The 57,671-nt window shown below is 59.0% G+C and carries 44 protein-coding genes, 1 tRNA gene, 1 rRNA gene, 3 pseudogenes and 1 riboswitch; of the genes and pseudogenes, 11 read left to right on the top strand and 38 right to left on the bottom strand.

The annotated features are described in order from the left end of the window. Positions 1 to 47 precede the first annotated feature (47 nt). From cydC to efeU, 7 genes and pseudogenes are all read right to left on the bottom strand, one after another. Entirely contained in the window at positions 48 to 1,739 is a 1,692-nt protein-coding gene (cydC, locus tag AC1DNI_RS19845; protein WP_477693121.1) for a thiol reductant ABC exporter subunit CydC, read from the bottom strand. Further along, positions 1,736 to 3,499: a thiol reductant ABC exporter subunit CydD gene (gene cydD / locus AC1DNI_RS19840; RefSeq protein WP_477693120.1), complete on the bottom strand. Its 1,764-nt coding sequence runs from the start codon at positions 3,497 to 3,499 to the stop codon at positions 1,736 to 1,738. The genes cydC and cydD overlap by 4 nt, the downstream gene beginning before the upstream one ends. 4 nt (positions 3,500 to 3,503) lie before the next feature. Further along, a complete protein-coding gene (locus AC1DNI_RS19835; RefSeq protein ID WP_153670419.1) occupies positions 3,504 to 4,076 on the bottom strand; it encodes a GbsR/MarR family transcriptional regulator in 573 nt (190 codons plus the stop codon). Between the two features lie 174 nt (positions 4,077 to 4,250). Next, positions 4,251 to 5,078 carry an iron uptake system protein EfeO gene (gene efeO, locus AC1DNI_RS19830; protein WP_091951890.1) on the bottom strand — a complete coding sequence of 276 codons (828 nt, stop codon included), beginning with the start codon at positions 5,076 to 5,078 and terminating at the stop codon, positions 4,251 to 4,253. Between the two features lie 11 nt (positions 5,079 to 5,089). Continuing rightward, positions 5,090 to 6,397 carry an iron uptake transporter deferrochelatase/peroxidase subunit gene (gene efeB, locus AC1DNI_RS19825; protein WP_477693119.1) on the bottom strand — a complete coding sequence of 436 codons (1,308 nt, stop codon included), beginning with the start codon at positions 6,395 to 6,397 and terminating at the stop codon, positions 5,090 to 5,092. A 5-nt stretch (positions 6,398 to 6,402) separates the two neighbouring features. Next, positions 6,403 to 7,542 (bottom strand): iron uptake system protein EfeO, encoded by a 1,140-nt coding sequence (efeO, locus tag AC1DNI_RS19820; protein WP_477693232.1) that lies wholly within the window; start codon positions 7,540 to 7,542, stop codon positions 6,403 to 6,405. A 70-nt stretch (positions 7,543 to 7,612) separates the two neighbouring features. Continuing rightward, positions 7,613 to 8,449: pseudogene (efeU, locus tag AC1DNI_RS19815) on the bottom strand (iron uptake transporter permease EfeU); the annotation flags it as partial. Positions 8,450 to 8,773: 324 nt separating this feature from the next. On the opposite strand from efeU, the gene AC1DNI_RS19810 reads away from it, so the two are divergent. Genes AC1DNI_RS19810 through AC1DNI_RS19790 form a run of 5 tightly spaced genes read left to right on the top strand, consistent with a single transcriptional unit; the run spans position 8,774 to position 12,600 of the window. Beyond that, complete coding sequence (locus tag AC1DNI_RS19810) at positions 8,774 to 9,445, top strand: amino acid ABC transporter permease (protein ID WP_477693118.1); 672 nt, start codon at positions 8,774 to 8,776, stop codon at positions 9,443 to 9,445. Beyond that, positions 9,445 to 10,116 carry an amino acid ABC transporter permease gene (locus AC1DNI_RS19805; RefSeq protein WP_027232961.1) on the top strand — a complete coding sequence of 224 codons (672 nt, stop codon included), beginning with the start codon at positions 9,445 to 9,447 and terminating at the stop codon, positions 10,114 to 10,116. The genes AC1DNI_RS19810 and AC1DNI_RS19805 overlap by 1 nt, the downstream gene beginning before the upstream one ends. A gap of 1 nt (position 10,117) precedes the next feature. After that, positions 10,118 to 10,852, top strand: coding sequence for an amino acid ABC transporter ATP-binding protein (locus tag AC1DNI_RS19800; protein ID WP_477693117.1), 735 nt, complete (start codon positions 10,118 to 10,120; stop codon positions 10,850 to 10,852). Positions 10,853 to 10,855: 3 nt separating this feature from the next. Next, a complete protein-coding gene (locus tag AC1DNI_RS19795) occupies positions 10,856 to 11,806 on the top strand; it encodes an isoaspartyl peptidase/L-asparaginase (protein ID WP_477693116.1) in 951 nt (316 codons plus the stop codon). Next, positions 11,803 to 12,600, top strand: coding sequence for a transporter substrate-binding domain-containing protein (locus tag AC1DNI_RS19790; RefSeq protein ID WP_477693115.1), 798 nt, complete (start codon positions 11,803 to 11,805; stop codon positions 12,598 to 12,600). Before AC1DNI_RS19795 ends, AC1DNI_RS19790 begins: the two co-directional genes overlap by 4 nt. Before the next feature lie 40 nt (positions 12,601 to 12,640). Here AC1DNI_RS19790 and AC1DNI_RS19785 read toward each other — a convergent pair whose 3' ends face one another. From AC1DNI_RS19785 to AC1DNI_RS19725, 13 genes are all read right to left on the bottom strand, one after another. Beyond that, positions 12,641 to 13,639 (bottom strand): LacI family DNA-binding transcriptional regulator, encoded by a 999-nt coding sequence (locus tag AC1DNI_RS19785; RefSeq protein ID WP_477693114.1) that lies wholly within the window; start codon positions 13,637 to 13,639, stop codon positions 12,641 to 12,643. 136 nt (positions 13,640 to 13,775) lie between these two features. Beyond that, positions 13,776 to 14,795 (bottom strand): UDP-glucose 4-epimerase GalE, encoded by a 1,020-nt coding sequence (gene galE, locus AC1DNI_RS19780; protein ID WP_228016985.1) that lies wholly within the window; start codon positions 14,793 to 14,795, stop codon positions 13,776 to 13,778. A gap of 56 nt (positions 14,796 to 14,851) precedes the next feature. Further along, entirely contained in the window at positions 14,852 to 16,069 is a 1,218-nt protein-coding gene (locus tag AC1DNI_RS19775; protein ID WP_477693113.1) for a hypothetical protein, read from the bottom strand. Continuing rightward, positions 16,069 to 17,256 carry a polysaccharide pyruvyl transferase family protein gene (locus AC1DNI_RS19770; protein WP_091924550.1) on the bottom strand — a complete coding sequence of 396 codons (1,188 nt, stop codon included), beginning with the start codon at positions 17,254 to 17,256 and terminating at the stop codon, positions 16,069 to 16,071. The genes AC1DNI_RS19775 and AC1DNI_RS19770 overlap by 1 nt, the downstream gene beginning before the upstream one ends. A 45-nt stretch (positions 17,257 to 17,301) precedes the next feature. Continuing rightward, positions 17,302 to 18,630: a glycosyltransferase family 4 protein gene (locus AC1DNI_RS19765; protein WP_091924546.1), complete on the bottom strand. Its 1,329-nt coding sequence runs from the start codon at positions 18,628 to 18,630 to the stop codon at positions 17,302 to 17,304. Beyond that, complete coding sequence (locus AC1DNI_RS19760; RefSeq protein WP_091924543.1) at positions 18,631 to 20,868, bottom strand: glycosyltransferase family 2 protein; 2,238 nt, start codon at positions 20,866 to 20,868, stop codon at positions 18,631 to 18,633. Between the two features lie 16 nt (positions 20,869 to 20,884). Beyond that, positions 20,885 to 21,661, bottom strand: a complete 777-nt coding sequence (locus tag AC1DNI_RS19755; protein ID WP_477693112.1) for a hypothetical protein — start codon at positions 21,659 to 21,661, stop codon at positions 20,885 to 20,887. An 11-nt stretch (positions 21,662 to 21,672) separates the two neighbouring features. Beyond that, positions 21,673 to 22,929 (bottom strand): glycosyltransferase family 4 protein, encoded by a 1,257-nt coding sequence (locus AC1DNI_RS19750; protein WP_477693111.1) that lies wholly within the window; start codon positions 22,927 to 22,929, stop codon positions 21,673 to 21,675. Beyond that, positions 22,926 to 23,771 carry a class I SAM-dependent methyltransferase gene (locus tag AC1DNI_RS19745; RefSeq protein WP_477693110.1) on the bottom strand — a complete coding sequence of 282 codons (846 nt, stop codon included), beginning with the start codon at positions 23,769 to 23,771 and terminating at the stop codon, positions 22,926 to 22,928. The genes AC1DNI_RS19750 and AC1DNI_RS19745 overlap by 4 nt, the downstream gene beginning before the upstream one ends. Next, entirely contained in the window at positions 23,768 to 26,029 is a 2,262-nt protein-coding gene (locus AC1DNI_RS19740; protein WP_477693109.1) for a glycosyltransferase family 2 protein, read from the bottom strand. The genes AC1DNI_RS19745 and AC1DNI_RS19740 overlap by 4 nt, the downstream gene beginning before the upstream one ends. A 72-nt stretch (positions 26,030 to 26,101) precedes the next feature. Continuing rightward, positions 26,102 to 26,761, bottom strand: a complete 660-nt coding sequence (locus tag AC1DNI_RS19735; protein ID WP_027232973.1) for a calcium-binding protein — start codon at positions 26,759 to 26,761, stop codon at positions 26,102 to 26,104. 292 nt (positions 26,762 to 27,053) lie between these two features. Further along, a complete protein-coding gene (locus AC1DNI_RS19730) occupies positions 27,054 to 28,472 on the bottom strand; it encodes an HlyD family type I secretion periplasmic adaptor subunit (protein WP_477693108.1) in 1,419 nt (472 codons plus the stop codon). Continuing rightward, the gene (locus AC1DNI_RS19725) at positions 28,469 to 30,238 is read right to left on the bottom strand and encodes a type I secretion system permease/ATPase (protein ID WP_477693107.1); all 1,770 of its coding nucleotides are present in this window, start codon (positions 30,236 to 30,238) and stop codon (positions 28,469 to 28,471) included. Before AC1DNI_RS19725 ends, AC1DNI_RS19730 begins: the two co-directional genes overlap by 4 nt. Before the next feature lie 198 nt (positions 30,239 to 30,436). Here AC1DNI_RS19725 and AC1DNI_RS19720 point away from each other — a divergent pair, with 198 nt between their 5' ends. Then, positions 30,437 to 31,006 carry a MarR family transcriptional regulator gene (locus AC1DNI_RS19720; protein WP_477693231.1) on the top strand — a complete coding sequence of 190 codons (570 nt, stop codon included), beginning with the start codon at positions 30,437 to 30,439 and terminating at the stop codon, positions 31,004 to 31,006. A 71-nt stretch (positions 31,007 to 31,077) separates the two neighbouring features. Further along, positions 31,078 to 32,298, top strand: coding sequence for a glycosyltransferase family 4 protein (locus tag AC1DNI_RS19715; RefSeq protein ID WP_477693106.1), 1,221 nt, complete (start codon positions 31,078 to 31,080; stop codon positions 32,296 to 32,298). Positions 32,299 to 32,303: 5 nt separating this feature from the next. Here the strand turns inward: AC1DNI_RS19715 and AC1DNI_RS19710 are convergent, their stop codons facing one another. The 9 genes from AC1DNI_RS19710 to AC1DNI_RS19670 all read right to left on the bottom strand — a co-directional run bounded on the left by AC1DNI_RS19710 (position 32,304) and on the right by AC1DNI_RS19670 (position 41,488). Beyond that, positions 32,304 to 33,440, bottom strand: a complete 1,137-nt coding sequence (locus AC1DNI_RS19710; RefSeq protein WP_477693105.1) for a TrbL/VirB6 family protein — start codon at positions 33,438 to 33,440, stop codon at positions 32,304 to 32,306. A gap of 198 nt (positions 33,441 to 33,638) precedes the next feature. Next, the gene (locus AC1DNI_RS19705) at positions 33,639 to 36,068 is read right to left on the bottom strand and encodes a VirB4 family type IV secretion/conjugal transfer ATPase (RefSeq protein WP_477693104.1); all 2,430 of its coding nucleotides are present in this window, start codon (positions 36,066 to 36,068) and stop codon (positions 33,639 to 33,641) included. Further along, positions 36,065 to 36,364 carry a VirB3 family type IV secretion system protein gene (locus AC1DNI_RS19700; protein WP_477693103.1) on the bottom strand — a complete coding sequence of 100 codons (300 nt, stop codon included), beginning with the start codon at positions 36,362 to 36,364 and terminating at the stop codon, positions 36,065 to 36,067. Before AC1DNI_RS19700 ends, AC1DNI_RS19705 begins: the two co-directional genes overlap by 4 nt. A 149-nt stretch (positions 36,365 to 36,513) precedes the next feature. Beyond that, on the bottom strand, positions 36,514 to 36,813 hold the full coding sequence (locus AC1DNI_RS19695; RefSeq protein WP_027232981.1) for a TrbC/VirB2 family type IV secretion system protein: 300 nt from the start codon (positions 36,811 to 36,813) through the stop codon (positions 36,514 to 36,516). Between the two features lie 5 nt (positions 36,814 to 36,818). Next, positions 36,819 to 37,490: a lytic transglycosylase domain-containing protein gene (locus AC1DNI_RS19690; RefSeq protein ID WP_477693102.1), complete on the bottom strand. Its 672-nt coding sequence runs from the start codon at positions 37,488 to 37,490 to the stop codon at positions 36,819 to 36,821. After that, positions 37,487 to 38,584: a P-type DNA transfer ATPase VirB11 gene (gene virB11 / locus AC1DNI_RS19685; protein ID WP_477693101.1), complete on the bottom strand. Its 1,098-nt coding sequence runs from the start codon at positions 38,582 to 38,584 to the stop codon at positions 37,487 to 37,489. The genes AC1DNI_RS19690 and virB11 overlap by 4 nt, the downstream gene beginning before the upstream one ends. A gap of 33 nt (positions 38,585 to 38,617) precedes the next feature. Continuing rightward, complete coding sequence (locus AC1DNI_RS19680; protein ID WP_477693100.1) at positions 38,618 to 39,955, bottom strand: TrbI/VirB10 family protein; 1,338 nt, start codon at positions 39,953 to 39,955, stop codon at positions 38,618 to 38,620. Between the two features lie 4 nt (positions 39,956 to 39,959). Further along, positions 39,960 to 40,763, bottom strand: coding sequence for a P-type conjugative transfer protein VirB9 (gene virB9, locus AC1DNI_RS19675; protein WP_477693099.1), 804 nt, complete (start codon positions 40,761 to 40,763; stop codon positions 39,960 to 39,962). 2 nt (positions 40,764 to 40,765) lie between these two features. Beyond that, entirely contained in the window at positions 40,766 to 41,488 is a 723-nt protein-coding gene (locus tag AC1DNI_RS19670; protein WP_477693098.1) for a VirB8 family type IV secretion system protein, read from the bottom strand. 435 nt (positions 41,489 to 41,923) lie between these two features. Between AC1DNI_RS19670 and AC1DNI_RS19665 the strand changes: the two genes are divergently transcribed. Then, positions 41,924 to 43,159 carry an adenylate/guanylate cyclase domain-containing protein gene (locus AC1DNI_RS19665; protein WP_477693097.1) on the top strand — a complete coding sequence of 412 codons (1,236 nt, stop codon included), beginning with the start codon at positions 41,924 to 41,926 and terminating at the stop codon, positions 43,157 to 43,159. 611 nt (positions 43,160 to 43,770) lie between these two features. On the opposite strand, the gene AC1DNI_RS19660 is transcribed toward AC1DNI_RS19665, so the two are convergent. After that, positions 43,771 to 45,570 (bottom strand): aminopeptidase P family protein, encoded by a 1,800-nt coding sequence (locus AC1DNI_RS19660; RefSeq protein ID WP_477693096.1) that lies wholly within the window; start codon positions 45,568 to 45,570, stop codon positions 43,771 to 43,773. A 562-nt stretch (positions 45,571 to 46,132) separates the two neighbouring features. Further along, entirely contained in the window at positions 46,133 to 47,032 is a 900-nt protein-coding gene (locus AC1DNI_RS19655) for an ABC transporter permease (RefSeq protein WP_477693095.1), read from the bottom strand. Between AC1DNI_RS19655 and AC1DNI_RS19650 the strand changes: the two genes are divergently transcribed. Further along, positions 46,977 to 47,291, top strand: coding sequence for a DUF7683 domain-containing protein (locus AC1DNI_RS19650; RefSeq protein ID WP_477693094.1), 315 nt, complete (start codon positions 46,977 to 46,979; stop codon positions 47,289 to 47,291). The genes AC1DNI_RS19655 and AC1DNI_RS19650 overlap by 56 nt on opposite strands. 215 nt (positions 47,292 to 47,506) lie before the next feature. Here AC1DNI_RS19650 and AC1DNI_RS19645 read toward each other — a convergent pair. After that, positions 47,507 to 48,850, bottom strand: a pseudogene (locus AC1DNI_RS19645) (ISNCY family transposase); the annotation flags it as partial. A 340-nt stretch (positions 48,851 to 49,190) separates the two neighbouring features. Between AC1DNI_RS19645 and AC1DNI_RS19640 the strand changes: the two are divergent. Continuing rightward, positions 49,191 to 50,246 carry a GSU2403 family nucleotidyltransferase fold protein gene (locus AC1DNI_RS19640; protein WP_477693093.1) on the top strand — a complete coding sequence of 352 codons (1,056 nt, stop codon included), beginning with the start codon at positions 49,191 to 49,193 and terminating at the stop codon, positions 50,244 to 50,246. A gap of 55 nt (positions 50,247 to 50,301) precedes the next feature. On the opposite strand, the gene gcvP is transcribed toward AC1DNI_RS19640, so the two are convergent. The 4 genes from gcvP to AC1DNI_RS19620 form a co-directional block, all read right to left on the bottom strand. Further along, positions 50,302 to 53,103 carry an aminomethyl-transferring glycine dehydrogenase gene (gcvP, locus tag AC1DNI_RS19635; protein ID WP_477693092.1) on the bottom strand — a complete coding sequence of 934 codons (2,802 nt, stop codon included), beginning with the start codon at positions 53,101 to 53,103 and terminating at the stop codon, positions 50,302 to 50,304. A 5-nt stretch (positions 53,104 to 53,108) separates the two neighbouring features. Then, positions 53,109 to 53,486, bottom strand: coding sequence for a glycine cleavage system protein GcvH (gene gcvH / locus AC1DNI_RS19630; protein WP_477693230.1), 378 nt, complete (start codon positions 53,484 to 53,486; stop codon positions 53,109 to 53,111). After that, positions 53,483 to 54,604 (bottom strand): glycine cleavage system aminomethyltransferase GcvT, encoded by a 1,122-nt coding sequence (gene gcvT, locus AC1DNI_RS19625; protein ID WP_477693091.1) that lies wholly within the window; start codon positions 54,602 to 54,604, stop codon positions 53,483 to 53,485. Before gcvT ends, gcvH begins: the two co-directional genes overlap by 4 nt. A gap of 154 nt (positions 54,605 to 54,758) precedes the next feature. After that, positions 54,759 to 54,856, bottom strand: a riboswitch (glycine riboswitch). A 340-nt stretch (positions 54,857 to 55,196) separates the two neighbouring features. After that, the gene (locus AC1DNI_RS19620) at positions 55,197 to 56,243 is read right to left on the bottom strand and encodes an adenylate/guanylate cyclase domain-containing protein (RefSeq protein ID WP_477693090.1); all 1,047 of its coding nucleotides are present in this window, start codon (positions 56,241 to 56,243) and stop codon (positions 55,197 to 55,199) included. Positions 56,244 to 56,336: 93 nt separating this feature from the next. On the opposite strand from AC1DNI_RS19620, the pseudogene AC1DNI_RS19615 reads away from it, so the two are divergent. Beyond that, a pseudogene (locus AC1DNI_RS19615) lies at positions 56,337 to 57,277 on the top strand (threonine/serine dehydratase). 68 nt (positions 57,278 to 57,345) lie between these two features. Here the strand turns inward: AC1DNI_RS19615 and AC1DNI_RS19610 are convergent. Both AC1DNI_RS19610 and rrf read right to left on the bottom strand, forming a co-directional pair. Further along, positions 57,346 to 57,422, bottom strand: a tRNA-Met gene (locus tag AC1DNI_RS19610). Positions 57,423 to 57,558: 136 nt separating this feature from the next. Next, positions 57,559 to 57,671, bottom strand: a 5S ribosomal RNA gene (gene rrf, locus AC1DNI_RS19605); the annotation flags it as partial.

The raw sequence follows: 57,671 nt of genomic DNA, 5'->3' as shown, positions 1-57,671 counted from the left end.
GTTGACCGGCAGCACATTTGCGCGCCGCCGAATGAAGTTGCCGGCCCTCAGTCCGGCCGGAGCGCGGCGAGGGCGGTATCGAAATCCTTCTCCCCACGGTGCAGCGCAGCAACGATCCGCCCGTGTTCGAGAATGATGATCCTGTCGGCGAGTTCTGCTTCGCGGCGAATATGCGTCGCGATCACGACTGCATGGCCCGGCATGGCACTGCGGAGCCGTTGCAGCACGTCGCGGGCGGTGGCGCCATCGAGGCCTTCGGTCGGCTCGTCGAGCAGCCAGAGCGGCGCATCGCGCAAAAGCAGTCGCGCGAGAGCAAGGCGCCGCGATTGTCCGCCGGAAAGGCCGAGCCCGCCTTCGCCAAGACTGGTGCCGAGGCCCGCCGGAAGCGATGCGATAAGCTCGTTGAGACCCGCCTGATCAAGCGCGCGATGAAGCTGCGCATCATCCGCTTCCGGAGCTGCCAGCCGCAGATTGTCACGCAGCGTGTCCTGGAAGAGTTCGGTCCTCTGCGTCAGCAGAGCAGATTTTGCGGTAGCGACTTCGCCGCGATCGGCGCCAAGTTCACCGGCAATGAGCGCCAGCAGGGTCGACTTGCCGGCACCGCTCGGCCCGATCAGTGCCACACGCTCGCCATCGGCAACAGTGAAGTTTAATGCGTGGAGGGCGGGGAGGGGGGCGCCGTCATGGGTGACCCTGGCATTCGCAATACGAACCGCTTTGCCGTTCCGCGCCGCTGTTCGTGGCAGGGGAGGGGAGGGGGGTGCTAGGCTTGGTCCAATTCGCCGTGCGGCGAGTAAGGTGCGGCCAAGCTCCACGGCGCCCCGGCGCAATGCTGCAAAAGGTTCGAGCGCTGCGAGGGCCACCAGAACGCCAAGCGCAGCAACGGGACCGTTGATCGTGCCCGCGCTGGCCAGAGCCGCCATCGCAATGAGCGTCCCGCCGAGCAGGATCGCCGATGCGACCCCAAGCCCTCCGCCGGCGAAAACCTCGATCCAGTTCAGACGGCTGTCAGCGGCAGCAACCCGGCGATCGGCGGCCGCCACCGCTTGCACCTGGGCCGCAAGCCGCCCCGTCATCAAAAGATCAGTCTGTCCGGCAACGAGATCGATGCTGCGGGAGCGGATCGCCTCAAGCGCGTGAGCGCGGCGTATCGACGAGGCACCCGCGAACCTTGCGGCGATGACCGGCACGCCGAGCCCTGTCAGAAGCAGGAATGCGCCTGCGGCAAGACCGACAAGCGGATGCATCATCCCAAATGTCAAGGCGACGGCGAGCGCTGTCACGATCGCAACGGCTGCCGGTACGAGCACACGGAGATATAGCGAATCGAGCGCGTCGATATCGGCGGTAAGACGGAACAGCAGGCGCGACGGCCGCTGAACGAGCAACCTTGCAGATTGTGGGCGTGACCAGCTGCGAAACAATTGTTCACGTAACCCAGCGAGCACACCGAGTGTTGCATCATGGGTTGTCAGGCGCTCGCCATAACGCGCTGCCGTTCGCGCGAGAGCCAGAAATCGGATGGCGGCTGCGGGCGCGAATACATCGAATGCAAACGCGGTTGCAGATGAAAGTCCAGCAATGGCGGTCGCAGTGATGAACCACCCTGAGAGGCCAAGAAGCATGATGCCGGTAAGAACCGTGACCGCTGCGAGCAATGCACCAGCAAGGAGCATGCTGCGGCGTTCCCTATAGAACAGTGCAATGATCGGCCGGAAAGTGTGGAGGATGCCCATCACGCAACCTCCTGCGCGATCTGAGGCGATAGCCTGACGATGCGATCCATGCGGGCGGCGAGTATCGGATCGTGTGTTGCAACGATCAGTGTCTTGCCCCTGGCGATTTCGAGGAGACCTTCGGTGATTTCGCGAGCGGTGATCGTGTCCAGATGTGCCGTCGGCTCATCGGCGAGGATAAGGCTCTTTCCTGAGCAGCCCGCAGCAGCACGCGCGAGCGCCAGCCTCAATATCTCGCCGCCCGAAAGGCCGGAACCGCCCTCGCCCAATTGAAGATTGCCGTGGGCTTCGGCGACGTGTTCGAGGGCGGCAAGAGCCAGTGCACCGTTCGTCCGCGCCTCGTCGACATCGGGACGCCCAAGCGCGATATTCTCATATAGTGAGCCGGCAAATATATGCGCCCTTTGGCCGATCCAAATCATTCGATTGCGCAACTGAGCTGCAGTCGCGCTCGTAAGATGCGTGCCGTCGATGAGGATCCTGCCATTTTCAAGGGGAGCCAGTCCTGCAATCAGCGCAAGCAGGGTGGACTTGCCCGACCCGCTCGGGCCCAGTATCGCGACACGCTCTCCGGGCTTTACCTCAAGGTCGAAGTCCTCCAGCACATCGCGATCCCGCGCGGCATGAGAATAGCCAAGCCCTTCGATCGAGACTGACGCGGCCTTATCATCGTCGTTCTGATCATTGCTACCAGACCCGCCCACAATGGCGATGCCCTGATCGCTGAGTTCGGCAAGTGCGGCCAGGGCCGCTTCACCGGCAGCACGGTCGTGCCACACGGCTGAAAGTTCCCGCAGTGGTTCGAAGAAGGCCGGCGCTAGCAGGAGGATGAACAAGCCCTCGCTTAGATCGAGTCGCCCGCCCCAGGCGCCGAAAGGCAACTGTCCAAGATAGTGGAAACCGATATAGACGGCGACCATGGCGACGCCGAGGGCTGCAAAGAGTTCGAGAACCGCCGAAGAGAGAAAGGCAACCCGTAGCACCGCCATCGTACGCGAGCGCAGGGATTCGGCGTTGGCGCGCAAACGGTCGGCCGTGAGGTCAACTGCATCGAAAACGCGTATGGACGTCATTCCACGCAGGCGATCAAGAAGAAAGCCATTCATGCTGCCCATCTCGACCAGTTGCTTCTCACTGGCAGCCTTGGCGCGCCAGCCAATCAGCGCCATGAATAGCGGTATCAGCGGCGCCGCCATCAGCAGCACCAGAGCCGGCACCCAGGAGAACGGGACGATCGAGGCAAGGATGGCAAGGGGAACGTATGTCGCCTTGAGCCGCGCCGGCTGGAAGCGGGCCAGATAGGGCAGGATAGCCTCGGCCTGTTCGGTTATCGCGCTGGCTGCAAGCCCGGAGGCGGGACGCGTCATGTCGAGGGGCGAGCGTAGCGCCAGGGAGGCGATGGCGGTTTGGCGCAGTTCGGAAAGAGTCTTGCGGGCGGAAAGGAACGCGATCCGCGTGCCCGCCGCGTCAAGAGCCGACCGCAGGACGCCGAGGGCGACAACCCCAATGGCGAGCCAGACAATATTGCGCCAATCGGTGCCCGCGATAATCTGGCCAACCGCCATTGCCAGCAACCATGCTTGCGGAAGCCAGAGGAGGGCCGCCGCTAGTTGCAACAACGCTGCCGCCTTGGCGCGAGCAGGCTTTTGCTTGTCGATCGGCAGACTGGAAGACGGCTTATGAGTCAATTCCCGCCCAGTGCATGCATCTGCCGGGCTCACCTCTGAGCGAAGCGCCAATGATGCATCTGCTGCGGGTCCCATGCCATCAACCCTTTTCAGTAGTGCGCTTCGATCTGCCGAGCGAGACGATCTTATCCTTCGCCTCTAGCAGTTTCGTGACTTTGGCGCCCAGCGTCAACAGGGTTGCCAGCCGGTCGGTCTCAAGCTGCTTGACATCCTCATACCAGGTTGTCAGCCGTTCGATCAGCCCGTGCATTTCACTCATCCGCTCCTGCGCATGCCGTTCCGCCTCACTCGCCGGCTGCTGCATCAGAATTTCTCGCAGGACCGACAGTGTAGGATCGACCTCGCGCTTTTTGCGCTCTTCCGCGAGCGTACGCAGGATCTGCCAGACGTCGTCGGGCGTCGTGAAGAAATCGCGGCGATCGTCGGGCAAGTGTTTCAAAAGAACCAGATTCCAGGCCTGCAGTTCGCGTAAGCTCATGGAAACGTTCGAGCGCGAGATGCCGAGAGCATCAACGATCTGATCCGCGTTAAGCGGCTCCGGCGAGACATAAAGCAGCGCATAGATCTGGCCAACCGTTCGGTTGATGCCCCAGCGGCTTCCCATTTCGCCAAAATGCAAAACGAAGGACTGTACGAGCGGCGGGAGATTCATGGTGCTCTTTCGCTTTATCTGTTATTTCAGAAATTACTGAAATGACAGTAGCAAAGAAAGCGAGCGGGTCAAGAATAGGTACGGGGCGGGGCGAAAATGTCGCACGCCGAGCGGGCAAACAAAAAGGCCCAGTCGCTATGACCGGGCCTCTTGCACTCTCGATTTTCAGGCTTGTCAGTTCAGGCCGAGCTTTCCGCGCAAGGTCGAAAGGTCTTCGGCGAGCGTGTTGACGGCAGCGGCAAGTACCTTGCGGTCGTCTTCGCTCAGCTTGTCGTATAGCTCGTAGCCATCGGCGGTCTTGTACTTCGCCAAGGTCGTATCGACCGCGTCGAAATTGGCCGAAACCTTGGTCACGAAAGCGGCCTCATCCTTTTCGATCAGGGGACGAACAAGATCGAAGATCTTGCGCGAACCATCGAAGTTGGCCTTGAAGTCCCAAAGGTCGGTGTGGCTGTAGCGATCTTCCTCGCCGGAAATCTTAGTGGCAGCTACTTCTTCCATCAGAACGGCAGCGCCACCGACGACCTTCTCCGGCGGCAGGGTGAGGTCGGTAATGCGCTTGTTGAGCTCGGTTACGTCAGCCATGAGCTGGTCGGCAACCGGTCCAAGACCTTCGGTGCTGTTCTGAGCGAAAAGGCCATACTCAATCCGATGGAAGCCGGTGAACCCCGGATCCTTTTCAGCAAGCTCATGATCATCGGCACGCGAGTCGATCGAGCCATCAAGGTCGCTGAAAAGCTCTGCGATCGGTTCGATCGCCTCATAGCTCATGCGGGTCGCGCCAAAGAGTGACTTCGCCTTTTCGACATCACCGGCCTTGACTGCGTCAGTGAATGCCTTGGTATCAGCGACAAGCTTCTCGGAGTTTTCCGACACATAAATCTTGTAGTCGGCGATGGGCTGCACGAGATCGAGCGGCGATACCTCGGCCACCGCGACACCAGGGAGGATGGCCGCGGAAAGGGCGAACAGGCTGGCAGATAGTGTAAGTTTAAGCTTCATCGATTATCCCCTTAAGATCTGACGCGGGTCACGGCGTGACCCGCTGCTTCGAGTAGTGTCCGGCCCAGGAAGTCGGTTTCATCAAGTGGGCCGGGTAGTGTGAAGAAGAAGCCGCCGCCGATCGGCTTGATGTATTCTTCCAGCGGTTCGCCATCCAGCTGGCGCTGCACAGTGATGAACCCTTTTTCAAGATCGGCCTGGTAACAGATGAACAACAGTCCCTGTTCGAGCTGACCGGACTTGCTGACACCATTCGAATAGTTGAACGGACGGCGCAGGATGAGATTGGCCCCGGATTCCGGCGTGCGCAGATTGGCGAGCCTGATATGGGCATCGAGCGGCGTCACCTTGCCCTCGGGATCCTTCACATAATCCGGTAAGTCATGTTCCGTTTCGCCAGAAAACGGGGCGCCGGTTGCTTTCTTGCGCCCGATGATGCGCTCCTGTTCGCCAAGCGGCGTCCGGTCCCAACGTTCGACAAAGTTGCGGATGATGCGCACCACCTGGTAGGAGCCCCGCCGCGCCCATTCGGGCTCATCGCTGTGTTCAGTCACCCAGACGATGCGGTCCATCAGTTCGGAATTGTTGGCGTCCGGATTGGCCGATCCATCGCGGAAGCCGAGGAAGTTACGCGCGCTTTCATGACCGCCGTCGGGCTTTGGCGGCAACACGGGGACAGAGCCCTCCTGCTTCCAGCGCAAAACCAGAAGGTCCGGCATGGTCTTGATGATATCGCGCAGCGCGTGAATGTTGGTATCGGGCGTATTGGACGATATCTGCAACGTCAGATCGCCGTGGCAAAGGTCGCCATCAAGCGCGTCATTGCGAAACGCCTTCATTCGCGATAACCGCTTCGGCTTGTGTGCCCCGAGCCAATCGCGCTTGGCAAAGAACGACGAGCCGAGCGAGACCGTCATGGTCAAATTATCTGGTGGGATGACGGGCCCGAGAATGCCCGAATCCGACGGCGGCAATCTGTCGTCGAAGACGGGGGGCTTGCCGCCCTGCATCAGAAAAGCGATGCGTTCCGACAAGGTGCGGAACAGCCGCTCGACGTCTTCAGGGGTCGAGGCGAGAACGTCAAAGGCTGCGATCATTCCGGCAGCCGGGCGGGGCGTGATGATACCGGCCTGATGCACGCCGTAGAAGAGCTGGCGCTCCTGCGTCTTGTCACTGACCGGCGCGTCGGTGACCTGTTCCTCCTGCTTCGCCGCCGCGCTTGCGCTGCCAAGCCCAGTGGCGAGGACACCGCCAGCCGCGCCGACGCCAAACAGTACATTTCGGCGCGTGGTGACGAGGCCCTTGTCGTTCGCCGTCATCGTCGTTACTCCAATCCCACGGCGGCGTTGAGCTTGCCGATCGCATCCGCCAGCGCCTGCATCTTCTGCGAAAGGACCTTCCGGGTATCGTCATTGACGCCGTCATAGGAAGGATAGCCCTCCGGCCCGCGAAGGGCCTTCAGCTCGGTGCTCACATCGGTCAAACGCAACTCAATATCCCCGACAACCTGCGGGGCTGCGGTCACCGCGACGGGCTTCATCAGCGCCATCATCCGCGATACGCCCGCGACGTTTGCCTCGAAGTCGGAAAGATCGGTCTGCGCGTAGTGGTCGACACCCGCAGCCACCTTCGTCTCTGCCGTGGACGCCATGAGGCGCTGCGCACCCTTGGCGATCTGCTCTGGGGAAATCCGCAAACCGCGAATGCGGTCTTTCAGTGCCGTCACGTCGGCCAGCAGTTTGGCCGAATAGTTTTCGAGACCCGCCGTGCTTTTCTGTGTGTAGAGGCCGTATTCGATGCGATGGAAACCCGTGAACGCCGGATCCTGCTCGCGCTTCTCGAGATAATCGGCGACAGGATCGATGGCATTGTGAAGGTCCGCGAATTGATCTGCCATCGGCTCGATCTGCTTGTAGGGAACGCGCGCGCTTTGGTAGGCTGCCTTGGCCTTTTCAAGATCGCCGGCCTTGATGGCGGCATCGAGGGCCTGGCTCGCCTTGACGAGGCTGTTTCCCTGGGTAACGAGAAACACCTGGAATTCGGCGAGCGGCCCAAGATAGGCGCGAAGTGCCGGCCGCGCCGCCTCGGCGTCGGATACGGCGGACGGTGTCACGTGCAAAGTTCCGCGCGGATTGTTGAGGAGCCCACAGGTGATCTCATAATCGCCGGGCTTTAATTTCGCCTGTAGCGTCTGGCTGATTCCCGGCGCGATATTCTCCCGCTCCTCGATCACCATGACGCCGTCGAGAATTTCCCACTCGAGCGCGCGATCCGATTGGTTGACGATCGTAAATGTAGAGGGACCGGCGGCCACGGTAATCGCATTGGGATCGCAGGCGCCGTTCTTGATTGTAACCGTGATGGCATCGCCGACTACCGCTGGTTTTACATTTTTCGATGCATAATAGAATGCGGCGCCGCCGGCGACGACGAGGGCCGCCGCCCCGACGACCGCCAATTGCATCAATTTCTGTGATGCGGGGCGAGGGGAGGCGGAGCCGGTGGATTGCGACATGAAAAATCGTCCGATCAGTTCGAGGGCTGGTCGCTGGCGCGTTTGCGGCAGCCGAAACGTAAGGTCGCAAGAAAAAGTAGAGGCTGATCGCAAGGAACGAGAAGTAGACGATCACTTCGCCCAGCGTCGGCATATCCTGATAGCCGAACATGCCCGACAAGATGGTCCCGAGCGGGCTGCTTATAGGCAGGATTCCGCTCAAATCGACGACCACTGTCTGCAGGCTGTTCCAGACACCTGCCTCGTGGAAATGGCGCAGTGTGCCCGCCAGAATGCCGGCGGCAACAACGAGAATGAACAGGCCCGTCCAGAAGAAGAACCGGCGGAGATTCATCCTCACGCCGCCGAAATAGATGCCGTAACCGAGCGCAATCGACACCAGAATGCCAAGGACGGCCCCAAGTGGTGCTTCGCTCGATGGGCTCTGCTGGAAGATGGCGAGCAGAAAGAACACCGATTCAAGCCCTTCGCGCGCCACTGCGAAGAACACCATGGCGATCAGTGCCGTTGCTTGCCCGGACGTATGGGCGAGGGCTTCGTCGATATGGGTATGCAACTCTGATTTGATCGAGCGCGCGGCCTTGCGCATCCAGAAAACCATGGACGCAAGCACGATGACCGCTATCAGGCCGACGATCGCCTCGAAGAACTCCTGTGCCTTTTGCGGAAACTGCGCGCTGACCAGTTGCAGGGCAGCGCCGATAAAGAGCGACAAGGCGACTGCAAGGAGAACGCCCACCCATACGGCAGGCATCCATTCACCGCGTCCGGTCTGCTTGAGATAGCTCGCGACGATACCCACGATAAGTGCTGCCTCGATACCCTCGCGCAGCATTATCAGAAACGGAACAAGCATGAATTCGAACCCCAGCGCAGGCTTTGCCGTGCGAATGACACGGCTTATACGCGGGCCAAGTCATAAACTTTCGCTAAAAACGAAGCAATAACAATATATTAGAAGTGTTCTAATCTATATCTGGACTGAATTCCTCAATTATTTCCGTATCTTGAGTACGCTTGTCCACTATAGCGCTTATCCGCTCTAAGCGCCGAGATGGAGAACTGCCGCATTATTGCCACAATTCTGAACTGCGCCTGATGGAACCTTGTCTATCCGACTTGACACTCTGTCTGCGTTCGGCAAATGTGAAACCGGTTTCACTCGCTTCGGGATAGCCGTTTGAAATTTGACCTGATGATATTGGCTCCGCACGTGCCATTCTTGCTGAAGGGCGCGCTTCTGACGGCCGAGGCCTGCGCCCTGGCTTTGCTCGGCAGCCTTGTCATCGGACTTCTCGTCGCGGCCCTGCGCACGTCATCTTCGGCCCTCCTGTCGCGTGCCGCTTTCATATATGTGGATCTCTTCCGCAATATCCCGTTCATCGTGCAACTGTTCTTCTTTTTCTACGGGCTTCCGGAAATCGGCATCTATATCGATGCCTTCACGACCGGGGTTCTCGCGCTTTCGATTGCGGGAGGTGCGTTCAGTTCCGATGTCATTCGCTCGGGAATTCTCGCCATCGATACAGGCATCCTTGAGGCCGCCGAGGTAAGCGGGCTGTCGAAACCGACTATATTTCGCAAGATCGTGATGCCGATTGCCCTGCGCACATCGATAAGGCCGCTTGGTTCTGTCTTCATCAATCTGGTTCTGACCTCGTCGATCCTTTCGACCATCACCCTCAATGAATTGACCGGTTCGGCGAAAATCGTGGCCTCCGATACGTTTCGCCCGTTCGAGGTCTATGCTGTGCTCCTGATCGTCTATGCAAGCTTGACCTATCTTATCTCGCTCGCGATAGGCGCGCTGCATCGGCGCCTCAATCGCGACCGCATGCCGGACGTCGCCTGATGCGGTATACGAGCTTCACCTCCTATGACCTGATATTGCTGGCGCAGGGTCTCGGCGTATCGGTGGCGCTCTTTCTTGTAACGACACTCATCGGATTCCTGATCGGCACGATATGGGCGGTCATACGCTTTTATCGCGTGCCTTTGCTTACGCCGCTCATTACCTTTCTCGCGGAGCTTCTTAAAAACTCGCCGGTTCTGGTCCAGCTGTTTCTTGTATTTTTCGGCCTGCCGGCACTGTTGAAGATCAACGTTACGCCGGTCGAGGCCGCTGTCATTACGCTATCTGGCAACACGGCTGCCTTCATTTACGTGATAGCCGTTGCGGCGATCGAGTCTATCGGCCGCGACCAGATCGAATCCGCACGCGTTTTCGGCCTGTCGCGCTGGCAAATATTGCGCCACGTCGTTGCGCCGCAGGCTATGGCCTTTGCCATCGGGCCCCTGACGGGACTCCTCGTCAACCAGCTCCAGGTGACATCCTTGATCTCCGTCATCGGCGTCGTCGATCTCACCAAGATCGGCAACATTCTCAATCTGCGTACACTGAAGCCATTCATCGTCTGGACCGTCGTCGGCGGTCTCTACTACATCGCCGCCAAGCTCATCGCTCTTGGTGGTGCACGGTTGGAGCGGCGCCTGCGCGCTCACACTGCATGGAAAGGTCTGTGAGATGATCCGCGCCCGCGGCGTACAAAAATCGTTCGGCTCCGCCGTGGTCCTCGACGGAATCGATCTTGACGTCAGCGTTGGCGAGGTCGTCTCTGTTCTCGGCTCCAGCGGGTCGGGAAAGTCCACGCTGATCCGCTGCATGAACGGGCTCGAACGGCTCGACGGCGGGCTCATCACCATCGACGATTTCGATGTTTCGAATCCGAAAGATCTTGCCGAGGCCCGCAAGCGCTCGGCAACCGTGTTCCAGCTCTTCAACCTCTACCCGCATATGACCGCGGTCGAAAACGTCACGCTTGCCCCGATCCGGGTGCTCAGGATTCCTCGCGCGCAGGCCGAGTCCGAGGCCCGCGCCCTGCTTGATTCTGTTGGGCTCGGGGCACGTGCCGACGCCTATCCGGCCCAGCTTTCAGGGGGGCAGCGACAGCGTGTCGGAATTTGTCGCGCTCTGGCGATGAAGCCGCGCTACCTGCTGCTGGACGAAATCACCAGTGCGCTCGACCCCGAGATGACCGCCGAGGTGCTCAATATTCTCGCGCAGCTTGCGCGTACGGGCACGACAATGGTGTTCGTCACCCACGAGATCGAATTCGCGCGGACGATTTCCTCGCGCATCGTCTTTCTCGACAAGGGCCGCCTGGTGGTCGACCTGCCGACGGACCGCTTTTTCGCGGGCGATGGCGGAATGGCCAATGCCCGTATCGCCCAGTTCCTCTCCAAAATGCGCAAAGAATAGAACATGATCCTCATCGCTAATTCCGAGGCCTGGCCCGGTTTCGAAAAATCCGTCGAGCTCTTGCAGCAGAATGCGCACGGCATCGATGCAATGGTCGCCGGCATCACCGAGGTGGAGCGCGAGGTCAAGGTGCGCAGCGTCGGCTATGGCGGCTGGCCGAACATGCTCGGCAAGATGGAACTTGATGCAGGCGTCATGGACGGAACAACGCGCGATGTCGGCGCGGTAGGTGCCGTGCCGGACACATTGCCCGTGGCCGCGCTCGCCCGCGAAGTCATGCGGCGGCTGCCGCATGTGATGCTGACAGGCGACGGCGCGCGACGCTTTGCAACTGAGATCGGATTTCCGCTCGACGACGTTCTTCTCGACGACAGCAAGCGTGTCTGGTGGCAAAGGCTCGAAAAGGAGCTCTCCTCAGAGCAGTTGTCGGCGTTCCCCGACATAGCGCTCGCCCCCCTCAGCCGCGCCATCACCGACCCCGAACGGGTGCGCGACACCACGGTGTTCCTGTCGAAGGATATGGCAAGTGGCATCCATGCCGCCACCTCGACTTCGGGTTGGGCCTGGAAATATCCGGGCCGCCTCGGCGATTCGCCAATTGCCGGCGCAGGGTTCTATGCGGATAGCCGCTATGGCGCAGCCGCCTGCACCCACACGGGCGAAATGACGATACGCTGCGGCACCGCGCGCAGCATCGTGCTTGCCCGTCGCTTCGGCTACTCATTGCGAGAAGCGGTCGATATGGCAATCGACGATCTTGCCGAACTTGACACCGGTTTCCTCGCCGGGGTCGTCGTTCATGCAATCGATGCGGCGGGCAACCATGACGTCGCAAGTTTTCGCTGCCCGGGAGAGATCAAATATTGGTTCTGGGAGCCACAATTATCGAAACCTGAGCTGCGGATTGCGAGGCAATACGATCCACGGCCCACAACAAAAAGGGGAAATGCATGAAAACCATGATTGCAAGGATTGCCGCCGTTGCTCTGACCGCGGCAGTGGCATTTACCGGTACCGCACAGGCCGGCAAGCTCGAAGAGATACGCGACCGCGGTACGGTGCGCATCGGCGTTTCGCTCGGCGGCGAGCCGATCGGCTTCCGCGACGACAAGAACAATCCAGTCGGATATGACGTCGATGTTGCGACGCAACTTGCTGCGAAGCTTGGCGTGCCGGTCGAATTCACCGACGTCTCCGGCGATGCGCGCATTTCCATGCTCGTGTCCGGCCAGCTCGACATCGTTGTCGCCAATACGTCCGCGACGCTTGAGCGGGCAAAGACGGTCAACTTCTCCATTCCCTATAATCGCGCCGGCCTGCGCGTGATCGTCCAGAAGGACGCTGGCATTGCTTCGCTTAAGGACCTCGCCGGAAAGAAGGTCGTCGTCGGCCGCGGAACGACCGGCGAAAGCTTTCTGAAAAAAGCCGTTCCGGACGCAGAGTTGGTCTATACCGATAATTTCTCGCCGGATGGCGTCCTTCTGCTGCAGCAGAAGCGTGCCGATGCAGCGATCGAAGATTCTTCGCTCCTCGATTTCCTCGCGACCAAAAACGACAACCTCGTTACCCTTCCGGGCCTCTTTTCCAACGACCCGATCGGCATCGCCGTCGCCAAGGGCGACCCGGAATTTGTGCGCTGGCTCGACATGTTCGTTTCGGCCTACATCCAGTCCGGCGCCTATGAGGCCAACTACAAGAAATGGTGGGGGGAAAAGGCCAACCCGCCGACGCTGAATCCGCTCTGGTAAAGATAGGGATGGGCCGGCTTGCCGGCCCAATTCTTTTCGTTCAGGAACTGTCGCGCGCAACGAAATAGGTCGGAACCCGCACCAGAGTTCCGCCTGACCGAAACTCTTTCGGGTGCGTGAGGAACCGCAGGATCTCCTTGATATAGATCGACTTGTCATAGCCTATCGATGAGATCGGATAGGCTTCATACTCCGCCAGTGTCACGTCGTCGAAGCCATAGAGCCGAAAGGCTTTGGGACGGGTCTGCAGGATCCCGTCTCTGTGAACATCAAGCACGCCCATGGCCATCGCGTCCGAAGTGCAGAATACGGCATCAACCTCCTTCCAGTCCGGTGACGCCGCAAGGCGTCGCCCGCTCTGGTAGGAATAGTCGCCGCGCAACTCGCCGGCGAGCGCAATGTCGTTGCTTTGAAGTTCCGACCTGTAGTGTGCGACCCGTGCCTGCTCGACGGCCGATGCCGCACGCCCTGTTACGAGAAGAGCGGTGCGAACACCTTTGCCGGCAGCATCCGCAACTGCGGCCGTGATTCCGGCCAATTCATCGGGAATAATGGCGGGCGCGGCGGCGTCGCGCATGCCGTTCAGCATCAGCACGCTGTCATTGCGAAACATCTTGCGCACCGTGGCGGCGTCGGCAAAGTCGGAGAAAACCAGCGCAGCGTCGACGTGATAGGCAATGCCGTTGCGCAGGAACTCCTCGATCCCTTGCGACGACCCGACCCGAACGAAGATCACCTGCTTGCCGATGGACTGGATCTCGCTGATCAGGAGATCGAACAGGTCGAGATCCGAAAGGTCGTGAATATGATTGACCACCACGGCAACGAGATTGACCGTCTTCGTCGTTAGGCTTCGTGCGAGGAGGTTCGGCTTGTAGCCGAGCGTCTGCGCCGCCTTGAGCACACGTTCGCGCTTGTCGGCCGAGACCGGCCTCGGCTCGCTCGAAAGCGCGCGCGATGCGATTGCACGCGAAACGCCCGCAAGCTCGGCGACGTCGGCAATCGTCGGCTGTCCAGTCTCCTTGCGCGGCTCAATCATGCAACACAGCCCCCCATTACGGTCCAGGCTGCCCCCCATGGCGATCGGTGTGGGGTGGCGTCAGACCACCCTCCTGCTTAACCGGTTCGCCGCATGGGGTTCAATGATAAAAGCGTGATCGTCAGCCGACACTCGTCTAGACGTTGGCGAGCGTCTTTTCACGCTGTTTGGCTTCTCGCGCCTGCAATTGCCTTTCCCATGCAAGCGCGTCGCCGACGATCAGATCGAGATCGTCGCGTTTTGGGGCGAAGCCGAGCAGGCTGCGCACACGCTCGTTGCCCGCCACCAGGATTGCCGGATCGCCCGCTCGGCGCGCCGCGAGTTTGACCGCAAAATCCACACCGGAAACGCGCTTCACCGCATCGATGATCTCGAGCACTGAGTAGCCATAGCCGTAACCGCAATTGGCTGCGGTGCTGCGCCCGCCATCCTCGAGATAGTTGAGGGCGCATAGATGAGCCTGCGCGAGATCGCTGACATGGATATAGTCGCGCACACAAGTCCCATCCGGCGTCGGATAATCCGTTCCGTAGACTTCCATATGCGAGCGTTCACCCGTAGCGGCCTGGCTCGCGATTTTGATGAGGTGCGTGGCGCGCGGAAACGATTGGCCCGACCTCAATTGCGGATCAGCCCCGGCAACGTTGAAATAGCGCAAGGCGACATAGTTGAAATCGGGATAAGCGGCGGCTGCATCGCGCAACATCCATTCGGTCATCAGCTTGGACGTGCCATAGGGCGAGATCGGCTGATGCGGCATGTCTTCTGTAATCGGCGTCGTCTCGGGCTCGCCGTATACCGCGGCTGTGGAAGAGAAGATGAAGTTCTTGATCCCTTCACCTATGGCAGTCTCGATCAGGTTGCGGGACTGAACAGTATTGTTGCGATAGTAGAAGAGCGGATCACGCACCGAATCGGGCACGACGATCGACCCGGCAAAATGCAGGATCGCGGTGATTCCATAGCTGCGAATGACATCGCGGACCAGTGCCTGATCGCCGATATCGCCGCGCACCAGCGGCACGTCGCTTGGCACCAGCCATGGAAAACCGCAGCTGAGATCGTCGAGAACCACAACGGAACGGCCGGCATCCTTGAGCGCCAGCGTCATGTGGCTGCCGATATAGCCTGCGCCACCGGTAACAAGAACAGTCATGGGAAGTCTCCTGAAGGATTGAGAAAGGTTTGGGGATAGACACGTCTGCCAATCGATTACTGCGCCGTTCCTCCTCCCTGTCCCTTCGCTGTTCCTCCCATTGAAATCGTGACCGGCACGCGCACGAGGTCCCTGTCCCAGGTGACTTTGCATCCGGTCAACCTATAGCGTGTGAAATAGATGAAGGCATTGTCCCCGGTATCCTGGAAAGACGGTGCCTTCGCGTTGGGGTCGAGCAAGGCAGGGTAGAACACCCTGCCATCGGCCCCGCAACTCTTCTCCCACAGCAGCGGCGCTTCAAAAATGAGCCTTGGCTCCGACCAGTTCACCAGATCCCTTGAGGTCGATGCATAGATTCCGGAGGCGGTCTTGCCGTCCTCGGTGCGCCGGTCGCCGAAGACGGCAATGACTTCACCGCTGCCGCGATATTCGGATATCGAACCGATCATGCGGCCGATTTTATTTGTAGATACGGGCGCACAGACATGATCCTTCGCGTTTGCTGTTTGCTGGCGGAACGGATCGATGAATTGAACCGAGAATTCCTTGCCGTCCCAGGCGCGCCACGAAGACGGATCGCCAAGGTCGCGCGTGCGCAACACGCAGTTGCCACGCTTCTGGTCGCGATAGCCATCCGCGAAGACCATGGCGTAATACCAGCCGTCGCGCTGGATTATGTTCGTCGGATTGGCATAGCCGACACGTGCCTTGCGATCATTCGGGAAAGGGTAGGGGAGGTTCGCAACCATCGGGCCGGCACCTGACCCGGTTTCCGGTGCAAAGTTCTTGCCGCCATCGCGCGACACCAGGGCGGTGACTGTGTTCAACAGGCAGGAACTATAGGATTTGTTGCTGCAAAGACCAGGGGCGCGATTGCCGCGCAGTTCCATATGGGCGAGCGCATAGACGGTCTTGCCGTCGCCGGTCCACACGCCGCTGATCCAACCCATATCGTCATACTGACCGAGGACATTGGACTTCTTCGCCTGGTAGATGACCGCACATTCGGGCTGCAGGTGATTGAGATCCGGACCGCTGAAGCGGCGATTGTCATTATGGCTGGCGATCAGGTGGACTTTGCCCTCAGAGTCGCGAAAGGCACGTGCCGGCGCATCGGGCACGTGCGACTTGACGCAGGCCTGCTTTGCCCAATCGAATACCATTTCCTCCGGGCCGGAAACGGCGAGCGTGGCGCTCGGCGTCTCCTGGCCAAGAGCAGGCCCAGCCACCGCCAGCACGAGTGCGGCGGCGGCTATGGCGAAGCAATTGCGCATCAGGCAACCTTGCGGACGGGTTCTTTAATGCGCTTGCTCGTGTCGGTCATCTTGTGGTCGACACCGTTTTCGGTGAGGAAGCGATGCATTTCACCATAGGTCTGGTACCATGCGCGATTGTACTTGTCGAAGAGCGACTGATCCCAATAGTCCTCCAGCTTGAATTCCTTGTTGCTGAAGACGTCGAAGCTCGGAATCTGGTAGGTCTCGGCGAACTCGACCGTACGGCTGTCATAGGTGAAGTAGATCGACGGGGTGCCGTTCGACAAGGCCATCAGGTTGCCGTGCAGGCGGTAGCCAAGGACGAGATCCTTGGACTGAACGAGATCCTCGTAGTCGGCAACCACGTCCGAATAGAACATGCGCTCGCGATAGAGCTTCTCGACAGTCTCGTCGAGGAACCAGTCAGAGACCCACTTGTTGGCCTTCAACGCTGCGATGGCTTCCTCTTTCTGCTCTTCCGTGCCGAAGACGAGCTTCTTTTCCTCGACTTCGCCCTGCGACATCAGCACAGCGTCGAAGCGTCCGGCAAGTTCCTTGACGAGGTCACGATGGAACGTCAGGTAGCGCTTGATATCCTGTGCATAGGTCGGCGAGACTTCGCGGCGCATGGTGATGCCGATGTTCTGGACATCATCGAGCGCCGGCAACTTGATGCGCATTTCGGGATCGTTGCGGCGGAACGCCGTCGGGCAGCCGACGATGCGCACATTGCGGATACCGATGTCCCAGAGCACCTGCGCCGAATAGGCGCCGCGCACGCCGATAGACGCGGTGGAATCGGCCATCATATGGAGGACGGTCTTGGTTTCCTCGGAAAGCTCGAGCTTGCCCTTGACCGGAGCCTGCGCGCCGATGCCGAAGGCGATGACCGGCAGGCCGAGACGCTTCAGAACCGGGATGGTCTGGCTCCAGCCCATCGACTGATGAACATAGTTGGAGCCGCGCAGGAAGACGTAGTCATATTCCTCCCGAAGGCGGTCGATGTCTTCCATCTTGGGTTCAGCGATCGGCAGTACGCCGAGCTTGTCGTAATTCATCAGCTTAAGCGACGAGTCGAATACGAAAGCATCGCCAATATTGTGATAGTGGTTGATGCTGCGCTGAACATCCTTGTAGTTGTACCAGCGAACACTGTCGTGATCGTACACTTCGCCTGAGGGGATCATTACGAGTACGCGTGCCATAGAAATTACCTCCGTTTGGCTTTCGGACTTAACGGTGTTTCAGCGTCAACTCGCTTGCGAGAGAACGATGTCCGCATTTGTCGTGACATTTATCGGTTGGTTGCGTGTCGATTTCAGTAGTCGTTCATAGAGTTCCAGGTGCGCCTCGGCACACTCGATGTGGTTGGTCGGTTGGCGGATAGTTTGGTGCAGGCGCTCCCAGATAGTCTGGTCGCTGAGAACCTCGGTGAAGCGGTCGGCAAGGTCTTCGGCGCTGCGGACGCGGAAGTGCAGACCATCCTCGCCGTCGCGGACTTTTTCGGCCATGCCGCCGATATTGGAGCAGATGATCGGCCGGCGATGGTGCAGCGCCTCCTGAATAACGATGGGGGAATTTTCCCACCACACGGAAGGCATGACCACCCAGTCGACCGACTGCATCAGGCGCGGCATTTCTGAATTCTGGTAGGCACCGTAGAAGCGCACGCGCGATCCTGCGTCCTCGATGAGCTTTTCCATGCGATCCTGGAAATCGCGCGGCTGCTTTTCGAGATTGCCGCCGAAAATCATCAGACGCGAATCCTCGCCCCACACGTCTTCCGGAACACGCGAGACCGCATCGATCAGCACATCGACGCCCTTGAACGGCGTCATCTGGCCGAAATAGGCGAAGCGGCCGCGCCGGGGCTTTGGTCCGGTCAGTTCGCGTGGCGGCGTAACACCATCAATGAAGATGCCGTTTTCGATCACGCTGAGTTTTTCGGGATCAAGGCCCCATTCGGCATATTTGCGCGCAAGGAACATGCTTGGGGAAACGAACCCGTCGGCGAGTTCGAGCATGCCGCGGACGAAGCGCTCACGCTTGAGGAAGCGCGCCGGCGGGATGTCGGGAAAACAGCCGTGGCAATCAATCGGCGAGGCCTCGTTGCAGAGCTTGGCCGATCCCGCCTTCACCATCTGCCCATGATTGTGGCAGATCGACAGGAACTCATGGAACGTGACGAGGATCGCCGTATCGGGCAGCGCCTCGCGAATTGCGTAAAGCGCCTCAAGTCCAAGACCGAGGACATGGTGGAAGTGCACCACATGTGGATTGAGGTCGCCAACGAAGCGCAACAGGTCGCGGCGGATCTCGTCTGTATTGTTGTTGGACAGATAGAAGTGATCGTACTCGTCCGCGTGAAACAGGATCTCGTCGCTGCTGCGTCGCAGGCTCATCAAGGCCGTTGTTCCATGGCGCGGGATCGGATGGCCGGCGCGCGCGAGATAGACGGACTGAACGCCGGGGAGCGTATTCAGGCCCTTGTGAAGATTGTAGGAGGCGATTTCTGCGCCACCCAGGGAAATGCTCGGGTGTGCGTGCGAGACCACGAGTACCCGAAGTTGTTCAGTCATCTATTTGACCTCCGATGGCATGCCATCTTTCGTTAGAATCTTAGCCCAGCGGGAATCGAATACCTGGCGGTCGATGCGCTCGATCAAGGCAATCGTCGAAGCCTTGTCGGAGACGGATATGTCGTCCGTTCCGAGCATCTGCGCCGAAGGCAGCCAATAGGACCTGAGGCCGGACTGCTTGAGTTTGAGGCCGAGATCGAGGCCCTTCTCATGCGTGCCGAGATAGCCGCGGGTGAAGCCACCCACGGAAAAAAGAGCGTCCCTCGGCAGAACGCAGCATTCGAAGGTGGCCGTGGCGACTTCCGTCGTACCCATGCCGGTGACGGCATCGATCGGGTAGCCGGCATAGCGGCTGATGAGCGCCCGGTCGGACTGTGAGCCGGCAACCCAGGTGCCTGCCCAGCGGATGGAATCATCCTCATAGGCAAGGGTCGGCGACAGCACGCAGGCCTCGCGGTCATGATAGGCCGCAAGCAGCTTGTGGAACCAGCCATTGTTGCGCGGCAACAGCGACGCGGCGAGGAACACCACGGTCTCGGTGGAAACGGCGCGTGCGCCGACTTCGAGCGCATCGTAAAGGTCTTCCGAACCGCTCGCCGACACGAGCCGCAGGCGCAAGCCATAGAAATTGGCCAGCCGGCGCACATGGACGCCGATACGGTCGATCAGTTCCGCTGCAGCGGCGATAACGATCGGCGCGCGGCGCGTTTCAGGGTCGAGCGCAAGAAGCGTCAGGAGCGGAGCGATTTCCTCAACGCGTTCGTCGACGCCGATGACAATGGCCGGTCCTTCGGCTTCCTCGAAGGCGCCGACATCGACAACACCGAAGATTTCGGGCGCCGGGCGGCTGACGACGCGCAGCAGAGGTACGAGCTGCTGATCGACGATATGACGCAGCGCCCAGGCATTTGGATCGATAGCACGGATCTGCCGGACAACGGCATCGCGCGAGGTGATGCGGGTCGGCGTCAGCGGCATGAAGGCACGGCGCGTATCGCTCAAGGTGAGTTCGAGATAGAACGGCGCCGTGCTGTCGCCCTCGAGCTCCGGTGCGAAAGCAACAAAGCCGTGAGCATGCCGGTTCGGGTTGAGGCCTGCATTGAACGGCGGCTGGTTGTCGAAGCCGCGGGTAACGTCGGGCCGGTCGATGCGCGTCCAGTTGCCGTCGAGCTGCGCTTCGCCGCGATGCCGCCGCAACTTGACGGCTTCGACGTGACTGTCGGGATCGAGCAGCCAGCCCGCGATCAAAAGGCCGCTGCCCTCGACGCGGTAGGCGTTGTCGATGCCCATGCGCACGGGAAATGGCAGGCTCGAAACCGTCTCGGCGCCGTCAAAGCGGTTGGCGGCGGAGCGCATACGCAAGAGGATTTCCGTCGAACTGCGAACACGCGGCAGGATCGCCCGGACGTGGCCGGGCGTCTCGCGGTTGCCGGCGATGACACGGCGGTCATAGACTTCGGTGAAGCGCCATCCGCGACGTCCGCGGAACAGCAACCGCTCGATATCATTGGGCTCGACCGCTTCGCTGGCAAGGAGAAGACCCGCAAATCCCGATGCCTGGTCCTGAAGATCCGGGCGGGCGAATACACTGATCGAGCACTCGGCGATCGAGGGGGTTTTGCCGCTGATCAGGAGACGGGTCACCGAAGGCGTAAGGTCCTGCGCCCATCCCTGGACGAAGATCTCGCCTTCATCGCTGCCGCCGATAAGTTCGACACAGCCATCCGATCGCGCGCCTGCCTGCAGCAGTGCGGTGATCGCCGAAAGTTTCTTGCGGCCGATCGGACCGGATATGAGGCCTTCCACAAGGCCGTCGATAACGACGGGCAGATCAGCGCCCGCAAGGTCGGTCACCATGGCGACGAGGTCGCCGATGGCGGCGGCGCGCCCTGCGAAGGCATAGCGTGTCGCCTGCGCTTTATGCTGGAAGAGCACGGTCTTCAGCGATCGGCGGCGCAAGATATTCGTCGGCACGATGGCAACGAAGCCATGGGTACCAGCAGGCGAGGGCTCCTTCAGGTGCCAGCTGACAAGCGGCACTTTCAGGCTCATCGCAGGATCACCGTTCAGGAATACCGTGACCTGTTCGGAGGTCAGGCCACCGATGCCGAGAACGAGAATGAGCGTGTCATCAATAGGGCATCCGACCACCATCTCGCCTTCCATCACCATCGGGTGACGTTCGGGCGCTTTGCCGGATCGGGACGCCGGCGTATGTTCTTTTTCGTCGGGAAGCACTTGCTACTCCATGATCTCAAGAAAAGGCGAACATCGCGACGGCGGCGCCGGCCGCGATGCCAACCAAAGTGAACAGCAGCAGAAGCAACGGTTTGGCCTCGCCGCCCGAACGCTTCTGCAGCGACTCGATGCGAGTCTCGAGGCCAGCAACCACACCGTCCATACGCATGAGGTGAACGTCGAGTTCGGTCAGGCGCTGGTTGATATCGCCGCGCAGCGTCTCAATTGAACCACTGATATCAACGAGATCGACCGTCGGGCTGTTACCGGCACCGTCGATAACCGTCGTCGCGTGGCGCTGGATCGAGCGCTGATTGACCTGAAGCTGGCGCTGCGACGCCATCAGCACGTCGAGTTTGTCGAGGATCCGTGTCATCGGCGCCGCAATCAACGCTTCCGCGGCCTGTTCGTCGGGGCGTGGCACGCGCAGCGGATGCTGCTTGCCGCCAGTCGTAATGGCGACGACGCTAAGTTCGCCGGCGCGCCGTACCGCAAATTCCGGCAACATCACGTCGAAGGCGTGAAGGCCATCGCCGATGCCGTTGCGCTTCAAGTCCGGCCGGTCGCGGTCGGCGACGGCCTCGGCGATCGGCTTGCCGTCCAAAAGCACGCGGATGGTCAGGCGATTGCCGGGCGTTGCCGGATCGAAGGCCCAGCCAAAGAGCCGGCTGTTGTCGATTGCGTCGACACGGCCCTTGATGCCCTGCTGGCTATTATCCTGTTCAGGCGTGGCGCTTGGAGCGGCTTGAGCTTGCGCTGGAGCCTGCGGCGCCACTTTTGTCACAATGGACATGGTGTACTCCTCTAGGCTGCGACACGCGCAGGACGCAGGCTCTCGATCAGTGCGAGATAGCGCAGTGCCGTCGTGTCTATGGTTTCGGGGTGACGCGCCCCATGGCTCAGGATCTCGCGCAGATCCGGGTCCTCCACTATGCGCCGCATGGCTGTAGCCAGCGCCGTCGGGTCATTCGGCGGAACAGTCAGGCCGTTGACACCGTCCTCGATCATCTCGGCCATGCCGCCAATATTGCTGGTAATGACAGGACAGTTCTGGCCTTGGGCTTCCTGGATGACCAGGGGCGCATTTTCCCACCAGATCGACGGCATGACCATGCAATCCACGGAACGGATCAGGCCAGCAATGTCGTCGCGGCGGTAGGCTCCCCGCCGTTGCACCACCGGCGCGGTTTCGGCGAACAGCTTGTCAATGGCCTCGACGAAATTTTCGCTCTGGAAGGGAGCGGCGCCATGAACCCGCAGCTCGAAATCGAGACCTTCGGCAATGAGCTGCTTGGCCGCTTCGAGCAGGACCGTGCCACCCTTCCATGGGTTGAGATTACCGAAATATCCAAATACCGGCTTGCGGCGCGCCGGCGCGTCTGCCTGCGGCGGAGTCGGGCGTTCGGGCTGGCCGTTCGGAATAAGGCTGATCCTCTCTTCCGGCAGGCCCCATTCGACATAGCGCTGCTTGAGGAAGGCGCTCGGAGCGACATAGCCGTCGACAACGCTCAGGAGCGATTTCAGATGGCGCTCGCGTAGGACAAACTTATCAAGCGGAATATCCTTGAAACAGGCATGGCAACGGTCGGGGCTTGCGCCGTAGCAGAGTTCCTTTTCCTTTGTGCGGACCATCAGACCGTCGTGGTGGCAGATCGGATAGTAGTCATGCAGGGTCATGACGATCCGGCAGTCGGGCAACGTACGGCGGACAATGTGCGGAAACTCTGCGCCGAGCAGCAACAGGTGATGCAGGTGCACGATATCAGGGCGAAAATCCTGCAAGAGTTCAACAATATCCGGAACGACACCGTAAAGGTCGATCTGGCTCATGAAGAACCGGTCGAAATGGCCGGACCACAACAGGACCTCGTCGCCACTCGAGCCGATGCTCTGAAAGCTCGTGCCCGGGCGTTCCTGACGATGGATCTGGTTGGTGGCGCCGAGAAACAGGGCCTCGCAGCCCGCCCTCTGGTAGGCGCGAAAAAGATCGTGCGCAAAGATTTCAGTCCCGCCCGGATGAAGGGCCGGATGGTTGTGGGCAGCAACGAGAACGCGTGTCATCGGCCGTCCTCCCTGTATTCTGCGATGAAGACGTCCTGGTAGTGGTCGGCGGGCGCGCCGCGCCAATGACCAAGCGATTTCGTAACGACCGAAAGCCCGGCGCGGGTCAATGCGCGATCGAGGAAGCCATCATCGAAGCCAACCGCCGCAAGCGGCGGCATTTCCGGCACGAACCAGCACGGACCTTCGTCATAGCGCTGGAACCCGAGACGCGCGTCACGCTTCTTCAATCTATTTTCTTGTGCGGACTGATCGACCACGAATGCAGTCATGAACACGCGCCCGCGAGGAGCAAGCACGCGTTCGACTTCGCGAAGATAGGCGGTGACTTCTTCGTCGGGCAGATGGGTGACGACCGAAGTCATGATGATGAAATCGAACTGGCGGCTGTCGTAAGGCAGCTTCAATTCTAGACCGTTGATCTCGCCCTTCGGATTATAAAGCGAGTGGGCGATATCCACCTGACGGAACTCGAAGTTCGGGTAGGCCGGGCTGACCATGCGCTGGCACCAGTTGATGCCCCCGGCAACGGGGTCCATGCCACAATAGCTTCCACTATCGCCGTCAAGATATTGCGTGAGCGGCACCGCCATGCGGCCGATGCCGCAGCCGATGTCGAGAACGCGGCTTTGCGGCTGCAGGCCGCCCATGCGAATGAAATGGCCAAGAAACTCGGCGCCCACAGCCTGGAAATCGCCATCGCCTACAAAGATGCTGTCAGGGTCAGGGCGCGGCAGGAAGCGGTTGCGCAACACGGCATCCGTCAACCAGCGGACATGATCCTCGTTGAAGGGGAGGTGACGCTCGGCCCGAGCCTGCTTCAGTGCGATTACCTCGTTCAAGCTGCACTCCTTTTCGACTTCTCGGCGACGAAGTCGGTCACGGTTTCGTCCGCAGCCTCGTCCACGTAAGTCGTCATCAATTCGGTGATATCTTTGTTCCAGCGCTTGGTGTGCAGCCAGGAATTGTACTGGCTGGCCAGCCCGCGCATGTAGTCCGGGCTGCGGCGTATCGAGCGCCGCTCGAAATGGTAAAGCGAAACCGCCGGCTGATAGGCAATCTGGAAGCCGATCTGGCGGATCTTCATGCACAGATCGCTGTCTTCGTAGTCACCGATGATATAGTCCTCGGTAAATCCGCCGACGAGATCGTAAATATCCTTGCGGGTGACGAGACAGGCGCCCGTAACCGCCGGGACAGTGCGCGCGATCTGTGCCGGCGCATAATTGCCGGGCATGCCCTTGTGGAAATGGTGGTTGAGCCAGACATTGCGCCGGTCGCGGGCGAAATAGAGCCCGGCGTGCTGCAGGGAACCATCCTCGAAGAGCAGCTTCGGACCGATGGCGCCGAGCTTCTTTTCTTCGAGCAAGGGCTCGACCAGCGGCCCGAGCCAGCCTGCTTCGGTTGGCACGACGTCGGAATTCAGCATGACGAGCACGGTGCCGCTTGCAAGGCTAGCGCCGGCATTGCAGGCGCGGGCATATCCGCCATTCCGGTTCATGATCGCAAGCTTCATCGGCAGGCCGTGGAGCAGATGCAGGCCGCCGAGAAGGTGCTCCGTATCCTCCTGGATTTCGGGCGAATCGAGAACGTAGATGAGTTCCGCATTGGCAACGAGCCAAGGATCGGTCGCCATCGCGGAAAGTTGGAAACGCAGGAAGTCGAGGTTGCGGTAGAGCGGTACAACGATCGAAACGAGGGGGGCAGCCGGCATCACGCCGAACTCTTTCGTATCGGCGATGCGAACCGTCTTGCCGAGCTTGCGCTCGACCTCGGTGAGGGCAGGCGCAAGGATATTCTCAAAGACCTCACTGCGCGCATGCTGCGGCGGGACGGCGCGCAGGATCCGGTTGCGCTGCGCTGCGGGCTCGAAGGGCTGCAGCGGCGGAATAAGCGGTGCGGTCGCCCCGGAGGTCAGCCGCATCTGGAATCGCGGCTGCAGCACTGGACCCGCAGAAGAGGTTTGCGGCACCCAGGCGACAAACCCGGTGACATCCGCGCCCAATCCGTCTTCGCGCGCCTCGGTCTTGCCTGCGAACTTGTAGAAATTGGGCTTGAGCGGAAAGATACGGCCTTCCTCGGTTAGATATTCGATACCGGCAAGCATGGAGGAAGGATCATGCGTCCAGCCGCCAACGAGCAAGCCGCCGTTGAGCGCAAGGGCAAGGTCGATCTCCGCGGCGGGATGCGTCTGCGACTTGGCGATCTGCTTGGCTGTGAGCGGCATGCGCATCTGCATGTCGATCGCCGTTGCAATGCCCGCAGCTGGAATCTGGGCAAGCTGGCGCACGAGGAACTCGCGAAGCTCGGGATGTGCCTGGTTCTTGCTCCACCACTTCTGGAAATCGCCGGGGGCAGCCTCCCGATCCGTCAACTCGCGTATGGCGACGCCGTTCTTGCCGGTGAGAATGATGTGGAAGGATTGCGGAAGTGTTTTCGCCGACTCGACGAGCAAGTGGCATGGTTGCCAGCCCTTGCGGACGCGGTTGCCGATGACGAACTTCGAAGGCAAAGCTGAAACAGAATTGGATCCAATCGCATAGATCGAGGTAACGTCGCCAAGTTCGGGATCGATTGCCGTCTCAAGCAGATGCTGGCCCTCGAGCGGTTGCGCACAAACGCGAATCTTGCGCGGCTCGGGGGCGAGCGCCAACGCGACTTCACGCACCACGCTGGCAAAGACCTGATTCTGCGAGAGCCGGAACATGCTGCGCCAGGTGCTCAGGAGATTTGTGAGCAGCTTGATATGGCCCGCTGCCGAAAGGTTGTTAACCGCCCGATCGACGTCGAGATGCGGCAGCTCGGCCGCCGGATAAAGCACCGTCTGTTCTGTCGGCCCAAGCGAACCCGCGGAAAGCGTCAGGCCAATAGGTTCGTCCTTGGTGCGCATGGCCCAAAGGACGCGGTGCCCGCCGGTTTCAAGAGGAATATTGAGGCTGACCAGAGGAACAGGTTGTTCCTTCGATTCAAGCACGCATTTGGTTGACGCCCGCATTGCGCCGGGCAGATCCCAGATCAGGACAGCAATGTCCGCGCAGAGCCGGGAGACATAAATACTCTCAGTATCGCCTTCAATGTCCGTCGAATGGTCGAGGTTCAATACACGGCCCTTTCATTCATAGCGGAAGGAACGCGCCCCGCATGGAGCGGAGCGCGCAATTCGATTTCACGATCAATGAACGGTGAAATAGTTGTCCGGATGAGCCTGCACGTCTTCCGAGCTGGTGTTGACCAGCGTGACGGAATCGCCGTGACCGAGGTCCACGACAACATTGTTGCCGACCTGGGTAACGCGCGACGCGAGGTCGTCTGCGGAATGGATGTCCTGGCCGTTGATACCGCTGGAGATCTGGAGGATGTCTTCCCCAGGGGTAAAATCGAGCACGACATCATTGCCGCCACCGCCGGTGAACTGGAACACGTCGTTACCGGCACCACCGATAAGGACGTCATCGCCAGCGCCACCTGCAATGAAGTCATTTCCGGCGCCGCCGAGAAGAACGTCGCTCCCGGCACCACCAAACAGCGTATCGTTGCCTGCTCCACCCTGGAGGACATCGTCGCCCTTGTCGCCGAAGAGAACGTCATCGCCGTTGCCGCCGCTCAGGACGTCATCACCATTTCCACCGAACAGAACGTCCGTTCCCTCGCCGCCGAACAGAGCGTCATCGCCCTTGTCGCCGAACAGGAGATCGTCCCCCTCATCACCAAAAATCGTGTCATGACCATTTCCGCCAAAGACAACATCATCACCGCCATGGGCGCGGATGAAGTCGTCGAAACGCGAGCCAAACAAAACGTCGTCGTAGGCGCCGCCTTCTAAAGTGGCCATCTGCTTCTCCTTCTGTCCTGCTTTGAGTTTACAAAATGCCGGAGCTGTTCCGACGTTTATGCTTTAACGATTGTGCACTGCACCAAATCGAAATGCAACCTAGTCATGGAATATAAATGTGGCAACACATAGTAACAATTTATTACACGAATGTATTATGACATGTAATAATTCGTGAAAGTAATTTATATTTTACGAGATACTACTTTGGATCTGGATATTAATTGGAACTACTTTATTTCTAAATTTGAAGTAATCTAGAGACATGGGGCCGTAAGGGGCAATATGCCCCTTAATCCTCGCGGAACGCCCTATTAAAGCTGTCGGCAATCGGAGAGGTTATGTACTCGATGGCCTTACGCGATTTGTGGACGATGACGACCTCGGCCGGCATGCCGGGATAGAGCTTCACCTGCGGATTGGCCGCAAGCGATTGCGGCGTGATTTCGGCGCGCGCGACAAAGTAGGCAGCGTCCGTCTTTTCGTCGACGAGCTGGTCGGCGGCAAGATAGGTGATTTTTCCGTCGAGCGGAGCCTGGGCGCGCTGGTTATAGGCCGTGAGCCGAACCTGGGCAGGAGAGCCGACCGTCACGCTATCGATGTCGCGCGGGCCGATCTTCATCTCGACGACGAGCGGCTCGTTTTCCGGTACAATATCAAGGAGTGGCTCGCCGGCAGCGACGACGCCGCCAGGCGTGCGCAATCGGATATTGGCAACGATACCTGCCTGAGGCGACTTGATCTCTACGCGGCGCATCACATCCTTCGCCGCAACGATGCGTTCTTCGACATCGGCGAGTTCGACCTGGCTCGTGGTTATTTCGCCGGCGATCTCCGCCTGCATGTCGCTTTCGATGCCGGTGAGCGCAAATTCTGCGCCGGCCTTGGCTTGTTCGGCCTTGGCCTTGTCGCCGGCATACTCGCCGCGATCACCCGCAAGCTCGCTGAGGCGTGTGTCGATCTCGATGAGTTTCGAGCGCTGGGCAAATCCCTTGGCGACCAGACTTGCAATGGCCTTGCGCTGTTCGTCGATCAGTTCGATCTGCCGATCGGTCGCCCTGGTCTGGACGTCGAGCGCCTTTGCCTGTTCCGTATATTGCTCGATGGTCTTCTTCTGGATATCGATCTTGCTCTCTTTTTGGGTCTGGCGTTTGGTAAAGAAGACCTGCTCGGCCTTCTTGGCGCTGTCGGCGGAAATATCGCCCACCTCGCCGAAATTGGCAGGAAACGTAATTTCGGTGTTGCCGGCTTGTTCGGCGCGTAGGCGTGCGAGCTTGGCGATAAGACCGACGCGGCGGCTCTGCAGCGACTGCAGATCCGAGCGTGCGCGCGTATCATCGAGCCTGATCAACGGCTGGCCGACTTTTACCTCATCGCCCTCCTGCACAAGAACGCGGTCCAGTATGCCACCCTCTAGGTGGCTCACCGTCTTGCGCTTCGAATCGACGATGACGCTGCCAATGGCCACCGCGGCACTGCCGAGTTCGGCCGAATAGGCCCAGCCGAAGAAGCCGCCGAAGGCTATGGTAATGGTCAGGACCCCGGCGATAATCAGCCGCCGGAGCGGCGGGTGGTCGGAATCATGTTCGAGTTCCGTATACCAGACAGGTCTGGCGATCGGCCGGTGCGCCGCAAGCTGACTGCCGACGGTTTTCATTGGAAGCGAAGCGTGGGCGCGAACCGGCAAATTCTTCTTGATCTTGTCAATCATGCTCCGGCAGCCCCCATCTTCGAATTGACCGGCGTAATCGATGCGACCACATCCGTACGCGGCCCGAACTGGGTGATCCGGCCGTTTTCGAGAACCAGAAGTTTGTCGGCCACCTGCATGATTGTCGGTCGATGCGCGATCATGATGACGATGGCGCCATCGTCACGTGCCTGTTCGATGGCCCGCATCAGTGCCCGTTCGCCGACCGAATCGAGATTCGCGTTCGGCTCATCGAGAACCATCAACCTCGGGTTGTTATAAAGGCAACGGGCAAGGCCGATGCGTTGTCTCTGTCCGCCCGAAAGCGTCAGGCGGCCATCGCCTACCGGCGTGTCATAGCCGAGCGGCAGACGCCCGATCATCTCATGCACGTCGGCAAGGCGGGCCGCTTCAAGCACACGCTGTGGCTCGCTATCGGTCATGCGGGCGATGTTGTCGCGAATCGTCCCTTCAAGGAGCGCAACCGATTGCGGCAGATAGCCGGCGATCTCGCCAAAGGAGCCGCGCTCCCAGAGATAAACATTATTGCCGTCAAGGAAGACGCCGCCGGCGGTCGGCCGCACGATGCCGATGAGCAAGCGCGCCAGAGTGGATTTGCCGGCCGCCGAAGGTCCGACAATGCCAAGCACTTCGCCCGGCGAAAGTGAGAATGAAATACCCTTGATGATCGGCACGTCGACACCCGGCGCGGCATAGACGAGCTTGTCGATGACAAGATCACCGTGGGGGCGCGGGGTGGGCATCGTCTGCCGCACCGCAAGATTCTGCGACAGCAGCGACTGAATGCGTTGCCAATTGCCGACGGCCTGCACCCAAAGGCGCCAGTTATCGACGACATGGTCGAAGGGGAGCAGCAACCGTCCGACGAGAATACTCGCGGCGATCATCGCACCCGGCGTAATCTGGCGATCCATTGCGAGGAGCGTACCTGCGGCGAGCACGGCGATCTGGACCATGAAGCGCATGGTGCGGGCGATTGTCGCCATGGCACGGCTGCGGCTGCCGCCGAGATCGAGGAGGCCGATCGCATTCATCTGCAGCGAACGCCAGCGGCGGGCGAGGGCGGGCAACATGCCCATGGCCTCAATTACCTCGGCATGCCGGAGCGTGGAGCCGATCTTCGAAATGGCTTCGATATTCGCCTGGTTTGCATCCTTGACGAGGCTGCGCGTCATAAGATCGGTGATGACGCCGCAGCAGACGAGGACAATCACAGCGATGACGCCGATGATGCCGTAGACCGGGTGCATAAGGAAAAGGGCAGCGAGGAAAATCGGCGACCAGGCCGCATCAAGCGGCGCACTGACCGCCGAAGAGGTCAAAAAGCTGCGCAATTCTGTCAGATCACGGAGTGATTGCGTCGCCTTCGGCAGGCCCTGATCGATCGAAGCCTCGACCGCAGCCGATAGAACCGGAAGGTTCAGCCGGCGCACAAGCGCGCTGCCCATCGCCTGGAAGGACATGGCGCGAATGAACTCAAGAACACCGAAAACTATAAGAGCGCCCACCGCCAGGATGGTGAGCATGACCAGCGTGTCCTTGCTCTGGCTGTTCAGGACCCTGTCATGCACCTGTAGCATGTACAAGGGTACTGTAAGTTGCAAAAGGCTGATGCAGGCACTGAGCAGAGCGGCATAAAGCAGGCCCGCCATGAATATCCTACGGGCCCGTAAAACCAGCGCTTTTGGCTCGGCGTTCGCCGCCGAAAGCGCTTTTTTACCAGCATGGCTCTTGCCATTTGGATTGATTTGACGAGTATCTGTCATATGTGATCTGCCTTGGAAATGACACAGCCTTTGGTTAGCCCTGGGGCGTCAGTCTAATGCAATAGACTTATAGAGTATTACTGCAGAGAATGTGACAGAAAAAAGTTCTTTTGGTGGGGAAATCAACGAGGGAGACCCGAAAACATACTTGTAACTTACTTCAAAATTTGAAGTAAAATTGACTAGGAGAGAAGGATGATACAAAAACTTCTACACGAAGGAGTGGAAGTCGAAACATCTATCGACGGCTTCGCAGCCGCCGATTTCCCTGAAACATCAGCCGACAACAAGAAGGCGAAGCCCGCAAACCATGCGGTTGTCGTCACACACTTCGAACTGGCGCGCATGATAGAACGCGTCAATCGTCGCTTTGCTGGCGTGCTGCGCAATGAGATGACGAAACTCGGAATCGAAGACGTGGGGCCGGCTCAGGCAATGGTTCTTTTGGCGATAGGGGATGTCGAACTTTCGGTTGGAGAACTCCTGGATCGCGGCCACTATGTCGGTTCCAATATCTCATACTATCTGAAGCAACTGGCTGACGGGGGCTATATCGACAGGGTTGCTTCGCAGCGGGACAAGCGCTCGGCGCGTATCAGACTAACTGAAAAGGGTGAGCAATTGTGTGCCGATCTGCGCAACGCGGGCGGCACCTACAACCGATTGCTCGCACGGGACGCAGAAGACCTCCGCAACCTGGAAATCGCCTTCCAAACCTTGCATCGACTCGAACTGGTTTGGGGCAATGCCACGCGTTACGGACTATGATTTGCCTTTGAGCGATCCCAACCAAACGTCAGGCAACCATCGCTGTTTCTATTGGGGCCGTTTCTGACGTCATGCATGTGGCATTCGTTCATCGACGCGGATTCGGGCAGTTTGCGGCATTGGCCTCCCACCTTGCCGAAACTGGCCACGATGTCAGCCTGATCAGTGAATCTGTCGACCGGCGTATTCCATCGGTCCGCGTCATTCGGCATCGCGTCGAGCCCGGTCCCCGGGCTGACAGCCAGATGGCGCGACACCTCGGCATCCCGGATCACCATGTCCGCATCGGCCATCGCGTCGCGGAAACCCTCGACGCGATGGTTCGCCACGGCGAACGGCCGGATATCGTCATCGGTCACATCGGCTGGGGTAGCATGATGTTCGTCAAGGACGTTTTGCCGCAGGTTCCAGCCATCGGCTACTGCGAATTCTTCTATCGCTCTGAAGGCGCTGACGTCGGGTTTGCGCCTGACGACGTTCCCGATCTCGATACACGAAAGCGCTTGCGGCTGCGCAATGTGGCGCAGCTTCTCACCCTCGAGGCGATCGATGGCGGAGTAAGTCCGACCCGCTGGCAAAAGAGCCTTTATCCGGCGCCGGCCCAACGGCGGATAGCCGTGTGCCATGAAGGCGTAGACACCCAGCGTTTTCGTCCCGACCGCAACGCGACGCTGAAGTTTCCAGATGGGCGCGTGCTAAAACCCGGCGATCCGCCCATCGTTACATTCGTTTCGCGTGATCTCGAGCCCTATAGGGGATTTCCTCAGGCGCTCGCCGCGGCGGCAAAAGTCATCCGCAGCAATCCTGATGCCATTTTCGTCTTTGTCGGTGGTGATGGCGTCAGCTATGGCGCTCCTCCGCCGGGAGGCGGTTCGTGGAAAGATAAACTGCTGGCCGAGCACGATATCCCGGCGGACCGCATCGTCTTTCCCGGCGCTATCTCGCACGATCTTTTGCGCAGGCTCTACCAGGTCTCGGCGGCGCATATCTATCTGACCTACCCCTTCGTCCTTTCCTGGTCGGTTATAGAAGCCATGTCATGCGGCGCATTGATCATCGGTTCCGACACAGCACCGGTCCAGGAGGTGATCCGCTCGGGACAGAACGGGCTGCTTGTTCCCTTTTACGATACCGACGCACTCGCCGGCACGATTCTCGACGTTCTCAAAGCGCCGGAGAAATTTATGCCATTGCGCGTTGCAGCGCGGCGCACCATCGAGCGCAATTTTAGGCTGATCGACTGCATCGGGCGGCAAAAAGCGCTAATCAATACGGTCTTGCAGGGCAACTGAGGCCGCTATCTATTCCTGGTCTGCCGGTTGATTGCGGCATTGCGGTCCTGAACGTCACGCAGGCTTGTATCCGCCGAGCCACCGGCAATCTGGCCACCGCCCGAGCCATAAGCGCCGCCGCGTCGGCCACCGCCCACCATATTGGTAACAATGCGAACGACGCGATCGCTGCCGAAGGCATCGCTGATCCATTCCTGCGTGCTTGTCGCGATGCGCCCGGCGAAAGGCACGATCTGTGCCATGAGAAACACGCCGGCAATACAGATCAAGACGAAAGGCGCCACGTCCTTGATCATCAGCGGCGCATCGGGATTGCTGACGGCCTTGAACAGAACCATGATGTTGGCGCGGACGCCCAGAATATAGAAGCTCAGGAAGGTGCTGAGGAAGATCGGGACCAGCATGGCCTGGAGCGTACCCGTCAGCCAGCCGGAGAAGAAGCGCGACGGTATCTTGAACATCAGCAGGATGATGAAGATCGGTGCCAGCGCCAGCATGACCCATAGCGCCATCTTGGCGAACAGCATCAGGAACATCGCATAACCGACGAAGAGCGCCGCGGAAATCCAGACAATTGCCGACTGCAATGAGGTCGTCAGCACTGTCTCGAGCGGGTTCGTCGGCGGCTTGCGCGCTGGCGTGGCAGGTTGGGCTCCCGGGACGGGCTTGCCGTCTGGCCCTAAGACTTCCGGAGCGGCGGCGTGCGACGCCGTCGCTTCCCGTTCGATCTTCACCGACGCCCGGACAGCAATCGAATAGATCGTCGAAATATCGGTTGCGACTGTCCCGACTGTCATCGCCTTGCCGGTATCCGGATTGACGATGTTGTTGAGCATCACATTGTTGCTGACAAAAAGCGGCGCCATGGTCACAACCTGATAGACCGCAACCTGAAACGGGCCCCAGCTGGTGGCAAGAAAGAAGATCACCGCGAGCCGAAGCATGCGGAAGGCAGCGGTAACGACATTCGTGTCGCCGCGCCCCTGCCAGAATTGAAAGCCCCAGAAGACGAGGTAGAGCACCATCAGCCCGCTGAGCACCGGCGTCATATAGGCGGCAAGAACGCCGTAGGTGGTTGCCGTGAAACTCTTGCCGAGCGCATCGATGTTGGATGACAGGGCAGCAATGAAATTTGGCTCCATGCCGCCCGTCCTATAGTGGCTGCTGGACGATGATATTCGTCAGCGCTTCGTTGACCGGCATCAGCGGCCCGCAGTCATCGACCGGTCCGAACGACAGCGCGGATGCGGGCAAATCACACGGAGTCTTCAATTTCTGCCGGCTCGCACAGCCTGAAGCAAGCAATGTGGCAAGCAGAATTACGCATACACAAGTTACTCTCACACCTTCACTCCTTGCCCGCAAAAGGCGGGCAACCATTGCTTGGGATCGTCGCCGAGCTTCTCCCTGAGGGCATTCAGTTCCAGTATTGTCTCCGCCCGTCCCGAAAGAACCTTGAGGAGGTCGTCCATTTCCGTCAGGCGCAGTCGGGCGATGACCGATTCCTGTCCGTGCTTGATCAGAAAGCAGCGGCTTGCCGGATCCGTCGACTTGATCCACTCCATTTCGCGCGCCGAGAGGCCGAGCCCGCCGGCATGACTTTCGAGGTCGGCGCGTGGATTCGGGAAGAAAATATGCGTCGCACTCTGCTCGATCAGCGTATGGGCGATGTTCGAATTGACGATGTCCGACGTGCTCTGCGTGCCGAAGCCGATGATCCCGTTGAACTTTCGGATCGTCTTCATCTTGTCCCTGATAAAGGCCGCAAACACCGCGTCCTCCAAAAGCCGCCAGCCTTCATCGAGGAAGATCTGGATCGGAGTCCCGTCGAGGAGTTCGTCGAGCCGGTGGAAGATGTACATCAACGCCGCGCTGCGGGTCAGCGGATCGTCGAGGATCTTGGTCATGTCGAAGCCCGCGACGTCAGACCAGGTGAAGCGATCGACGGGATTGTTGAACAGCCAGCCGACCTGGTCCGGCCGCAGCCATTTTTCGAAGCGCGCCAGCAGATCGTTCTCACCGGCGCGAATACGTCCTCGCAGCAGCGTGGCAAAGGCCGGCAATGATCTTCCCTCAGGGGTCGTCGTAAGAATCTGGGCGATTGCCGAGCGGATGACGCTTTCTTCGCTCGCCGGCAAGGGCTGTCCGTCGGGCCGGCGCAGCATCAGCGAAAACAGCTGGAACAGGAATTCACGATTGGGACCGGTATCGCTGAGCTGCAGGGGATTGAACCCGGTCGGCTCGCCCGGCTGCAATATCTCGTAAGTGCCGCCAAGCGCGCGGATGAAGATCTCGCCGCCGCGGTCCTTGTCGAAGAAGATGCAGCGGGGCGTCGGCTTGATGCGCTGCGACTGGGCCATCAGGAAAGAGAGGGCAACGGTCTTGCCCGATCCCGACGGACCGACCATGGTGAAATTGCCGAGGTCGCGCACGTGGAAATTGAAGAAATAGGCGCTCTGGCTAGTTGTCTCCAGAAGCGAGATAGCGCTGCCCCAATGGTTGCCGTCGCGCTTGCCGCCCGGGAAATTATGCAAGGAAAGGAACCCGGCAAAATTCTTCGACGAGATCATCGCCGAGCGCGCCTGATAGGAGAAGTTCCCCGGCAGCTGCGCCCAGAAGGCCGCCTCGCAGTTCAGATCTTCCCGCAACCAGATGATGGATTGGTCCGTGAGCGTCGCGCCGACAGAGCGGATGCAACGGTCGAGTTCGGCCTTGTCGTTGCCGAGGCACATGATCGACAGATGGTGCTCGCCATAGATGGAACGCGAGCTCAGAAGCTCGTCTCGCGCTCCGACAAGCTGGTTGCCGATGATGGAGCCGGCTTCGTCAGCCATGGCGATCTGGCGCGAAACGCGCTCGATCTGGTTTTGTGCAACCGGCTTGTCGATAATGGAAAAACTTTGGCTGACGATGAATTCGTGCGGCACCTTCAATAGGCCATCAAGGAGGAGGGGGCCCGTATAGGAAGGATATTCGCGCACCGACAGCATGGCGCCGAGGCGGGAATCGGCAGGCGGCGTCGCGCCGACGAACTCGACGGCATTGCGGCCGAAATGGAGGCGCTTCATCGCCAGCGCGCCGTCGAGCGGCATGCGCGGCAGACGCATCTTGACCGGCTCGATCCCATTCAAAATCTGGACGAGGAATTCGAGCGGCTCGGAATAGAAAACGCCAGGTTCCGTCTCGCGGATGCCGAGGAGCTTGACCTGATAATCTTGCAGGACCTCGCGCACACCGAGGACGGCATCGCGCAGTTCGCGCAGTTCCTCGGCTTCGCCCTGCCGCGCGCCCTTGGGTTGGCCCTTGCCGCTGCGCGCAAAGATGCCCTTGGCGATGGTTTCAATCATGCCGACCTGGCCGCGCAGCGGCCGCCGGACGATGGTGATGTACATCTCGTTGACGAACATGCGCCGCTGCTCGAGCTGCGCCATATAGCGGCGGTTCAATTCGTCGGCGAAGGGGTTGGTGAACTCGCCATCGAGCTTCGGTTCGAGCCGCCGCCGGATCATGTGGCCATAGACCGCATACCGGCTGTTGCCGAGCGTGCGCAGGATGGTGTTGCGGCCTTCGAGCTTGCCGTTGATCTGCGCCATGTCGGCGGTTTCGAAGCAGAAGCCTTCGACCTTGAGCACGCTCAGGAGCAGGCCGTCCTTCGTGCGCAATGTGGTATCGTCCACATGGCGCGTATAGGGCACGTGGGCGGCGACGGAGCGTTCGCGCGTCGCCTGGGCGCCGTAGCGCATTTCCTTGCGGACAGCGCGCGACATCATGTCGGATCTCCTGGCGCGTAGCTTTTGACACCCCAGAGGGTGGTGGACTGCGGCGGTGTCTTGGCGGCCTTGACCCGCAAAATGTTGAATATCTGTTCGTCGCGCAGCGTCAGGAAATAGCCGAAACTGTGGATAGGGAGCACGAAAAAGAGCGTGAACAGGCTCTTCGTCGCCAGAAAAATGACCGCCGTTACCACCATGTTGAACATGGCGTACATATACGGCACGCCGAACAGGGTCGGTGCGCGTGTCAATGCCTTGACCAACGGGATCATGTCCGGCGCTTCCTCAGTCATCTCATACCCTTTCCGGCGAAACCGGCCGCAATCGCAAACGTTGATCCGGCACGCTGCCGCCTGTCCGCACCGAAGATGCGGACCTGCACATCCAACCTTGCTCTCGTCACCTTAAGTCTCCGATCGGACGGGCCGATCCTGCCCCGGCCCTAGTGGCCCAATGCGCCCTGGAAGAACGAAACGATCTGTGTCGATCCGAAAACTAGGACGATGCCCATGATGACGGAGCCGGCGATGCCCCAGGTAAACCGGCCGGTCCAGGCAAGGAACCCGCAGCTTATGACGGCAAGAATGGCCAACATCGACGCGATCGGCCCCGTCAGAATGTTGATCATGGTCTGCAGGACCGAGGATACCGGCTGCAGACTGGACTGTGCGAAGGCTTCGCCGGCAAAAAATGTAAGTGACAGAGCCAATGCAGCCCCGGAAATGCGCAATCTATTAAACATTCTGACTACTCCACATGTAATACAAATCCTTGAGTCCATTCCTCCGGCTTGGCAGGTTGGCCCTCGTTCTTCTTGCCCGCCGTCCGCTTTTCGCCGTCGGACACTGGCACTCCAAGCGACTTCCATCCGTAGAGATCGGTGAGAATGGCCGAGACATAGCGAACGGTTTCGGGATAGAGCGGTATGCCGCGATTTTGGTCGACGGCGCCCTCACCGGCATTATAGGCGGCGAGCACGTAAAGCGGGTTCTGGTAGCGCTTCTGCAAGAATCGCAGATACCGTATCCCGCCGCGGACATTGTCTTCCGGGTCGCAGATATCGACGCTAAAGCGCTTCGCCGTGGCAGGCATCAGTTGCATCAGCCCCACTGCGCCCGCGCTCGAAACGGCATTCATGCGAAAGCCGCTTTCCTGCCTTGCAATGGCGAGGAGAAAGTCGAGGTCGAACGCTTCTTCGTCCGCTATCTTGCGGATGATGATTTCGCCCTGTTTTGCATCCGGCGCCTTGCTGAAATCGCAGCCGGCAGGTTTTGCGGCAATCGTTGCGCTGGGCGGATTGACCGGCGCCGCATCCTCGATGACCGTCACCTTGACCGGCGCATCTTCAGCAAGCGCGACGCTCACCGAACCGGCAGCCATCACAGCGAAGGACGTCAGCAGGAGACAAATCCGGTTCATTGCTTGCGCCCCAGCGGAACGACACCGGGCTCCTGCATCTTCGAAAAGTCGTTATAGGCAGCTGGTCTTTGCCGTCCGGAGCGCACGAACGGATCGTAAAAGATTTCGGTAACGACACCCGGCCGCCCATCGCGCCGGCCAAGCTGGACCACGAGCGGCACCGTCGCCCGCAACATCTCCACGATCTCGACCTTCGTAAGGCCAAGCCCGCCGCCGCTGCCCTGCATGACGAGCAATGCGAGGCGCGTATAGGCGGCGCTCGGCGAATTCGCATGCACCGTCGACAGTGAGCCGGGGTGGCCCGTGTTGATGGCCTGCAGGAAGTCGATCGCCTCGCCGCCGCGGATTTCGCCGAGCAGCAGCCGGTCCGGCCGCATGCGCAGCGATGCTTCAACCAGATGGCGCGGATCGACGCGGGCGACGTTCTGGTTGCCGCGCGTCGCAATAAGGCTGACGTGGTTTTCCTGCGGCGGCGTCAGTTCCGGCGTGTCTTCGATCGTGATCAGGCGTTCGTAATCCGGAATCTCCTGCATCAGCGCGTTAAGAAAGGTGGTCTTGCCCGAACCTGTGCCACCCGAAATCAACATCGATACGCGCCGGCACACAGCTTCGCGCAGGAAAGACTCGATGTTGCCGCGCGCAATCAGGTCGCAAAGCAGCGTTTCATCATCGGTCAATTGATAGGCGCTGTCGGTGACAAGGGTCGAGCGAAGTGCCCCTGAGGCCGCATAATCGTCGAGCACGAGTTGGCGTGTCACCTGACGGCGAATGACGATGGCGCCGCCCTTTGGTGCAGCCGGCGGCAGCACCACCTGGACGCGCGCGCCGTCGGGCAGGGACGCCGAAAGAATCGGCTCTTCCTCGTTGATGAACTGGTGGCTGGCAGCGGCAACCCGCTCGGCCATGAACCGCATCCGCTCCGCTGTCAGCTCGGGCATGACGTAGCGCATCATACCCGGCTGGCCGACACGTTCGACGAAGGCGATTCCCGGCTCATTGACGCAGATTTCCACGACATCGGGAGACTGCAGAAAGCCGCGCAGCGGTGCGAAGGCGAGATCGATGAGATCGGAGAGCGAGGCAGCGTAACTCATCGCAGCCCCCCTCCGAGCCTGACTTGAATACGGTCAATATTTGCCATCCCAGCCTCGCCCACGTTTGAGTTCCTTCAGCTTCTCCTGAACGGGATCGGGATAAAGTTCGGAAAAATCGAGATCGCGCCGCACGAAGATCGCAACCGGTGTGCCCTGATTGATGCTGATCGTCGGCTTGATGTTCATCGTGCTTTTGAGAACCTCTTGTCCGACCTGCGCGAGCCCCTGGGCAGCTGCGCCAAGTGCCTTGTTGCCAAGATCTTGTCCGACATTGTTGTCGGGATAGATGGTGTTGACGGTCGTCTTGCCCGTAATCGGATCGGTGATCTGCGTCGTGATCGGGCCGGTGTTGTAGGTGGTGGCACGCGAACCTGTGTCCGCAAAGGCCTGCGCGCCAAGGCTGAGAAAGCTCAGCACAAAAGCCGAACCGTACTTGGCGAGGTAGTGATTGTTGACATCGCCGGCCGAGCCGGAGACGCCAAGTTCATCCGTGCCGATGGAGCCAAGGTTGAGCGACACGCCATCGGCGCGAAGCAGCCGGTTCCACACGATAAAGGCGCGCTTCTGGTTCTGCTCGACCCCCGCATTATATTCGCCGATCATGCGCGAACCCGAGGGGATGAGCACGCGGCGTCCATCGAAGGACCACACATCCTCCGTCGTTACGGCGCGCACCATGCCGGGCAGGTCGGTTTGCACCGCCGTTTCGAGGACACCACGGATCATCGTGCCTTGCGGCACCAGCGCGTCGATGCGCTTGGTCTGCTCAGCCGTCGCGACTTCCACGGGCTTGGCGGCCAAGGCGGAGAGAAACTGGTTGTTCGGGTTGGTGTCCTGGAAGGTTGCGGCGCTCTTTTCCTTTTCCGCCTGCTCCGGAGTCTTGCCTGCCTGGGCCAGCGCGTCGACCTGGCCTCCGGTCTCGGTCACCACCATGGGCGAACGGTAGCGCTCCCATCTCTTCTGGTCGTTTTCGGATTCGCGTGCGAGCCGTTCGGCCTCGAGTGCCTTGCGCTCTTCGGCGAGGCGGCGCGCCTCTTCCTCGGCAGCCTGCTTTGCTCGCTCGAGTTCGGCGTCCGTCGCCGAGGTCCCGGTTGGCTGTATCGGCGCTGGCGCCGGCGCTTCGGGCTCCGGCGGCGGCACGTTCAGCTGCACTTTTGCGGGCGGTGCCAGGAATTCCTCGTTCTCATTCGATTCCACATTGTCCGGCGCCTTCGGCTGCGCCAACCAGAACGGCATGGCCAGAAGGGGAATCGAAACCATGCCAAAAAGTACGACGATTGCAGCCTTGCTCAAGCCGCGCTTCGGCTCCGACAGTTGCGATTGCGCGCTTTCCTCTAGTTCGACGCTTTGATGATAATTGGGATCAGGCATGGCGCTACCTCATCCGCTCATTGGAAGAAGTGGTCCTGGCCGCAACGGCCGATCCACCGATCTTCTGCATGTTGAAAAGGCACAGCGCGAGGTCGCCGCGCCGCAGCATCCACTGCCTGGCGATCTTGTCGACGACCAGATAATCGCCTTCGCGGCGGAAGTTGGCCAAAATTTCCCGTTTGCCGCCTTCAACAATGAAGATCGAGGGAATGTCGCCGTCAAACTTGAACCAGGTCTTCACCCCATCGTCGAAGGCGTAGGTCGGCTTCAACTCGCCGTCGCCGCGGAATTGGTAGTTCGTATTGGAATTCTCGAACTGGAAATTGGCGCGGTTGGGTTCGGAGACGAGGCGTTGCGCTTCCGCCAGCAGTCGCGAATCCGCCTCCTCATCCGGATAGCGGAACTTGACCAGATAGGTCTGGTCGCCTTCAGATTCCGCATGGGCCCGCAGGATGAATGTGTAGACATGCTTGTCGCTGACGACGTTCATGTTCGTCGTCGTCTTGGCCTCGACCGGCTTCAGGAAGATGATGTTGCCACGCTTGTTGGGCTCGATCTTCCAGGACAGGCTGTCACCGACCGCGACCGTTTCAATCTTCTCGGTATCGCCGAGGACGATCATCGTCGAGACACCGTGGGTTGCGTCGACCGAGACGACATTGGCGGGATTGTAGTTGACGGTGCGTACACGCGCATCGGCCTGACCGCGCTTCGGCGCAATTTCGGCGAGGACCGGGCTTGCGGCGAGAAACCCGGCGCAAACGAGCGGCGCAATCAATTGCAATCGGCGAACGGAGAACAGCGTCATGATCAATGCCCCTGTTCCGATGCCGGCACGCTTTCCTGATCGCGCCGGTAGTCCTGGATCTGAAAGCCGAGCGGATTGTCGAACCGCCACTCATTGGTCATCGGTTCGCGCGAATAGCGGAAATGCATGAGCGCCACCCAATGCTCTTCGGGCCCGGTATCCTGACCTATGCGCTGCGTGGAAAAACGCACGATGGCGGTTTTGTTGTTGGGTATCTGAATCGACTTGATGGTCGGAAGCACACGGGTCTGGCGGCCAAACCGATTGACAGGGTTGGTCGGGCTGGAGGGGCCGTAGAGGTTGAGAAGATCCCGCTGCGCATCCCCGGTCGAAAGGAGTTGCGCCAGATCGAAATTGTCCTGAACGGAAGCGGGATCATAGGTCTCGCGCGCCTTGATATAGCGAACCACGTTCATCCGGGTGATCGCTTCCGACTGCGTCAGGTCGCCCTCGGCGAGCGGCCGCTTGATCTCCATGAAGCCCGTCGTCTTGTCGACCTCGATGACATAGGGCTCGAAGCTTTTCAGCGGCAGGAGCAGGGCAAGGCATGCCATGGCGAGGCCGGCGAGCAGGGCGCTGAACCCGGCGACGATCCAGGCAACACGCCTTGACCGCTTCACCGTACGAATGACGTCGTTTTCCCAGCGCACCGCTTCGCTGAAATAGCGTGAATCGAGACCTTTGTCCGGCGTCAGGGTCGCCGTGTCGCCGCCACGCTCAACCATTGGAACACAGCAACCCGAAAGAATGAACGCAAAGAGAAAATGCCGAACTCAAAATCAACCCGCCTGAAATAAATTGAAATATATTGCCAACCGTAAATTCGGTTCACTAGAAAAGCAAAAGTCGTCCATCGCCTTGCTTTTTTGATTCAAGCAAGATTTATCAACACTCGGATTCGTTGTATTCGCTAAATTATGCCACGTTATGCGTGTATTTAGTTGCGCGTCCTGTGTCAATGAGACTTTAGTACTATTCCACATCCATGGTATGCTGACAGAAATGATTTTTTCCATGTATTATGAATGACTTGGAGCATTTCGCAACGGTCTGTGGATTTCTCCATTCCAATCGGGGGCGGGCACTTGCCGCTGAGAATTCTTGGTCAAATATACAGGTCGTGCTACCTCTTTTGTCAGTTGCAGCATGGGTGAAGAACCGTGACCGAAGCCGAAATCGTCGAAATCGAAACCTGGCTCAATGCCCAAGGCATCTGCGGTGCAACCGAAACCGATCTCATGAACGGGTTCTGCGATCGATGCGTTGCAGCGGGCATCAAGCTCGAACGCGGCAATACATTCGTCGATACACTTCATCCGATCTATGAGGGGAGGGTGTTTTTGTGGCGGCGCGAGGGCGAACTGGAGCGCACCATCATCGAGTATGGCTCGTCACAAAGCGGCGAGAGCGCCGAGAATTGGCAGGCATCGACTTTCTATCATTTGCTGGAGATCGGTGAGGTCGAAATGCGGCACAGGCTGACAGCCGACGAAACACCATCGTTCCGCCAACTCGCCTCGATGCGAGACGAGGGCTGCACAGACTATTTTGCAATGATTGTGCCGTTTTCGAAGCAGGGCAGCATCGGCGAAATGGATGGATTCTATTCGTCCTGGGCCTCCGACCATGAAGAGGGTTTCAGCGATGCGGACATTATCGCCCTGCGACGGCTGGTAAGCAGTCTTGCGCTCGCGATGAAATGCGCTTCGCTGACGCGGATCGTCAGGACGCTGGCGGAGGTTTACCTTGGCCACGACGCCGCCAAACGGGTGCTTGCCGGCCGCATCAATCGCGGCGCCGCCGATCGCATCGAGGCCGTCCTCTGGTATTCGGACCTTCGTGATTACACACGCATTTCCGACGCTGCCGCGCCCGACGCCATCATTCCCATGCTCAACGATTATGCAGAGGCCGTGATATCGTCGATCCAGGAGATGGGCGGCGACGTGCTCAAACTGATCGGTGACGGTACGCTCGCGATCTTTACCGACGGCGATTCCGCCGACGCAGCCACGGCCGCCTTGAAGGCCCAGGCGCTCCTGCGCAAGAAGCTGATCGTTCTCAACCGGCAACGGGTCGAAGCCGGACAACCCGCGACCAATGTCTATCTCGGCCTGCATATTGGCGAAGTGTTCTTCGGCAATATCGGCAGTGACACGCGTCTCGACTTCACGGTGGTCGGTCCTGCTGTAAACGAGGTCAGCCGTATCGCTTCGATGTGCCGGTCCGTCGACCAGGAGATCCTGATTTCGGAGCGCTATGCTGCCACGCTGCCGGATGCATTCCGCTTGAAACTGGTCTGCGTCGGCCGCTTCGCCTTGCGCGGGGTAGGGCGCGCCCAGGAACTCTTCACGATCGACCCCGCGATCATCCAGAAGGCCATGGCGTCAGTGTAAAGTTTTTAACATCATTTGTTTTAGACAGTTGGAAAGATCATCACGCCAAGGTAAGGGCATCCCTCAATTTTCTCGACGAGGCGACTAGAGCATAGTCCGACGGGAGGGAAACGCGGAACGATAAGACTATGCATGGAATAAAAGGGTTGAGACGCGCGGATCGGATTTAAACAGATCGCAATGCGCCCTAAGCGATCAGATAAATGCCGGGGCAAACAACAAAGTCGAACCGACAGAGCGTTGTGCCTTCACATTCGTTTATAGTGCGACCAATGTATCGGCCAAGCTCTGATCCATGCTGCTATAGGAAAAATCCTGATCAAGAAGATTAGGAGTCACCGTGCCAATGTGATTGCTGTCTGGGTCTCCTTGTAACGCCGCTCTTGCCATGCTTTCAGGTCGTTGTTTCTCATCGGCTATGCAATGCGGTGATGGCGGACATCAAAGCATTCATTCTTCAACTCGACATGCATGCGTCGTGCATCATAAGTTTCATTGGATGCATTAAACTGGACGCGCATATGAGCAACAGGATCAGTTCCAGAATATCCCTCTGGTTTTACGGGTAAGTCGAAATACATCAGTCATGAATAACGGGATATAGTCGAGTCTTACAGGATTTCTATAATCTTCGTTTGCTTTTCAAGGAATTGCTTTGTCTCAGCGCGAACGCGAGACATAAGCGTTTTGCGTACCATGGCATGGTACTCGTTCAGGAACGATATTTCGCCAGATGTCAGTTCTGAAAGATTTGCAGAGGATAAGTCAATTGGCGCAATCGTGAGGGAAGCGAAGGAACAAAAGCCAGGGCTGGATCCTATGACCTCGACCTGATTTTCTATCCGCATTCCGTAGCTATTTTCTTTGTAAAAGCCTGGTTCAATCGTCATAATGTTGCCTGGCTCAAGTCCAAATGGATTGGCAACTTTGGCAAAGCGATGCGGATATTCGTGTACGAGTAGATTATGGCCCACGCCATGGCCGGTGCCATGATCGTAATCCAGGCCAAGTTCCCACAAAGGGCGACGGGCGAATGCATCTAGCTGATGCCCTTGTGTGCCGATGGGCATTTTCATCATGAGAAGTGCAAGAAAGCCTTTGAGAACAGCCGTATATGTCTGGCGCAGTTCATCCGAAGGCGAACCTAGAAATAGAGTCCGGGTGACATCCGTTGTACCGTCGATATACTGGCCTCCTGAATCTATGAGATAGGGAAGGCGACTATCAATGACGGCGTTGGTAGTCTGATCTGCATTGTAATGACATAAGGCAGCGTTGACCCCCGATGCGGAGATGGACCGGAAACTCGCTTCAAGAAATCCGCTTCGCATGCTGCGGAACTCCAGAAGCTTAGCTTCAGCCTCCAGTTCCGTGAGAGGATTGGGGGTGTTCTGACGTTGCAGGCCCTGTTCATAAACCCATGCCAGAAAATCCGTGAGCGCCGCGCCATCCTCGATATGGCAGCGACGATAGCCGGACAGTTCCGTTGGGCTCTTTCTGGCCTTCGACAGCGTCAGGGGGCTCGTCCTGTTAATTATCCTGCCGCCGCCCTCTTCAGCGGCCATTATTATGGCGACAGGTGCAAATTGAGGGTCAACCATGATGGCCCCTCGAGAAGCTAGAGCAGTGATGCGCGTGGGGAAATCTCCCGGTGCGCTGAGGCGGACTCCGTCAAGCTCAAAATTCGATAGATCATTACCAAGTTTGCGGCGATCGACAAACCACTCCGCACTGCCATCAGCGAGCATAAGAAGGAAACTATGTGGAACCGGGTTCATGGGCACGTCGCTGCCACGGACATTGAGCAACCAAGCTATATTGTCCGGGAGATTTTCCGCCAAAGCGACTGCGCCCGCCTGTTGCAGGATTGTGCCAATCCGCTTTCTCTTATCATAGGAAGCTTCGCCGGCATATGTAACCGGCATGGGACGAACTGCACCAAGAGGGGCCTCCGGGCGATCCGGCCATATCTTATCGAACAGGTCTTCAGAGCAAGGAACGAACTTTCCATGCGCTGCCCCCATCGCGGCTGAAAGGCGGCCATAAAGCTCGCTGTTGATGCGCATCGGGTCGAAGCCGACATGCATAGCTTTAAAAGCATTTTCACGCAGCCAAAGATCTATTGGTGCGTTATGCAGATGATGGATTTCAAAAAGCTCGGTATCGACCTCTCGTTGCACTTGTATTTCGTATCGGCCATCAACAAAAAGAAGTGCCTTATCATGAAAAATGAGAACCAGGCCTGCTGAACCGGTGAAGCCGGTCATATAGGCAAGGCAGTCATCGCGAGGTGCGGTGACCTCGCTTTGATGGGTATCGGCACGGGGAACAATGAAAGCATCAAGATTGTGGAGCAAAAGGTAGGTGCGTAATGCTGTAAGCCGCTCTGCGATAGCAGATGATCTGCTCATAAAAAGCTCCTCAAATCAGGAAAGCGGACCGCCGCGTTCTTTGACGTATTGATTAGATATTCGAGAACGCGGGGGATTGACGTACACCCTCATGCTCGAACTCATTTGTTACCCATGTCTGGACATTGCCTATTTTTTCGCTGCGGTCTTCAGTGAAAGGCCGGCATCAACATATATACCATCAAAATAGACAGCGGCAGCGACCGGAACGGCATTTCATTCAACACGCTCTGCATCTGCGCGGAAGCAGGCAAGATAATCTGCTGCTGCCGCATTATTATCGGAAAAACGACGGATGGTAGCACTGTCAACCGGCGTGCTGCGTCCGAGGCCGCGCTGATCGAGCAGTATGACACGATAGGCTTTAAGAGCCTCTGCCAGCGGCAGGTTTTCTCTGCGGCGAACCGGATCACACGTGTGAAAACCTGGATGGTTTCATCCTCAGGCCGGTCCAGTCGAGCGGTACAGCCGCGCTGTGTTCGCGTATGAACATACCCGGGATGATATATTCGCTGCCCATCATATTATTTGTCGTTCAAACCGCAGTTTCTATGAGAAGGGGTTAACGTCTGACCCGCGGATCAAGAACCGCATAGAGCAGATCGACGATGATATTCATGATGACGATGAACAAGCCGCCTAGCAGGACAACCCCGATAATGATCGGACGGTCTTGGTTTTTGACAGCCTGTACAGCCAGTGCCCCTACACCTTGCAAGCCGTAAATCTGCTCGATCACTATCGCTCCGCCCAGAAGCAGAGCAATATCAGCTCCCAGTTGCGTCACCAGCGGCACCAATGTGCTACGAAAGCCGTGGCGAAAAAGAACGCGCCTTTCTGACAGTCCTTTGGAGCGGGCCGTGCGGATATAATCTTCGCTCATCACTTGGATGAGATTGCCGCGTGTGAGACGTGCATAAATCGCTGCAGTAACCAGAGCGAGCGTCATCCATGGCAGGAAAAGGTGCCATGCCCATATCAGCGGCTCCTTCAGAAATGGTTTGTAACCCCCTGGCGGGAAAAGGGTAAAACCGGCCTGGCGCGGCAAAAAGTAGAAGACATAAAGGGAAAGCATACCGAGAACAAAGGTCGGGAAACTCAGGCCGACCAGAATAAAACCCTGCCCGAGGCGGTCACGAACGCCGCCGGGATGTCGGGCGGACATGATACCAATGGGGATCCCTATCATGAGCCAGAAAATGACGCCGCCGATAACCAGAGATACTGTCACCGGAATGCGGGTGGAAATCAACTTGGTCACGGGTTGTTGGTTGCGGTACGAAAACCCAAGATCGCCTTGCACTGCTTTGCCGACGAAATTCAGGTATTGCTTGTGAATAGGGCGGTCCAAACCCAGATTCTTGTGTATCTGTACGATCTGGGTCTCTGTCGCTTTGTCACCGGCAATGATGCGTGCTGGGTCGCCGGGTGCAACAAAGAACAGGAAATTCCTCTCCGCCACTCAACGCCTCCATCTAAGGAACATGATGCCAAGAGCGATTTCATTATTCGAAAAGAAAGGAGAAGCCCTCATTAATCGCATAGAATTCATGCGAGATGACCTAGAGTTTTTCCGAATGATTTTTGGTTATCCCGAAAATGATCCCATGTTGTACATGGTGTACAGGATAAATAGAGACCAAAATCAAAAAATTTATGAAAGGTTCGGCGTTAGTGTCGATATTGATAATTATGATTGCTCCGTTGAGTACTATGAATAATCTCAAAATCGTTCCTGTGGAGGGATTGAATCCCACCATTGTTATCGCTGCAGAGACGCACTTCAACCCCCCGCTACAACACATGTTGCAACCAAGTTGAAATGTCGCATGTTCTGCAAAGTTAAAATGTCATCCCGATCGGTGCCCGCGTCGCCGGACAGGGCGCAGACCTCAATATCGCAGCCCGGACCGGCGACATTGAAAAGGTCGCCAGCAGCCTGTTCACGTCTCCTGCGCGCCCGCCGTTCTTCCACCCAGTCGGTCTTTCGTGAAGGTTTACGCACGCGCTTTTGATAGGCAATGACCTCGCTGTTGGTCTTTACCTTCGGCGGCGCCACCTCATCCTGCTGCGCCTTGATGAACGATAGAACGTCACCCAGCCGTTTGTTCTCCGTCACCGCCGCGTGGGTGACGCGCTGATCCATGTCGAACATTTTGTAGGGCAGGCTCAAACCCTTCCACCGCAACTCCAGACGCCCGTCGGCAAAGGCATAAGTGTCGAGGTATTTGCCCACCAGACCGCGACTGATCTCATTCTCCGCCAGCATGATCCGCTTGCGCTCATAGGAAAATGTCAGCTGGTCACCGACATAACGTTGCTCCCGCTTGCACAAAATCTCGCGCATGCGCTCTGGCACGACATTGAGTGGCCGGTGGAGATTGTCCGGCTTGAGTGGAGCAACGGAAAACTGCGCATTGAACCGCGCCATGAAGCCGGGCAGGAAGGCATTGCCGGCCGTCATGTCGCTGATACCGGCCAATCGCAGCTCCTTGACCAGACGGTCCTGCAGGGTCCGGTTAACGCGTTCGACCCGGCCTTTCGCCTGGCTGGAATTGGCGCACAAAATCTCGATGCTGAGCTCCGATAGCGCCCGGCCGAACTGGGTCATGCCCTGGCCGTTCACCGCTTCCTTCTTCGTAACACGGAACACCGAATGCTTGTCGGAATAGAAGGCAACCGGGCGGCCGTGGCTCTTCAGATAATGGTCCAACGCCTCGAAATACGTGAAGGTGCTCTCCGAACGTACGAACAGAAGCTGCATCAGTCGGCCGGTCGCATCGTCGATGAACACCAGCAGCGTGCAGCGATCGCCACGATCCTCGAACCAGCGATGATCGCTGCCGTCGATCTGGATCAGCTCGCCATAACACTCCCGCCGCAGCCTCGGCTGGCGAAACGTCCGCCGCTGTTTGCGCGATAGCCAAAGCCCGGCATCCGTCATCCACTTGCGCAACGTCTCGCGCGATACAGAAAATCCGTGCTCAGCCAGCTTCTCGGCCGCCAGCGTCGGGCCGAAATCCGCGTAACGCTCGCGCACCAGCTGCAGCGCCAGCTCCCTAACGCCGTCGTTGATCCGGTTGTTTGACCGCCGGCCGCGATTGCGATGCCGCAACGCTGCCGCACCTTCAAAATAAAACCTCCGCACCAGTCGTTGCACCTGGCGGACGCTGAGCGACAATACAATCGCAGCCGACGCCATCGTCCGTCGATCCTCAACAACCTCCGATAAAACCTCAATCCGGTGCAGCTCGCGCTCGCTCATTAAAACCAGTCCCAAAATCACTTCCCATCACTCGTTGCAACGAGGCGGGAGGGTTGTCATAACGACATTTCAAAATTGCAAATACCGGACATTTTAACTTTGCCGCTACACACCTTTGCGGCGTAATCTATCTTATGGAACTGTGATTATTCAACTGATCGACTGCCGCTGGGACTTATACTTTGCGCGCAGGAATGCCCATTGCGGAGCCCTGCGAGGCAGCAGTCGTTGGATTATCCCTTTTCAACTGCATTTTATATGGCAAAGGGATAATCCTATTTAATATCGCTTTATAGCATTGCCAAAACGGGATATTATCCCCAATACGACGCATTTCTCGTTATTGTGGGATAAGATGAACAATTTCAAAGAATTATCGTCCGATCAGATTCGCCAGCTTGTCGATACCGAACAGGTTTATGGATCCTATAAAGTGAGTTCGAAGGAATACGAGCAGCGTTTTTCCGGTTCCATGTCGTGGAAGACGAGCACAAATGCCAAGGAATACCTTTACAAGAAATCCGGCGGTATCTGGAAATCACTTGGTCCGCGTTCCACGGAAACCGAAACAGCATACGTCCAGTTCCACGCCGGTCGCGAAAACTCCAAGCAGCGCGTCGGCAGCCTGGCGCAGCGTCTCGATGAACTTGCTCCGGTCAACCGCGCCATGTCGCTCGGCCGCGTACCGCAATTGACGGCCCGCATCATCCGCGCCCTGGACAAGCTCGGGTTGATCGGCACCGCCATTAACATCGTCGGGACAAATGCCCTCTTCGTCTACGAGCGCCTTGCGGGGGTACACATCACGAGTGGCCTTCTCTCGACGCAAGACGTTGACCTTCTCATGGACTCGAGATTCAGCCTGCGCTTGATCGGCAGGAGCTTTTCGCAGAAAGGCCTGATCGGAATACTGCAAAAAGTCGACCATTCCTTCGCACCACTGGCGAAGAACAGCTACAGGGCAGCCAACCGCGACGGCTTTCTTGTCGATCTGATCAAGCCGACGCCGAAGAACATCATGTCGGGGGATGGCAGGTCAGGATTCAGCGCCGACGATGAAGATCTGCGCGCCGTTGAAATCGAAGGGCTCGCCTGGCTCGTCAACAGTCCCAAGGTTTCGGCCGTCGTGATCGACCAACGCGGCTACCCGCTCACCTTTTCCTGTCCGGATCCGCGGGCATTCGCACTTCATAAATTGTGGCTATCGCGTCGTGCGGACCGCGATGCTGCCAAACGCTCGCGTGACGGCATGCAAGCCCAGGTTGTTGCCGAACTCATCCGCACACGGCTACCCCACCTTCATTTCGGTTCGGAAGACCTTCGGGCCTTGCCGGCGGCGCTCCGCCGGCTTGCCGAAGAATTCAAGGTTTCGGATAATGTCGACCAAGGCCGTCTCACGCCCAATTGGTAAAGAGCAACGACGCAACACGAAGCGCCCTCCCCAGGGAGAAGGAGGCGCTTGGCACTTAGCTATAGGCCTGCATCGGCGGACATGAGCAGACGAGGTTGCGATCTCCGGCCACGTTGTCGATGCGCGAGACCGGCGGCCAATATTTCGGGTTCTCCTCGCTCGGTCCGGCCGGCAGGCTCGCCTCGCTCCGGCTATAGGGATGCGCCCAATCGTCGGCCAGAACGTCACCTGCCGGGTGCGGCGCGTTGACGAGTGGATTGTCGTCCTTCGGCCAAGCGCCGCTCGCAACCTTTGCCGCTTCGCCGGCGATTGCGATCATGGCATCGCAGAACCGGTCGATCTCGCGTTTCGATTCCGATTCCGTCGGCTCGACCATCAGTGTCCCCGGAATTGGCCAGGACATGGTCGGCGCATGGAAGCCGTAGTCGATGAGCCGTTTTGCGATGTCTTCGACGGTCACCCCGGCGCTCTCCTTCAGCACCCGTGTATCAAGGATGCATTCATGCGCGACGCGGCCGTTGCGGCCCTTGAACAGCACCGGATAGTGGTTCTCGAGCCGGCCTGCAATGTAGTTGGCATTGAGGATTGCCATCTCCGTCGCGCGTTTCAGCCCGTTTGCGCCCATCATCCGGATGTACATCCAGGTGATCGGCAAGATCGATGCGCTGCCGAAGGGCGCGGCTGAAACAGCGTGGCCCGTATTGAGCTCGACATGCCCCGGCAGGAAGGGAGCAAGGTGGCTCTTGACACCGATCGGGCCAACGCCCGGTCCGCCGCCGCCATGGGGAATGCAGAAGGTCTTGTGCAGGTTCATGTGGCATACGTCCGCGCCGATATCCCCAGGACGCGCCAGCCCGACGAGTGCGTTGAGATTGGCGCCGTCGAAATAGACCTGCCCGCCATGCGCATGAATGATGGCGCAGATGTCCTTGACACCCTCCTCGAAGACGCCATGCGTCGAGGGATAGGTGATCATCAGCGCCGCCAGATTGGCACCATGCAGTTCCGCCTTGGCCTTCAGGTCGTCGAGGTCGATGTCGCCCGCTTCCTCGCAGGCGACGACGACGACGCGCATTCCCGCCATATGGGCGCTGGCGGGATTGGTGCCATGCGCCGATTCCGGAATGAGGCATATGTCGCGATGCGTATCGCCGCGATCGAGATGATAACGGCGAATGGCAAGGAGACCGGCATATTCGCCCTGACTGCCAGCATTCGGCTGCAGGGACACCGCATCGAAGCCCGTGATTTCCGCGAGCCATGTTTCGAGGTCATCCGTGAGCACCTTATAGCCGAGCGCGTGATCGACCGGGGCAAACGGGTGAACATTGGCGACGCTCTGCCAGGTCACAGGCAGCATCTCGGCCGCCGCATTGAGCTTCATCGTGCAGGAGCCCAGCGGGATCATGGCCCGGTCGAGCGCAAGATCCTTGTCGGCGAGGCGACGCAGGAACCGCATCATTTCCGTCTCGGAGCGCTGCTGATGGAACACCTCCTGGGTCATGAACCCCTCTGCGCGGCGTTCGCTCGGCAGGCGCATGTCCGTATCATCAGGCAAGATCGCGCCGAACAGGGCGGCGAGAGCCTGCAAATCCGCCTCGGTCGTGGTTTCGTCAAGCGTGAGGCCAAGCCGGTCCTGATCGATGATCCGAAGCAGGCGTCCATCCTTTTCCGCAGTGGCGGCAATCTCCCCCGCCCTGCCCGGCACATCGACGGTAAGCGTGTCGAAGAAGCGCTTGCCGGCAAGAGCGATGCCTGCGGCCTCCAAAGCGGCGGCAAGGCGGACCGCCTGGCCATGTAAACGCGAAGCAATCGCTTGCAGCCCCTGTGGTCCATGCCAGATCGCGAAGGATACTGCCATGTTCGCCAGCAATGCCTGCGCCGTGCAGATGTTCGACGTCGCCTTGTCACGGCGGATGTGCTGTTCACGGGTTTGCAGAGCAAGCCGATAACCGGGGCGGCCCTTGCTGTCCACGGACTGGCCGACCAGCCTGCCCGGAATAAGACGCGTAAGTGCATCCGTTACCGCGAGATAGGCGGCGTGCGGACCGCCATAACCGACGGGCACGCCGAAGCGTTGCATCGATCCCGCGGCGATATCGGCGCCGAGCGATGCCGGAGGCGCGGTGACCGTCAACGCCAAAGGATCAGCGACCGCTATCACCAGAGTGCCGGATGCCTTTGCGTCCCGAATGGCGGTGGAATGATCCCTGTAGACGCCATATGTATCCGGCCAAGGAACGATGATTGCTGCGACTTCAGCGTTGATCGCGCCGCCGTTGACGCTCATCCCGAGTGGCTCGGCGCGGGTGCGAACCACGTCGAGAATCTGCGGATGCACATCACCGGCGAGCACAATGCGGGTACGCTTCTCACGATGATGCCGGTAGGCGATGCCGACCGCCTCTGCCACGGCCGTCGCCTCGTCAAGCAAAGACGCCGACGCGACCGGCAAGCCGGTCAATTCGGTCACGAGGGTCTGGAAATGGAATAGAAGCTCCAGCCTGCCCTGACTTATTTCTGATTGGTACGGCGTATAGGCCGTGTACCAGGCAGGGTTTTCGAAAAGGTTGCGCTGGATAACCGCGGGCACGTGCGTCCCGTGATAGCCTTGCCCGATGAAGCTCTTGTGGGTCTTGTTCTGCGCCATCTTTGCCGAGAGTTCAGCGAGCGCTTCAGCCTCGTTCACTGCTTCGGGAATGTCGAGGGGACGTTCGAGCCGGATGGATTTCGGTACCGCCTGGGAGATGAGCGTTTCGAGGGAGGGAATGCCAACTGCCGCCAGCATGGCACGCGAGCCCTGAAGGCTTGGCCCGATGTGGCGGTCGGTGAACGGAAAGATGCCCTTGTTCTGCATGATAATCAGCCGATAATTGCTTTGTAGCCGGCTTCGTCGAGAAGGCCGGTCAATTGGTTGGTATCCGCAAGCTTCATTTTCCACAGCCAGCCATCGCCGGCCGCCGAAGAATTGATCAGGGCTGGGTCGCTGGCTGCCGCCTCATTGACCTCTGTCACTTCGCCATCGACCGGCGCGTAGACGTCCGAAGCGGCCTTGACCGACTCGACGACGACGGCAGCATCGCCCTTTGCAAGCGTTTGCCCGACTTCCGGCAATTGCACGAAAACGAGATCGCCCAACTGGTCCTGCGCATGGTCGGTAATGCCGACTGTCGCAATCCCGTCTTCAACGCGCAGCCATTCATGATCTTCGGTGAAATAAGTGACAGCCATTTCAATTATCCTTTGTGGTAACGATGTGTAACGAAGGGAAGCGGGTGGACATGCAGCGCGATGCGGCTGCCGCGTATCTCGGCAAATACCTGTGAGCCAGTCGGCGCGAGCGCCTTCTCGACATAGCCGATGGCAACCGGGTGGCCCGCAGAGGGACCAAACCCACCGGAGGTAACGATGCCGACAGGGTTGCCGCGGGCGTCGACAAGCGTCGCACCGGATCTGACAGGTTGGCGCCCCTCGGGCTTCAAGCCGACGCGCTTGCGCCCTGACCCGGCGGCGAGCTTGGCCTGTAGCGCTGTAGCGCCAATAAAGCCGCCCTCACCACGAACTTGCTTCGATATGGCCCAGGTGAGCCCGGCATCGACCGGATCGATCTCCGGCGTAATGTCCTGGCCATGCAGGCAAAGGCCAGCCTCGAGCCGCAGGCTGTCGCGCGCGGCGAGCCCAACCCATGTCACGCGGTCGTCTGCGAGAAGCTTGGCGACAAGTGCGCGGGCGTCCGCTTCCGGAAGGCCGATCTCAAAGCCGTCCTCGCCCGTATAACCCGAGCGGCTCATGAACCAGCCAGGCTGAGGCTCGTACCCGCGCATGAACTCAAGATCGGTGCCAGCAATAATGCCTGCCTTCTGCAAAACATCTGCCGCTTGCGGGCCCTGGATTGCCAGAAACACGCGGTCAAGTGCATCGATGTCGGCATTGAAATCCTTGCCGAGTTCGCGCAAGTGCGCCTCATCCACGGCGGCATTGCCGGCATTGGCGACAACCATGAAGCGTTCATCGCCGAGCCGCGTGACGATCAGGTCGTCGATAATCCCAGCCTGTTCATTGAGAAAGAACGTATATTTGGACTGGCCGGTCGCGAGCGAGCCCGCGTCGAGCGGACAGGCACGGGAGAGGAGCGCCGCGGCACCCTGCCCGGCAATCTCGAAAAGCTGCATATGCGAGATATCGAACAAGCCCGCCTTTTCGCGCGTATGCAGGTGTTCCTTCATCACGCCGAGTGGATAGGTGATCGGCATCGACCAGCCGGCAAAGCCGCCGAAGCGCGCATTTGCCGCCTCGTGCAGGTCGCCAAGCGGCAGCGATTTCAGTTCGTCGGTTTCAGAATTGACTTCAGCGCCCATTTTCACTCCAGAGACATGCAAAGACCTCCGCCACAGCGACGGAATGATGCTTTACCCCTCTGTCGGAAGCCTGAGAGACTCGCTCGCGGCGCCTTGGCACCGGCTGAACTTACACCTTCGGCGCGGGGTCTCCCCCGACTTTCCAGAGTTGCCTTATCGGCTTGCGGTTCCTGGTACCTGAGAGATTTCGGGCGATTTCCCCTTCGGTGGACCGGCGCATTCGCACACTGGCCACTCTCCCGCAAGCTGACAGGGCCTTGCCTTCTTGCAAATCACAAGGCCCTCGACGTTCCGAACATATCGCACCGCACATGGCCTGTCATCGCCCTAAAAGCAGATTTGACGCTTTACGGACAGAATTTGTCTGTATGAGAACATTCTGCTTGGCCATGGCTTGACCAAGCTGGCCCCCCGACTTCTTTACAGCTGGAAAACAAGGCCTGGATCGAAGAAGGGCGCCGCTGAGAGTGGTTTTGATTGTCGATGCGTCGATGGCCTCAAGCCATCTCGCACTGGCGATCAATCAAAACCTGCCCCTTGCCACGCTGGATAGGCGCCTTGCAACTGCGGGCCGTGCAGAAATATCGAGGTTCTAAGCTCGCTGCGCCACGAGTTCTGACTGCTCCCCGCGCGGCCGCACAAGAGCCATGACGCCGAGGCTCTGGCCCTTTCCCCGAACCGCATGAGTACCGAGATTGTTGCTGCGAATACCGTCGGGCAGCGTCAGCCGCGCGGCAAGATCGCTTGAGATCAGCACCGGCGTGTTCAAACTTCGGCAAAACTGTTCGAGCCGTGCCGTCGTGTTTACCGTATCGCCGAAATAGGTGATCTTGTGGTGGTCCACGCCGATCTCGGCAGTAACCACCGGCCCGCCATGCAAGGCGGCGCGCAGACGCGGCACGCGGCCGAATTCACTCAGCCACTTTTCCGAGTTTGACTCGATCACATCGATGATGTCGAAGAGACATGCGACGCAATCGGCATTGCGCAGGCCCCGCTGCATAGGCCAGGTAATGATCGCAGCATCGCCGACGTAGTCATCGATGGTTCCGTTGTGCCGCCGGACGGGTCCGGCAAACGCGGCAAAGAGCGCACCAAGGAACTGCTGCGCCCGCAGATCGCCGAATTCTTCGGCAAAGGTTGTGGACCCGACCAGATCGACAAAGAGAAAGATGCGCTCCTCCTCGATCGGTTTGCGATAGCGCCCGATCAGGAGGTTGGCAAAGATGTCGCGCCCGAGAAGCTCGCGTACGCGCGAAACAAAGCTCAGGACCGCCAGAATGACAAGCGTGTAAATCCATATGCTTGTCGGCAGGAGCGCCTCCTGCCACCAGGCACCGGGAATAAAACCGAGGGCCCAGAGCAGGGTGCCGCATGCGAAGTAGCCCATACCGATGAGCAGGTAATTGGCAAGGAGCGAACAAAAAATATAGCTCGGGGTCGGCAGCGTGTTTATTCGGTCGAAAAGTCGGGGGAACAGGTTTCCCCGTTCGAAGAGCAGCGGGGGAATGCAAAGGAACAGGGCGAAGATCGCGCCAATCGCCGATATTTTTCCGTTGTAGAAGTAGCCGTAGAACACGCCGCTGGCTGCTGCGGCCATAAGACTGAAGATCCAAAAAACGATCGAATTTCTGTTCATTGCTCTTTCCATGGCCAAGATCATCATCGATAGGCCGTTGTCGTCGCTCGATCGATCTTGCTTTTGTGCCTAGCCGCGAAATATGGTGCGATCATGCCCATCGATATCACGCCTGAACGTATCACTGCTGTCGAAGAAATCATCCGGCCGCATATCCGGCACACGCCCGTGCTCAATGTGGATCTTGACGATTTCGGCATGGCAGGTCTCCCCGTAGCGCTCAAACTTGAATGTTTGCAGCACTCGGGGTCATTCAAAGCGCGCGGTGCCTTTACCAATCTTTTGACACGGACGGTTCCCGCGGCCGGTGTCGTTGCCGCCTCGGGCGGCAATCATGGCGCGGCGGTCGCCTATGCCGCCATGCGGCTCGGCGTGCCGGGCACCATCTTCGTGCCAAGCGTCACCTCGCCGGCGAAGGCCGACAAGATTCGCAGCTATGGTGCAAGGCTCGTGATCGGCGGCGAGCGCTACGCCGATGCCCTCGAGGCGAGCGAACGATTCGTTGCCGAGACAGACGCGCTCTGGCCATCCACGCCTATGATCAGGTCGAGACGCTGCTCGGCCAGGCGACGCTCGGGCGTGAAATCGAAATGGACCTCCCGGAAACAACCACGCTGCTGGTAGCAGTCGGAGGCGGTGGTCTCATTGGCGGTATCGCCTCATGGCTGCGTGGCCGCATCAACATTGTTGCGGTCGAGCCCGAAAGCGCTCCAACCCTCAATCATGCGCTCGCGGCCGGTAAGCCCGTCGATGCACCCGCCGGCGGGATCGCCGCCGATTCGCTGGCGCCGCGTCGCGTCGGCAATCTCATGTTTCCAATCGCGCAAGCCTTTGTCGGCACATCAGTGCTGGTAGCGGATGACGACATTCGCAAGGCGCAGCAGGCCCTGTGGGACACAGTCCGGATCGTTGCCGAACCTGGCGGAGCTGCGGCAATGGCCGCCCTGCTTTCGGGCCGCTATGTCCCCGAAAAAGATGAGCGTGTCGTCGTCCTCGTTTGTGGATCCAACACGGCAGCGGTTGGCTTCGATTGAACTTGCCGCTTGAACGCACGCAAGCCCGGGGGTGCCGGGCTTTCGTGTGGATTGGTGTTATGTGATTTTGGTTGCGGGGACAGGATTTGAACCTGTGACCTTCAGGTTATGAGCCTGACGAGCTACCGGGCTGCTCCACCCCGCGTCAATTGTGTGCGGTATGCGCTTGCGCTTTCCTTTGTTGCGCGGGCTTGCGCTTGCATGGAAAGGGCCGTTTGGTGCGGCGCTTGTGTTTGTTGTTGTGTTGTTTGTCGAGAAGCTTTGTTTGTTGCGTTTGGCAGACCTGGCAGCGACCTACTCTCCCGCGTCTTGAGACGAAGTACCATTGGCGCAGGGGCGTTTCACGGCCGAGTTCGGAATGGGATCGGGTGCGGCCACCCCGCTGTAACCACCA

The organism is Phyllobacterium sp. 01N428, assembly GCF_056399405.1.
Note: the sequence above shows the minus strand (reverse complement) of the source record. Positions and strands in the feature narration are given on the sequence as shown.

What these genes read in the sequence shown, in the direction of transcription:
- AC1DNI_RS19725 (WP_477693107.1), bottom strand. Translation starts at nt 30,238, where the DNA reads ATGACAGATACTCGTCAAATCAATCCAAATGGCAAGAGCCATGCTGGT.
- efeO (WP_477693232.1), bottom strand. Translation starts at nt 7,542, where the DNA reads ATGCAATTGGCGGTCGTCGGGGCGGCGGCCCTCGTCGTCGCCGGCGGC.
- AC1DNI_RS19735 (WP_027232973.1), bottom strand. Translation starts at nt 26,761, where the DNA reads ATGGCCACTTTAGAAGGCGGCGCCTACGACGACGTTTTGTTTGGCTCG.
- efeO (WP_091951890.1), bottom strand. Translation starts at nt 5,078, where the DNA reads ATGAAGCTTAAACTTACACTATCTGCCAGCCTGTTCGCCCTTTCCGCG.
- AC1DNI_RS19755 (WP_477693112.1), bottom strand. Translation starts at nt 21,661, where the DNA reads ATGTCCATTGTGACAAAAGTGGCGCCGCAGGCTCCAGCGCAAGCTCAA.
- AC1DNI_RS19710 (WP_477693105.1), bottom strand. Translation starts at nt 33,440, where the DNA reads ATGGAGCCAAATTTCATTGCTGCCCTGTCATCCAACATCGATGCGCTC.
- AC1DNI_RS19695 (WP_027232981.1), bottom strand. Translation starts at nt 36,813, where the DNA reads ATGTTTAATAGATTGCGCATTTCCGGGGCTGCATTGGCTCTGTCACTT.
- virB11 (WP_477693101.1), bottom strand. Translation starts at nt 38,584, where the DNA reads ATGAGTTACGCTGCCTCGCTCTCCGATCTCATCGATCTCGCCTTCGCA.
- AC1DNI_RS19750 (WP_477693111.1), bottom strand. Translation starts at nt 22,929, where the DNA reads ATGACACGCGTTCTCGTTGCTGCCCACAACCATCCGGCCCTTCATCCG.
- cydD (WP_477693120.1), bottom strand. Translation starts at nt 3,499, where the DNA reads ATGGGACCCGCAGCAGATGCATCATTGGCGCTTCGCTCAGAGGTGAGC.
- AC1DNI_RS19765 (WP_091924546.1), bottom strand. Translation starts at nt 18,630, where the DNA reads ATGACTGAACAACTTCGGGTACTCGTGGTCTCGCACGCACACCCGAGC.
- AC1DNI_RS19795 (WP_477693116.1), top strand. Translation starts at nt 10,856, where the DNA reads ATGATCCTCATCGCTAATTCCGAGGCCTGGCCCGGTTTCGAAAAATCC.
- AC1DNI_RS19660 (WP_477693096.1), bottom strand. Translation starts at nt 45,570, where the DNA reads ATGAGCAGATCATCTGCTATCGCAGAGCGGCTTACAGCATTACGCACC.
- AC1DNI_RS19700 (WP_477693103.1), bottom strand. Translation starts at nt 36,364, where the DNA reads ATGACTGAGGAAGCGCCGGACATGATCCCGTTGGTCAAGGCATTGACA.
- AC1DNI_RS19730 (WP_477693108.1), bottom strand. Translation starts at nt 28,472, where the DNA reads ATGATTGACAAGATCAAGAAGAATTTGCCGGTTCGCGCCCACGCTTCG.
- AC1DNI_RS19835 (WP_153670419.1), bottom strand. Translation starts at nt 4,076, where the DNA reads ATGAATCTCCCGCCGCTCGTACAGTCCTTCGTTTTGCATTTTGGCGAA.
- AC1DNI_RS19790 (WP_477693115.1), top strand. Translation starts at nt 11,803, where the DNA reads ATGAAAACCATGATTGCAAGGATTGCCGCCGTTGCTCTGACCGCGGCA.
- gcvT (WP_477693091.1), bottom strand. Translation starts at nt 54,604, where the DNA reads ATGGGCGCTGAAGTCAATTCTGAAACCGACGAACTGAAATCGCTGCCG.
- AC1DNI_RS19670 (WP_477693098.1), bottom strand. Translation starts at nt 41,488, where the DNA reads ATGGTTGAGCGTGGCGGCGACACGGCGACCCTGACGCCGGACAAAGGT.
- AC1DNI_RS19680 (WP_477693100.1), bottom strand. Translation starts at nt 39,955, where the DNA reads ATGCCTGATCCCAATTATCATCAAAGCGTCGAACTAGAGGAAAGCGCG.
- AC1DNI_RS19805 (WP_027232961.1), top strand. Translation starts at nt 9,445, where the DNA reads ATGCGGTATACGAGCTTCACCTCCTATGACCTGATATTGCTGGCGCAG.
- AC1DNI_RS19640 (WP_477693093.1), top strand. Translation starts at nt 49,191, where the DNA reads ATGAACAATTTCAAAGAATTATCGTCCGATCAGATTCGCCAGCTTGTC.
- virB9 (WP_477693099.1), bottom strand. Translation starts at nt 40,763, where the DNA reads ATGACGCTGTTCTCCGTTCGCCGATTGCAATTGATTGCGCCGCTCGTT.
- AC1DNI_RS19775 (WP_477693113.1), bottom strand. Translation starts at nt 16,069, where the DNA reads ATGCGCAATTGCTTCGCCATAGCCGCCGCCGCACTCGTGCTGGCGGTG.
- gcvP (WP_477693092.1), bottom strand. Translation starts at nt 53,103, where the DNA reads ATGCAGAACAAGGGCATCTTTCCGTTCACCGACCGCCACATCGGGCCA.
- AC1DNI_RS19800 (WP_477693117.1), top strand. Translation starts at nt 10,118, where the DNA reads ATGATCCGCGCCCGCGGCGTACAAAAATCGTTCGGCTCCGCCGTGGTC.
- AC1DNI_RS19785 (WP_477693114.1), bottom strand. Translation starts at nt 13,639, where the DNA reads ATGATTGAGCCGCGCAAGGAGACTGGACAGCCGACGATTGCCGACGTC.
- AC1DNI_RS19690 (WP_477693102.1), bottom strand. Translation starts at nt 37,490, where the DNA reads ATGAACCGGATTTGTCTCCTGCTGACGTCCTTCGCTGTGATGGCTGCC.
- AC1DNI_RS19705 (WP_477693104.1), bottom strand. Translation starts at nt 36,068, where the DNA reads ATGATGTCGCGCGCTGTCCGCAAGGAAATGCGCTACGGCGCCCAGGCG.
- AC1DNI_RS19715 (WP_477693106.1), top strand. Translation starts at nt 31,078, where the DNA reads ATGCATGTGGCATTCGTTCATCGACGCGGATTCGGGCAGTTTGCGGCA.
- AC1DNI_RS19650 (WP_477693094.1), top strand. Translation starts at nt 46,977, where the DNA reads ATGATGCGTGCTGGGTCGCCGGGTGCAACAAAGAACAGGAAATTCCTC.
- galE (WP_228016985.1), bottom strand. Translation starts at nt 14,795, where the DNA reads ATGACTGTTCTTGTTACCGGTGGCGCAGGCTATATCGGCAGCCACATG.
- AC1DNI_RS19620 (WP_477693090.1), bottom strand. Translation starts at nt 56,243, where the DNA reads ATGAACAGAAATTCGATCGTTTTTTGGATCTTCAGTCTTATGGCCGCA.
- AC1DNI_RS19770 (WP_091924550.1), bottom strand. Translation starts at nt 17,256, where the DNA reads ATGGCACGCGTACTCGTAATGATCCCCTCAGGCGAAGTGTACGATCAC.
- efeB (WP_477693119.1), bottom strand. Translation starts at nt 6,397, where the DNA reads ATGACGGCGAACGACAAGGGCCTCGTCACCACGCGCCGAAATGTACTG.